The sequence below is a fragment of the Thiospirillum jenense genome (assembly GCF_014145225.1).
Classification (GTDB): domain Bacteria; phylum Pseudomonadota; class Gammaproteobacteria; order Chromatiales; family Chromatiaceae; genus Thiospirillum; species Thiospirillum jenense.
The window spans coordinates 1-52847 of the sequence record NZ_JABVCQ010000025.1 but is presented as its reverse complement, the minus strand read 5'-3'; the positions used below and the strand labels follow the sequence as shown (position 1 = coordinate 52847).

Genomic DNA, 52847 nt, shown 5'->3' with positions numbered 1-52847 from the left:
TCAGTTAGTTGCTCCGATTATTCAATTTTTCCGTAAGTTATACATCTTACAATGGAATCAAATCGTGAAATATTTTTTTATGACAGCTGGTGCCTTTGCGCAGTGCGATTATCAATGGTGGCAATTGTTAGATGGTCAAAAAAATCTGATTGAAGTTAACGCTTCAGACCTACCCTCTATTCAACCTTTTACTTCGCTGGATGCATGGTTAGACGGCGATCCCAGTAGTTATTCTTTGTTGTTATGGCATAATGCGGATAACCTTTTTTTGTTTTTATCTAATCTGCCAACTAGACGGCAAGATTATCAACAACGCTTTATTCGCAATTCTGTTATTTTGTTTTCTGAAAACGAAAAAGAGATGGCAATCATTCGTTATTTGACAGTGAAAGCAATTGAGTTGCCTCTTGAAGTTGCAAGTGTGTTAGACGAAACTTTAACAGAAAGTGATATTACAAAAACTTCGGAAAAAAGTTGGTTTTGTTTTAACTTGAATATTTGGCAACGTTATGTTGAGAATATCCAAATTGGTACATATAAAAAACCAGAGCGAGACTGGGATAAACTGGATTTCAGAATTGCCAAAGATACTGATGATAGAAGGAAAGATATTTGTAGCTATTTGGCAAAACAGAGTGATTTTTCTAAACAGCCAGAAATATTAGTGCTAATTACTAAATATAAAAGCCCGGATTTTTATTTTGAGCATTATCAAAAGTTTGGCGCGGTGCTAACTAATCTCGAATCCTCGGAAGATTGGCGAAAGAAAAAACGAACTTTGATTTCATCAGTCAAAAAAATTTTAACTTCATATTGGCTACCTATTGTTATTTTAATGTTTTTTGCTTCTGCTATAATTCAGAATCACTTGCATTATTAATCAATTTGACAACAATGCTAGGGTTTGAGAATCTAACAGCTAACAATTGACAGTTGTTAATAACAACCTTTCTAAGGTTAAAATTTTTTAGCCGTGAACTCTATGGACGAAAAAGAACTACCATCGCTTGTTATTGGGCAAAATATTGTTCTTTATCATCCGTTTGTTAGAGTTGCTGTGTTTGTGGAATGTAATGAATTTAGAAATTTCGATCTAATTCTCTTCATGGTGCCGAAACGACATGCCGTTCCTGTACAAGCTGTGTTCAGACGCAAAAAAACTTCAAAATGTGGAAGGGTTGTTTTATTCGGTACTGGTAATTATTGGTTATATGAATTTGACCTCAGTTGTTTATTACATGACTACCAAAGTTTAGCTTTTTTTTTAAAACTCAATGAAAAATCTAATCCTCCAACAGACGTTTCTGTTACTCTAATAATTGAAAATACAGCATTTATTCATCTAGGGACGACACTTCAAACATTTCAAACTCTAAACAGAATTGGGGAAGTTTACACATATGATTCAACATTCAGATTCAGGGCTTACAACGATGTTTTTCAATATTCAGTTTTCAAATCACAGTTTTTAAAAAACAGAGAAATCAATCATGTAGCTGAAGAAATAATAGATCAGCATCCTGAATCACAATTTTCTAAACAGATATTTTCAAAACTTAATCCATTCAGATTAAATAAGCTGGAATATAAAATTTCCGTTATTGGAGCGGCGCAAACTGGTAAAACAAGCGTTATTGCAGCTTTGCATGATAGCATTCAAAAAATACAAGCAATTTCTCGGTTAATATTGCGTACTGAAGATGATGATTTAAAAACAGTATCGGTTTCTCATCATCTAAATAAAATGATTAACTCATGTTTGCCAAATTTGCAAGTGAAAAATCCATCCGAGACGGATCAAAACTTTAGTTTCGCGTTTAGTAGTTATCGGATAGTTTTTCAAAGTGAAAGCGGCAATTTGGATTTAAATTTAATTATTTCAGAATCTAATTCTCCAAGTGAGGATGGCGCCATCTTCACAGAGAACAATATTGATTTGATGAAAAGCAGTGATATTTTAGTCTTTTCTTTTGATGCAGTTGCACTCATGGAAGAGAATGGGCGTTACCATGAAACTGTCAATAAAGTAAGAGAAATAACCGATTGTTGTAAGCGTTCGTTAATAAATTTAAATTCTCCGAAATTGATTTTGTTAGTTCCGATTCGGTGCGAAGCCTATGCTAGTAGCACTTCTGCTTATCGGTTACTTGCAGCCATCGAAGATCATTACTCCGTATTGTTCAGTTTTCTTCGCGGGTTGAACGAATTTGTTGCATTTGGAATTGTCCCTATACAAACCTTAGGGAGTATTCTTTTGCAAGGGTCAAACTGTCAGCACACCAAAGAAAATTGTGTGAATTCTATTTACTCACCTCGGAATGTAGAACAATTATGGATTTATATTTTGTCATTTGTTTTTTCGCGTACATTGAGTACCCATAAACTTAGTTTGGCACCAGATGTCTGGAATGACATCAATGTCAAGTTTTGTAGATTACTTAGTCATCGTAAACAGGGCGCTGAAGGGTTTAAACTTATACAGGGGTTTCGTTTGGTTGGATAATTTTGTTATTTAAAATTTGTTTGTTATATCCCCGAGTTTGGTAGTTGACATCTTTCTTGTGCAAGTTTTTAATGTCCGCAGTTGAAAATTTACGTTTTAGCTAATCGCAAATTAAAATTATTATAAGCGCCTATTTTTGCTACGCTAATTTGTCGTTCAACACTACTTTTTTTCAACCCCACTAAGGAACATTCCACAATGCGCGTTATTCTCCTCGGCGGCCCTGGTGCTGGCAAAGGCACACAAGCGGGTTTTATTAAAGAGCATTTTCAAATCCCGCAAATCTCTACAGGCGACATGCTGCGCGCCCATGTTAAAAATGGCACAGCATTAGGATTAGAAGCGAAAAAAATCATGGATGCCGGCGGCTTAGTCTCTGACGACATCATTATGGGCATGGTCAAGGTGCGTATTACCGAACCCGATTGTCAGAATGGCTTTTTATTTGACGGTTTCCCGCGCACCCTAGCACAAGCAGACGCATTAAAAGCTGGTCAAATTACCGTTGACGCGGTGGTAGAAATTGACGTACCCGATGAAGAAATTATTAAACGCATGTCCGGGCGGCGAGTGCATTTAGCCTCGGGTCGCACCTATCATGTCGTATTCAATCCACCACGAGTAGCCAATTGCGATGACGTGACCGGTGAACCATTGATTCAACGCGATGATGATCGAGAAGACACCGTCAAAGCGCGGTTAAAAGTCTATCACGATCAAACCGAACCGTTAATTGCCTACTATTCCAATTGGGCGAATGAAGGCGGCGCCGGTGCCCCGCGTTATATTAAAGTGCATGGCATTGGTGGCGTGGATGAGATTCGCAACCAAATCATTACGGCACTGGGTGGTTAATTTCAACTCAACTCACTGTTGAATATCATACCGCAATCGGTTTGTGCCATGAAGCCAACGGTTGCGGTATTTTTCACTATACTGCATGATCGTTTTTTAACCCCTTGTTTATTACAAAACCCTATTGGAGTCGCCGATGGCTGTCGTTGAACTGACTAACACTGCATTTGATACCACTATTCAAAACAATGCCACCGTCATTGTAGATTTTTGGGCGCCCTGGTGCGGCCCCTGCCGATCATTTGCACCCGTATTTGAAAAGGTATCAGCCGACTATCCTGACGTCGTGTTTGCTAAAGTCAATACAGAAAATGAACAGGCCATTGCGGCACATTTTCAAATCCGTTCTATTCCGACCTTAATGATTTTCCGCGACCAAATTATGATTTTTTCCCAACCCGGCGCGCTGCCCGAAAGTGCATTGCGTGATTTATTAACGCAGGCACAAGCATTAGATATGGATCAGGTACGCGCTGAAATCGCCAAACAAGACCAATAAAATTAAACGGCGTCAGCCAGAGCAACTAGGCGGGTATTTAATTCGCAGTGTCTAACCATTCAACCGTCCTTGTTCAGGGCGGTTTTTTCTATACCATCTTCGCCTTTAATGATTCTATTCGGCACTTTTTATTTTAAATTGTTAAACTTATGCAACGCATTTTTTTGATTGTCATCGCAACTATTCTGTTTGGAATCCTGCTGTTGATTATCATCGTTCCGTTGTTAATTGATCTCAAACCGGCAGATGGTGAAATAACCGCCCCAGCGGCTGCAGAAGTCGATAGTCAATTCGTGCGTATTCCATTTCCGGGGACAGCCGGCATCAATTTTCATATTCATAGCACATCAGCACCATCAGGTGATGCAAATGCGTTTGTTTTATTACATGGCTTCACCTTTAATGTGTTTACTTGGGATGCGTTATTTCCTTTTTTTGCAGCACAGGGACAGGTGATTGCGTACGATCAAATCCCCTATGGCTTAAGTGACAAGCTATTACCCGGCGATTGGACTGATGCGAATCCCTATTCCAAAGCCGCTGCCATTAAACAACTATTTGCGTTAATGGATCAGTCCGGTATAGAGCAAGCCATTTTAGTCGGTAATTCAGCCGGCGGTACTTTAGCATTAGAAGCGGCATTAACTCATCCCGAACGGATTAAAGCCCTGATTTTAATTGATCCCTGGATTTATGCACAGCGCCCAACTTTGCCACAATTCTTAGTTGAAACGCCGCAATTACGCCGCATCAGTTTGTTTTTAGCCCGCCATCTTGGCGGTGAGAAATTGCCATTACTTGAACGCTCGTATGCCGACCCAGAACGTATTACACCAGAGCGCCGTACGTTAGCGGCAATTCATTCCCGCCTGGCGAATTGGGACGTGGCGTGGGCGGCATTGTTGAATCATTCTTTAATGGATAAGGTGACAGTCAGCGCACATTTGGGCGAAATAAAACAGCCGGTGTTAATTATTGCGGGGAGCGAAGATCGGTTAGTGCCAGTGGAAGATAGCGCCCGCGCAGCCCGGGCATTTTCTAATGCGGAGTTTGCAGTCTTGCCTGATTGTGGACATGTGCCGCATGAGGAATGTCCCGATTTAACTAAAGCCGTGATTGCCCATTGGTTGCGCGCATTGCCACAACGTGCGGTTCATCACAATTGATGCCACCCTCACCGACAGCATTTTGATAAAAAAGATTATTGCACCAATTATAATAAATAATTTTAGGTTAACTCCCAACTTGCATTATAAACGCGCATTCATTTCAACCGCTGGCTGTTTTTTTGGTTAATACCGCATGTGCAAGTGGCGTGTTATATGCTCTCGCAACGAATGGTGGCAGTCACTCTGCCGAATGAATGAAGGGGGATAACCGTGAAACCCAAAGATGATGCAACGAATGAAATCAACACAGATTTAGATTTTGATGATGGCGGTGATGATACGCCATTGGAATTAGAACGAGCGCGTAATTCGAGTGCAATTTATTCAGCACAAGCCCGGCAACGGATTGAGTATTTGCAAGAATTACGACGGCTGCGATCATTAGTTGGGGATGATGGATTGGACGATTTTTAATGCCCCAATCACCGACAAGTGAAATGATCGCAGCGCGCATTTCTATTGGAAATTATTGATGGTTTATTGGAGTTGTTTTAATAACGCCGGCGTCGGCCACGCATCTGCGGGTAATCCCAACCGCTGCTGCTCGGTGCGCACCGCCGCCCGCGTTTTACTCCCCAATACGCCATCAATTTTGCCCACATCATACCCACGCGCAGTTAATTGCATTTGCAACGTTTTCATTTGTGCCATATTCAAACCCAATTCCGCTTTTCCCATGTTAATTGCCGGCGCACCGGCTAAACGGGTGGCAAAATACGCCGCCGTAGTTGAATAAACCAATGAACGATTCCATTCCAAAAACACCGTGAAATTGGGATACGCTAAAAACGCCGGCCCCTTGCGTCCCATTGGCAATAACAACGCCGCCGGCAATTCCGCCGTCGCATTCAATTGCTCGCCACTAGGCGTCACCCCCCACGCCACCCACTGACTACGCGCCACCCAGCGATCCATCCCCGCCTGCTCCCAGGGAAAATCTGCCGCGTTATCAGGCACTTGCACCGCCTCCAGCCAAGGTTCCCCCGCCCGCCAACCGCGTTGCTGCAACAAATGTGCCGCCGTCAAAATCACATCTGCCTTCGACGTTTTCAAATTCACCCGCCCATCCCCGTCGCCATCAGCGCCCAATTGCAGGTAATCGGACGGCAAAATCTGGATTTGCCCCAACTCGCCCGCCCACGCACCGGTCAAATCCGCCGCCGTCACATCGCCGCGCTCCAGCAACTGCAACGCCGCCAGCAATTGCGGACGAAATAACTCCGGCCGCCGGCAATCGTGCGCCAAGGTCGCCAACGCCCGCAGCGTGTCAAAATCGCCCTGCACCAACCCATAATCGGTTTCCAACCCCCAAAATGCCGCAATCACCGCCGCCGGGACGCCGTAACTTTGTTCCGCTCGCGCAAAACTATCCTGCCACTGCTGCAAATGCTGCCGCCCCAACTTGAGGCGAAATCCATTGACCATGCGCGTCGCAAACGTCTGCCAATCCTGCGCAAACACCGCCTGCGCCCGATCACGCTCAAGCACCTGCGCACTCGGTTGCAACCCCGCTAAGTGCTTGATTGTTAAGTCAGAAACACCCGCCGCCTGCGCTTCGACGCGCACCCCGTCGAGCCACTGCGCAAACTCACCACCGCAGGGCGGGGCCGCAAGCGCCGGCGCCGCTGTCAAACTAATTAACACCGCGCTAATCACGCCGCATTTCGAGGCGTGATGATAATTAAAATAACGATGAAAGAGTTTTTTTAACATAATTGACACCGTCGCATAGCAATAGAACACCGCGTTGTCGGAATGATAACGCACTTGGCACGTCAGCAATGCTGTTATTATACGCTTCTGATTGCGTTGATTGTCAATTGATTTAGCGCGTATGATAGCAATGACACCAGTGATTTGCTGTCATGTTGTTTTCCAATCATCCAACACACGAGGCTGTATGAAAGTTTTAATTACCGGCACGGCGGGTTTTATTGGCTCAAACTTAGCACTGCGTTTATTAGAACGCGGTGACGAGGTGATTGGCATTGATAATTTGAATGATTATTATGATGTCAACCTCAAGCGAGCGCGTTTAGACCGACTACTTGCCTATGAACGTTTTATTGATTTGCGCTTAAACTTAGAAGATCGCGCCGGCATTGCAACCGCTTTTGCCAAATACCAACCGCAGCGCGTGGTCAATTTAGCCGCCCAAGCCGGGGTGCGCTATTCAATTGATAATCCATTGGCTTATATTGATACTAATCTGGTTGGGTTTGCGCATATTTTAGAAGGCTGTCGTCATCAGGGTATTGAACATTTGGTGTATGCGTCCAGTAGTTCGGTGTATGGCGCGAATACACAAATGCCATTTTCGGTGCATGACAATGTGGATCATCCGCTCAGTTTATATGCCGCCAGTAAAAAAGCAAATGAATTAATGGCGCACACCTATAGCCATTTATTTCAATTGCCAACCACTGGTTTACGCTTCTTCACTGTCTATGGACCTTGGGGGCGGCCGGACATGGCGTTATTCAAATTCACCCGCGCTATTCTCGCCAATGAACCCATTGATGTGTTTAATTACGGCCACCACCGCCGCGACTTCACTTATATTGATGATATTGTCGAAGGCGTCATTCGTGTATTGGATCGCATTGCCCAACCCAATCCCAATTGGCGCGGTGATGCCCCCGATTCAGCCAATAGTTTAGCGCCCTATCGCTTGTATAATATCGGTAATAACCAGCCGGTTGAATTGCTGCATTACATTGCCGTATTGGAACAATGTTTGGGTAAAACAGCCGTTAAAAACTTATTGCCGTTGCAATTGGGTGATGTGCCAGATACCTATGCAGACGTGACCGATTTGGTTGCTGATGTGGATTATAAACCTGCCACGTCAGTTGAAACTGGCATCGCTCGCTTTGTCGAGTGGTATTTGAATTATTACAAACACAATTAGATCGTTAAAGTTGTATTAAGGTGAATTGATCGTTCCCACGTTCCAGCGTGGGAACGCAAAATTTTATCATCACGTCATTTCCAATGCGCGCAATGACAAATAATCAATCTTGCCCGTTCCCAGCAATGGTAACGTCTCCAATACTTTAATACGGCGCGGCAAAACAATTTCTGGATAACCCTGATTGCGCACCGCCGTTACTAATTGCTCGCGGGTTAATGCCGCATCAGTGGTGCATAAAATAATGGCTTCACCGCGCCCAACATCGGCAATACAAATCGCCGCGTGTAATGCGTCAGTAGAAATCGCCCGTGCCACGCTTTCTATTAACTCCAATGACACCATTTCACCCGCCACTTTCGCAAACCGTTTTAAGCGGCCGGTAATATGAATAAATCCGTCGCTATCAATCATTACCACATCACCCGTATTATACCAACCCAGACCGGCAATAGACGCGGGCGGTTCTAATTGCGCGGGCGCTGTATAATGATAATAACCCAACATTAAATTATCACCGCACACATGCAATTCACCGCCGCTATGAATCTCGGGAACTGGAATGACTTGCGCTGCAATCCCGGGTAATAACTGCCCGACGCTGCCAATACGATTGGCGGTTGGCGTATTGACCGCCAATACAGGTGCGGTTTCAGTCGCGCCATAGCCTTCTAAAATATCAATGCCGAAGTGTTCCGACCAGAGATGCCGCACTGGTGCTGCTAATTTTTCAGCACCGGCAACCACATAGCGCAAACTTTCAAAATGCGCCCGACTGCCGTTTTGCGCATAGCGTAATAAAAAGGTGCTGGTGCCGAATAATACTGTGCTGCGTTTGGTGCGAATGAACTCGGGAATCAGTTTGAAATGCAGCGGGCTGGTGTAGAGCATTAACTTGGCACCGCTGACTAATGGTAACAAGGTGCCGGCGGTCAAGCCAAACGAATGAAAAATCGGCAAACAATTAAATACACTGTCGCGCCGATCAATGGATAACGCCGCCATAATTTGCGCGACATTCGTTAATAATGCACGATGCGATAAGACCACACCTTTAGGTTTACCTTCAGAGCCGGAGGTAAATAACACCACGGCCGGCGCTTCGGAATTTTGAATTGGTACAGCGCTCTTTGGTCGCCACCGCGCAAATAACATCAACCACAGTTTATCAAATAAACTGAACTGTTTGCGCAATGATTCAAGATAGATAAACTGCACTTGACGCACGGCGCCAATTGTCTCAGTTAAATCAGCTTTATTCAAAAAAGCGCGGGAAGTAATCACCGTTTTAATCTGCGCGACTTGACACGCATGTTGAATCCCATCACTCCCCGCCGTGTAATTGAGCATACAGGGAATGCGCCCGAAAGCTGATGTGCCAATTAATAATCCCATTGTCACCGTCATATTCGGCATTAAAATACCGATGTGTTCACCCGCCGCACTGTGTTTGGTGATTAACCGCCCGAGTACTAATGACAGTTGAATTAAATCAGCATAGCAATACTGTTTAGGCTGCATGTCTTCCCATTGGTCATGCACACAACCAAACTGTTGGCGGGCTTTAATTAATGCAGTAAAGAGCGTGTCAGTTGTTTGGTAATGAAACGGTCGTGGCGGATAATAAAGTGCGCCGGCGGTTAATGATTCTGGGGCAATCTGCGCAGAAAATTCCGCTGTCAAGTCTGAATCAGTGGGTAAAGATGACTGCGACATGTTCGCCTCCAATGATGATGTGATTTAAGCAAATACAGTGCGCAATGAACCTATCTAAATTATTCGATATGCGCCGTTCCGGATGATACGTTTATCATTCACTGCCGCGCTTGATTGCGCTGTTGGCAGAATTGAAAAGCACGTTGCCAAACGTCGAGCGCATGTGCATAACGTTCCAGCATTTCGGCTAATTGAGTTAATTGCGCGGTATTCACTAAAGCGGTTGGTTGTTGCAGCCGTTGCAATAGCCATTGGTTAATACGAGTGACATCGTGGCGCCAACTATTACAACCCGTTTGAGTTGTTGCTAATACTTGCCGAGTCAATGCAAAATGCTCGGACAATACGGTATGAAACCGCAATTGAATGATGTCATATAAACGGGATTTTAATTGACCACGCTGCGCCAGCGTTTGAATGGTTTGCGCGAGTATGTTTAATCGTTCTATTGGCGCGATTTCAATTGGCGCACGAATAGCTGCAATCCACAAAGTTAATACCGAATTAGCCGTTGGCGGCTCGGCTAATTGCGCCGGCGCAAATTGCCAATTACGCGGCGCGAATGGCGCATGATCTAATGCAAATGGCAACCGCAAACCAAAATCCTCCGGATAGAGATACCCCAGCAGGCTACCGAGCAGTGCATCTTCGCCACGCTCTGTCGGCATCACGGGCGGAATCAGGGCGGTGAGCGCCAGTCCTGCGCAGGTTGTGTGGTGTAACCGCGACACGTTGGTTAAAAGTGGCCGCTGAGTACCCGTGAACGCACAGCGCGGCGCGGCACGAAATTGTTGATACGCCGCCTCGTCGGTGTACAGATCAGGGATGGCAGTGGCGGCTTGATACAGCAAATAGTGATCGCCAACGCTACCGGTGTCGCCCAGTAACCCATTGACTGTAAAACGAATATTGCCTGGCGTGGCGTAGGGATGCACGGTGTTGGCAAACGCTGTTTCAGATAACGCGGCAGTTGTCAAGGGATCAGTCACCGCCTGACCGGGCAATTGCCGCAGCGCCGTCGCCAGCGGTAGCCCGAGCGTCTGGGCATGTGCCGCCAGCGGATCGCCGTCCCATGCCACCAGTTGTTGCGTTGCCGTCGCATGTTGCAAAAAAGCCCAGCCAACGCCCGCCCCCTCCGCAAATAACGGCTGCCAATCCGTGTTCGGCGCAACCCACGCGCTCGGCAGGGCGTCATCATCCAACATCAAAATGTGCTGCCCGGCATGTCGTAAAAACAATAAGTTATACAACACACCGTAGGTCGGCTGCCCCTGATGCGCGGGATTGGTGGCGTCAAGTAACCAACGCAACGTGTCGGCATCTGCGGCGAATTGCTGACAAAGTGCGTCTAACAGCGCCGATTGTTCAGCGCGCCCAACGTAGGTGATGTCGAACTGCGCCGCCAGCGCCCGATTGCGGGTGATGTGGTCAGCGTCACGCGAATCATCAATGATTTCAATAGGATAGCGGCTGCTCTCCGCCGCAGTGCGCGTTGCCAGCGCGGTCAACAATCGCTCCAGCGCCGCCGGGCGATCACAGGTGCGAATGCACACGGTGGTTATTGGCGTGGTGAATAACGGCGGGGCGGCGGTCTCAATTTTTTTTAATACCGCGTCGCTGCTGATGAATAATTGACGCGGTAATAACTGCATTAACGCGGCTAATATAAACTGTTCTTGTCCATTAAAATCAGGTGATAACGCGGCAATAGCGCGGGCGTGATCGGGGAGGGTGCGAAAGATGCGCAATTGATTTAAAAACGGTTGCCAGCGTGCATCAATTGCGGCAAGGGCGCCGGTGTCAGCGCGAATTAACATGATGCTGCGCGGGTCAATGGGTTGAATTGTCACGGGCGGCAGCGCGTATAATTGATTGGGATCAAAATTAGCAGTTGTCATGTATCATTAAACCGGTAGAATGTAAATAAAAAACGTCAATGGAAAGCGACCCTGATTAGCATAAAACGGAATTGAATAAATGGCAAATTAAATCATGTGCCACTCTGTTAAACACAGATGTTAAGTTATTGCCGCGTGGGGCCGAATTGCAATCGCTGCCCCCGCACCTGTGAATTAATTTGGCCGTGTTCATAAACAATGTCGCCATTCACAATAGTCATCATCACGCGAGCGCGCAATTGGCGACCGTGAAATGGCGTCCAGCCGCATTTGGATAAGACGTGTTCATTAGTCACAGTGTAGGGTGCGTTGGGGTGAATGAGTGTTAAATCAGCATAATAGCCTTCACGCAAATAACCGCGCTCTTTGAGATTAAAACAAGTGGCGACGGCGTGGCTAGTTTTATTGACCAATTCGGCGGGTGTTAAATATCCATCATGCACCAATTCAAATAACGCGGGTAATGCGTCCTGCACTAGCGGTAATCCAGATGGTGCATGAAAATAGGATTGGGCTTTTTCAGTTAAGGTATGCGGGGCGTGATCGGTGCCAATCACATCTAATTGCCCACTGGTTAATGCACGGCGTAAAGCCTCGCGGTCAGCAGTGGTTTTAACGGCCGGATTGCATTTAAGATGGGTGCCTAATGTGGCGTAATCACGGTCATCAAATGTCAAATGATGGACGCACACCTCTGCGGTAATTTGTTTATCTGCTATGTTGCCCGCTATAAATAAAGTTAATTCACGGGCGGTGGTAAGATGCAATACATGCAGGCGGGTTTTTAATCGTTTCGCTAATGACACGGCAAATGAAGATGAGCGCCAACACGCGGTTTCTGAACGAATCTCAGGATGCGCGGTCATTGGCACGGCGTCGCCATAACGCGCTCGCCAGGCGGCTTCATTGGTTAAAATCGTCGGCGTATCTTCGCAATGCGTGGCAATTAACACGGGCGCAGTTGCAAAGATGCGTTCTAATATTAGCGGATCATCCACTAATAAATTGCCCGTTGAAGCGCCCATGAATATTTTAATCCCGCAGGCTTGACCAATGGCTAAACGTTGAATAGCGTCGAGATTATCATTGCTCGCGCCGAAATAAAACCCATAATTTACACAACACACTTGGGCAGCGCGGGCGTATTTATGTTCTAATGTGAGTACATCTAATGTCGGCGGTTGCGTATTCGGCATATCCATAAAACTGGTAATACCGCCAGCAGCCGCGGCGCGTGATTCTGTGAATAATTCGGCTTTATGCGTTAACCCTGGTTCGCGGCAATGAACTTGGTCATCAATCATGCCGGGGAATAATAACCAACCATTGGCGTCAATTACGCGGTCAGCCGGACGGGATTGTAAATCAGCGCCAATTGCGGCGATGCGGCTGTTTTCAATCAACATGTCAGCAACAAAACTGCGCCCTTCATTAATTAACTGGGCATTGAGAATCAGTAAACTGGACATGGTGATTTCCTGTTATGATAACGGCAAAGCGGGTGGATGATGATAGAACACGATTGACAGTTAACGATCATTTAGCATAGCACAATGAGTGAATTAGCAACATTATTGGCGGATGCCAATTTAGCCGATCAGGTGAATTATGATGGTTGCGTGAGTCAATCTCATCAACCGCCGGTGGTTTTATTAACCGGTGCGACGGGTTTTGTTGGCGTACATCTATTAAATGCTTTACTGCATGATACCGATGCAGTGGTGTATTGTTTAATTCGGGCGCCCGATACAGCGGCGGCGCAAGCGCGCTTGATTGCGCAAATGCAAGCTAATCGGTTGTGGCGTGATGATTTAATCACGCGCATTGTGCCAATTGCGGGCGATTTAGAACAGCCGCAGTTGGGTTTAACGCCCGCGCAATTCACCGCATTAGCCGAACAGATTAACGTGATTTATCATAATGGCGCTGCGACGCATATTTTACCGCCTTATCATCATTTACGCCCGGCGAATGTATTGGGGACGGCTGAGATTTTGCGTTTGGCGGGTTATCTAACGATTAAACCCGTGCAGTTTATTTCCACATTATCATTATTTACACCCAAGCCATTGCCGTATCAACGAGCGCCGTTTAATGAACATGAAACGCCGCCCTGTCCATTGAATGCGTCGGGATATGTGCAAACAAAATGGGTGGCGGAGCGCATGGTGGAACGGGCTTTTCAGCGCGGTTTGCCGGGCAGTATTATTCGGATTGGGCGAATATTTGGCAATAGTCAAACGCAGGTGATGATGAATGATAACGATCAGTTGTATTTGTTATTAAAAGCCTGCGTGATGGTGGGGCAATTCCCGTTGTCATTGCAACCAATGCAGATGATACCGGCCGATTTTACTAGCCGAGCGGTGGTGTTATTTGCGCATCAAGCCAGCGCCGCGCAGCGTATTTTTCATTTGATTCATCCCCAACCCATTGCGTGGGAGGAATTATGGTCAAGCGTCCAGGGTTTTGGGTATTCATTAACTGGTGTCAGCGCGGCGGCGTGGGTTAATCAGGTTCAACGCCACGCTGCCGCCCTGTATCAATCGGATCCAACGACGGCGATGCAATTAAATTTGGCGGCGGCGCCGTTATTAGAATCGCCGTCATCTGCATTACAACGCACTGGGTTTGATGCGCGTTATGCAAACGAGTTATTAACAGCCGCTGGGCTAAATTATCCACCAATTGATGCGCAGTTTTGGCGCGGTCATCTTCAGTTTTTTCAAGAAATGAATTGGTTGCCGCCGCCAAATTGTTGTCCATCGCCATCAAATGTCGTGGCGTATTGGCGCTGGCGGGCAATGCAAAAACAGCGGCGTTAATTGCACGATGTTAATTGACCGTCGGCGCGGTTTATTCGATCACGCGGCGGAGTTCATTCCCGCTCATTTAAACAACGTTAATTAAAACAATTCATCCATTAAACGCGGTGTCACTTGACGCGGCGGCGGCGCGGGTTTGGGCGCGGGCGCGGCGGGTTTCGGTCTGGGCGCGGGCGCGGCGGGCGGCGGTTCAGGCGCATCGGCGGGGACATTTTGGCGATGCTCTTCGCTGACATATTCTAACGTGTCGCCGCTGCGCACCGTGACCATGCGCGGTGGCACTTTGAGCGTGATTTTCGGCAAATTTGGCAGGATTTCGCGCATAAAATCGACCCAAATGCCGAGTGCGGCCGTGCCGCCCCATTCACCCGAACCGAGCGGGCGGTTGTCGTCCATGCCCATCCAAACGGCGACCGACAGGTCGGGGTGGTAGCCGACAAACCACGAGTCGCGGGAGTCGTTGGTCGTGCCAGTTTTGCCGGCGATGTCGGGACGTTTTAAGACGCGAGCGCGGTTGCCGGTGCCGTGGGTGATGACTTCTTTTAGAATAGAATCAATGTTATAGGCGACGCGGGCGTCAATCACTTGCTCGGCGAGCGGGGCGTTGGCGACGCCGGTGGCATGGATGACGGCGGTCTGGTCGGGCGGCGCGGGTGTGGCGGATTCGACCCAGCAGGTGCGGCAGGCGCGGGCGGGATTGGCATCAAATAACAGGTTGCCGTTGACGTCCTCGATGCGTGAAATGAAGTACGGGACGACGCGGTAGCCGCCGTTGGCAAATACCGCGAAACCCGCCGCCATGTCCAGCGGTGAGGTGGCGCCGGCGCCGAGGGCGAGTGTTAAGTTGCCGGGCATGGAATTGGCTGTAAAACCAAAGCGTTGGATGTAGCCGCGAGTGTAGGCGACGCCGATGCGGTTGAGTAAATCAATCACGGCGAGGTTGCGCGAATGCACCAATGCCGAGCGGATGCGCATCGCACCGAGAAAGCGGCCGTCGGCATTTTGCGGCTGCCACCAACCGTTGCCGGTGCGCTGGGAGAACGGTTGATCGTACACAGTACTGGCGGGCGTCCAGCCTTTGGCGAAGGCGGCGGCGTACACGAATGGCTTAAAACTGGAGCCGGGTTGGCGGCGGCTATCAACGGCGCGATTGAATTTACTCCATGCAAACGCATAGCCGCCGGCGAGGGCTTTAATTGCCCCGTCATTCGGCGCTAATGCCACTAATGCGCCGCTGACTAATGGCACTTGTGCTAATTGCCATTGATCGTTTTTTATTTGCCGTAAGCGAATGACATCGCCCACTGCAACGGCATCATTCACCCGCCGGGGTGCGGGGCCGCGACCATTAGGAGAGCGATAGCGCCGCGCCCAATTGACTTGCGCCAATGTCAAGGTGCGTTTAATACCCGCACCGCAATACACTTCCGCAGCACGGGCGGTCACTTTAATCACCACGCCAACGGGTAAATCATTAATGAACGGGCGGGTTTCTAAATACTCGTCTAATTCTGTTTCGGTCAGTAGGGGCGCATATTTTAATTGCGCTTCGGGGCCGTGATAACCGTGCCGATGAGTATAAGCCATTAACCCGGTGTGCAGCGCTTCATCGGCCGCCGTTTGTAATGATTCATCAATCGTTGTATAAACACGCAAGCCCATTTGATAGGCGCCGGTTTCACCGTATAAATTGACCATTTCTTGACGCACCATTTCGGCGACATCATCCGCGTGGAATTCAATTTCGGGCGTATAAGGCGTCACTGCAACTGGTTCAGTTAATGCTTCTTGATAACGTGCTTGGGTAATTAACCCTAATTCGTACATGCGGGCTAAAATATAATCACGGCGGGTTTTAGCGCGTTTGGGATTGGTCAACGGGTTATTAGCCGACGGCGCTTTGGGCAAGCCGGCCAGCATGGCAATTTCCGCTATTGTTAATTGCGGCAGGGTTTTGCGGTAATAAAACTCCGCCGCAGCCGAAATACCATAGGCCCGATGTCCAAAGAAGATTTTGTTTAAATAGAGTTCTAAAATCTGCTCTTTGGTGAGCGTGGTTTCAATTTGCAACGCTAATAATAATTCAGCTAATTTGCGCTGCATGGTGCGCTCGCGGGTAAGAAAGAAATTACGCGCCACTTGCATCGTAATAGTACTACCGCCTTGCGTGGCATTACCTGTGCGCAATAAATGCAGGGCAGCACGGGCTAATCCAGTCAAATCAATCCCAACATGACCAAAAAACCGTTGATCTTCTGCCGCAATGAAAGCGTTAATGACTTCACGCGGCAAATCTTGATACGCAATAGCGCGGCGGCGTTGAATACCAAACTCGGCCATTAACGACCCCTGTGCAGTATAAATACGCAAGGGTTCTTCAAAGGTCACTTCGGTTAATTGACTGGTGTCGGGTAATTCAGCGCGAGTAATGGCTACCATCACAGCCGCCGCGAATAAACCAATAAATGCGACATCGAGTGGTAATGCAAAAATAGTTGCAATAAAGCGCGTAAACCAATTCAAAATTGCCCAACCAGCCCAGTGCTTCTTAATTCGCGGCGGCGGGGGCTGTGGTGCAGGTTTATTAGGATTAGGCGGGCGCTGGCTGGTGCGCCAAGCGGGTAAGGGTGGAGGTTTTGCCACGCTAAAATCCGTTAGATAGCCAAATAAAAATAGGGGCGGGGTCAGGCAAAGTGGACGGGTAACAATTCACTGTTACAGATGAAAAAAATCATGCTAGGATTTAGAGTGAATTCAGCCGGACACGTTGGTTTTTATTATTCACAACACTGGGCAACTGTCAAATAACCGACCTAACCATTTATTTCCTAGTATATCACAACAAGATAAATCAGACACCATGATACAATTTTTTGATCCGCGCATGAGCTTTTTATTCACGAGTGTTTTAGGCATTATTTTATCAATTACGATCTGGATTATTTTATCTAACCGCCATACGTTAGCAGTGCATTTATGGTGTGGTGCTGGATTATTTTCTAGTACAGCAACCTTACTATTAACATTGCGTGGCACTGTTCCAGATGTGTTGTCATTTTCGGTTGCCAACATGCTGTTATTAATTTCATTTTTGTCTCGCATTCAATCGCTACGGTTAGACCTTCAAACACCAATCTCATTTAAGTATCTAGCGATCATTTTTATAGCATTCTTTGTTGCTTACCAGTATTTATATCTGGTGGTTCAAAATAATCTGTTCCGCTTCATTTTTGCTATGGTGTGTTTTGCTTTATTCAGTTCACAAATCGCTTGGTGCGGTTGGTTAATATGGCGCCGGCAAGGATTCCGTAATAGTTTGTGGATTACTGGCGTGTACACTTTAATTACGCTCATTTATCTAATCCGCATCTTCACTGCCATGACTGGCTATTCCGAAGCGAATATTTTAGGCAAAAGTTTTGATGCTATTGCATTTCCAATTGCTTCGATTCTTTCAGCAGTTTTTGGCAACATTGGTTATTTAGGCGTGGCGCTAGATCGTTCATTGCAAATTACCAGAATAGCGGCAGCAACCGAAGCCCGTCAAATAGAAAACCAACGGTTGAGCGGACAAATTGCGCATTTAGATCGTCAACGAAGTTTATGTTTGCTTTCCACTTCACTCGGGCATGAATTAAATCAACCATTAACGGCAATTCTGACTCATGCACAAACTGTGAGGCGCCGATTACAGCGCGGTGATGCTGATATGAATGCCGTGTTCGCTGATTTAGATCGGATTGCGCATAATACACAACGTGCCAGTGATATTATCGCTCGTATTCGTGGGTTTATTCGCCCAGTGGCAACACATCAAGCGCCGGTGGACGTGCATCAATTGATTAATGAAGTCGCTGATTTAGTGGCAGCCGCTGCACGAACACAGCAAGTTAGGCTACACTTACCAGTATGTACTCAATTGGTGTATGTCAGCGGAGATGCCGTGCAATTATCACAGGTGGTATTAAATATATTACAGAATGCAATGGATGCGGTGACACATTCTACGCAGCGCGACATTTTTATAAAACTCATTGAGAATGATACTGAGATTAGCCTTCGTATTCAAGACACGGGTATTGGCTTAACACCAGAGGTATTCAATCAAGTCGGTCAACCTTTTTTCACCACCAAAGCCACCGGTTTAGGGATGGGATTTGCTATTGCGCAAACCATTACCGAGCAGCATGGCGGTCAATTGACGCTCACTAATGCTATGCCACAGGGCGCGCTTGCAGAATTGACTTTGCCGCGACTCATCATTCACTCCCACTAAATTAACTAATTGGGTTGCTTATGACACCAGAGTTTGCCAATCCACCTTATAAAAGTGACCGCGCTTGGATGAAACGGTGCGCCCAGGGGCATGTGGTTATCATTGATGATGACTTAGATATTTTAATGGCATTTAAGGCGCTCCTAGATTTAGAAGGGTATGCGTGTGAGACCTTTTCTTCTGCATTGGATTATCTGGAAGTATTACCATCAAGGCCATCTATTTGGATTGGGCCGCAATGTGTTTTATGTGATATTAAAATGCCCTTGATGGATGGCTTAGAATTGCAACGCCAGTTAGCTCTGCAAGATGATGTGCCGTTATTATTAATGAGTGGTTCAAGTGGTGCAGAAGAAGCGGTGACGGCCTTTCGTGCCGGGGCATTGGATTTTTTAATTAAACCCATTGATGCTGATGTGCTATTGACTGCTATTAATCAGGCGTTAGCTGTCAGCGCCACCCATCATCAAACGCAGGTATTGACGACGCGGTTAGAGACATTAACGGCGCGTGAATTGGAAGTTGCTCGACGGGTGGCGGCCGGACAGCGTAATAATGATATTGCTTTGGAGTTGAATATTGCACTGCGCACGGTCAAGTTATATCGCCACCGTGCAATGGAAAAATTGGAGGTGACGTCGGTTGCCGAATTGGTACGCATTATAGATGCGTGTCAAATAAAGACTCATTGATTGGCAAATGCGATCTCACAATAGAATGGCTTTTAATCGTGTGGCAACTGAGTTTTAGTTTGTTAAAAAATAGTAATTAGTGGTAAATAAACTGGCCGCTATTTACCAGTTTAATTGTGCAAAAGTGTATCATAAGCGGTGGGTTGTTGATGATTGATAGTAAAAAAGACGGCACCTTATTTCGAGTGAAGCCAGCGCGTAAATTTTGCTTGTCAACACTCCCCAACGACGCGCACAATTCACCAGTCACTATTGACTGTTCAAATGGTCGGTGACGCCACCCGTTGACATAATAACCGCTGAATATTTTAGGAGGTTAACGAATGAATGTTAATTCCATAATGAAACTGTCCATTATTGCTTGTTCTAGTATTGCGTTATTGTCCGGCTGTGCTTCGACGCGCCACCAATCTGATGATGTGGCGGGGGCCAAATCACAGCGGGTTGAAACCTGTAAAGCCACCAATGAACAAGAAATCGCGGCGTTATTTGATCGCTGGAATCATTCATTAGCAACCGGTGATCCGCATCAGGTGGTGGCAAATAATTATGCTGATCACTCGATTTTATTACCGACGCTGTCAAATAAACCGCGCCTGACACCTCTGGAAAAAGAGGATTATTTTCATCATTTTTTGGAAAACAGTCCAAAAGGTAAAATTGATTTACGCTTTATTGACATCGGGTGTAATACTGCATTAGATGCCGGCTTGTACACATTCGATTTTGCTAAAACTGGCAAATCGGCCAGCGGGCGCTATAGCTATACTTATGATTGGGATGGACGTAATTGGCTCATTACCAGCCATCATTCATCGTTGATGCCAGAAAAGGCGGCTGCTGCCCCCACGAAAAAAAAATACTGGCGTCGTCGTCATTAACACACGTTGCGATTAATCACACCGCGTCACACTCTGCGTATCAATTACCATTAAATACCCCCGCGCCGATCCCTAATTTGATTTGTGGGACGGCGCACTCGATATTAATCAATTAAAACCAAAACACCGCTCGACCAAGCAATTAAAATCCCGCGCTCGCAAATCTCATCAGTCATCACGTCATTTTAATTAATGGGTGTTGCAGAGATAAAAAACAGTTTTTATATTAACTGTCGCGTCCCGTTAGGTGTGTTAATCCTTTTTGAACGGGCGGATGAAACCGATCAAAAGACCGCGGCGTTTTTATGGTAATAAACACATCTTTAGTAATACATGAGGAAGTAACCCATGCAGCAATGGTCAAGCGAGTATTCTGTTGGCAATGAGTTATTGGACGCGCATCACCATGTTTTTTTTGAAATGGTGACCGAATTGCGCGATGACCTTGAAAAGGAACATAAAGACATTGATGCGCATACCATCATTGCCTTTTTAAGTGATTATATTGACATGCACTTTCACGTCGAAGAGCAATACATGACAGCAATTGGTTTTCCAGAATTAAGTAAGCATACTGTGGTGCATCATCAATTCGCAGAACATGTTAATGGCTTACTGCATCATTCGACACAATCGGCGTCTGAAGTTTTAAATTTTATGCAGCAGTGGTTAATACAACATATTCTGTGTGAAGATAAGTTATATTACCTTCATGCACAGCGCCAATTGCACAAGTAATTACGCTAGTTATTCCCGCACCGGGGGCATGGAAACCCACTGTAATCAATTACTGATTTATTGATTTGGATTGGGTTATTAATTGTGCATTCAGATTATAAAACCGGCGGCACTTGGGCGAGGGCAAACGCTGGTCACATTGCCACAAACTCATAAACCAACTGATGTAATTAAACCGCCCCTGACTGCGCCGGCTGTGAATTAAAAACCCCGCGCCGCCGTCATTAGATTTAATTGAAACGTCGCCCGTGTCGCAACTAACCGATGAATTGTTCGCTACCGTGCGCACATTAATAACCCGATTAACAACACCGCATACCGAGAGTGAATTGGCGGCAGTATTCGGTGTGTCAAAAGCGCAAATGAAATTGTGGTTAGCGCGTTTAATTGCGGAAGGCGTCATACAGAAAAGCGGGCGGCCGGTGCGTTATTAGGTCATTACGCCGCCGAATCAGCAATTAGATTTGTCACGCTCATCAGACATCACACAATTCAATCATTAAGTTGTCTGACGTAAATAATTGTTAATGGCAATTATTAAAAATGACCAATTTAAAATCAACATCGCCCCCACCGGAATAAATTAAATGACCCCCGAATTTTGGCAACAACGCTGGGAACGTGGCGAGATTGGCTGGCATCGTGCCGAGATCAACCGCCATCTGGCCGAACATTGGCCGACCCTCAACGCCGCGCCCGGCTGTCGCGTTTTGGTACCACTGTGTGGCAAAAGTCGTGATTTGCTGTGGTTAGCCGCGCACGGCCACCGCGTGATCGGCGTCGAACTCAGCCCGATTGCCGCGCAGGATTTTATTGCCGAACACGGTTTGACGGCGACGCGCACCCAATCGCCGCCGTTCGAGCGCGTGACCTGTGACGAGGTCGAATTGCTGATCGGCGATTTTTTCGCGCTGATGCCCGCACATCTCGGCACAATCGGCGCAATTTACGACCGCGCCGCGCTGATCGCGTTACCACCCGACCTGCGGCAGCGGTACGCCGCGCACTTGGCCGCGCTGGTGCCGAGCGGTGCCGTGTCGCTGCTGATTAGCGTGGATTACGATCAAAATTGCATGAACGGGCCGCCATTTGCGGTGAACGCCGCCGAAATCGCGCAATTATTTGGTGATGATTTTCACGTCGCGCAGGTGGGCGATCACGATGTCCTCGACGACGAGCCGCAATTTCGCGCTCGCGGACTTGACCGCCTGACCGAGCAGGTTTTTTGCCTGAAACGGCGCTGAATTGTCCGATTTATTCGGCAATTGTCTGATACCACACAGCGCGCCCGCCGCGATTTTCCCGCTTAATCAATCAGTTACTGCTTGGCACTCGAATTGCTAAAGCACAGTTTAATTGTGCTATTCAGGATGTCGAATAATGAAACAATCAGAAATTGCCGCGCTGTTGGATGAGCCGGCCTGTGAACATAATAATAAAAGTAAATCGGGTTGCGCGAAATTAAAACCCGGCGCGACGGCGGGTGGTTGTTCATTCGACGGCGCGCAAATCGCATTATTACCCATTGCCGATGTTGCGCACATTGTGCATGGCGCGAGCGCGTGTGCGGGTAGTGCGTGGGATAATCGCGGCTCTCGTTCATCGGGGCCAAAGTTATTCAAATTGGGCATGACAACGGATTTAACCGAGCAAGATGTCATTATGGGGCGCGGTGAAAAACGGTTATTTCACGGGATTAAACAGGCAATTGAAACCTATCAACCGGCGGCGGTGTTTGTTTATAATACTTGCGTCCCGGCGTTAATTGGTGATGATATAGATGCGGTGTGTAAAGATGCCACCACGCGCTGGGGTGTGCCGGTGATTTCAATAGACGCGGCCGGCTTTTATGGCACCAAAAATCTCGGTAATCGCATTGCCGGTGAAACGATGATTAAACAGGTGTGCGGTCAACGTGAACCTGCGCCCATTCCAATTGGAATTGAACGCCCCGATTTCAAAATCCACAATATCAATTTAATTGGTGAATACAACATCGCTGGTGAATTGTGGCATGTGTTGCCGTTATTAGATGAACTCGGCCTGCGGGTATTATGCACGTTGTCAGGTGATGCGCGTTTTCACGAGGTGCAAACGATGCACCGCGCTGAAGTGAATATGATGGTGTGTTCCAAAGCCATGATTAACGTGGCGCGGCAATTAAAAACCGCCTATGGTACGCCGTGGTTTGAGGGCAGTTTTTATGGCGTGACGGATATGTCGGCGGCATTGCGCGCATTCGCCGCGCACTTAAATGATGCCGATTTAACCGCCCGCACCGAGGCGTTAATTGCGCGTGAAGAATTAAACATTAACCAATTGCTGGCACCGTGGCGGGAGAAATTAACTGGCCGCCGCGCATTGCTTTACACCGGCGGGGTGAAATCGTGGTCAATTATTGCGGCATTACAAGATTTGGGCATGACCGTCGTCGCCACTGGCACCCGCAAATCTACTGAAGATGATAAAGCGCGTATTCGGGCGTTAATGGGTGAGGACGCGGTGATGATTGATGACGGTAATCCGCGTGGGTTATTAGATTTATGTCGGCAATACCAAACTGATATAATGATTGCCGGTGGACGGAATATGTACACGGCATTAAAAGCGCGAATGCCATTTCTCGATGTGAATCAAGAACGCGAGTTTGGCTATGCCGGTTACGCGGGGATGATTGAAATGGCGCGGCAAATAGATAAGACATTAAACAGCCCAATTTGGCCAGCGGTACGGAGTGCGCCGCCGTGGCGGGTCACGTCCAATTCATTTAATGAAACTGCCGGAGGTGCCGCATGAACCACAATCAATTCACCCCGCCAACCATTATTAAACGTAATAAAGCATTATCGGTCAGTCCTCTCAAAGCCAGCGCCCCGCTCGGTGCCGCGCTCGCGTGTTTAGGATTTAATCGCGCAATTCCAATGTTGCACGGCTCGCAGGGTTGCACTGCATTTGGCAAAATCTTTTTTATTCAACATTTCCGCGAAGCAATTCCGCTGCAAACCACCGCGCTCGATCAAGTCAGCGCGATCATGGGCAGCGACGAAAATGTGATCGAAGGTGTGCGGACGTTGTGCGCGAAACATCAACCCGCGTTGATCGGCATTCCCACGACCGGTTTGGTAGAGACGCAGGGCGCGGATGTTCGCCGTGCCGTGCGCGAATTTCGCCGCCGTCATCCCGAATTTGCCGACGTCGCGGTCGTGCCAATTGCCAGCCCGGATTACGTCGGGTCGCTCGAAACGGGTTACGCGACGGCGGTGCAGACGTTGTTAGCAGAATTGGTGCCAGAAGCGAGCGCGGCGGGGACGCGACCCGGCCGGCGGCAACGGCAAATCAATGTATTAGTCGGTGCGCATTTAACGCCCGGTGATTTGGAATACATTAAAGACACATTGGAACGTTTTCGCCTGCGCCCGGTGATCATTCCCGACATTGGCGACGCGCTCGACGGTCATTTAGCCGACAGCGATTACAGCGCATTAACCATCGGCGGCACTTTAATTGAAGAACTAATGACATTGGGTGACGCGGCGGCCACGCTAGTTATTGGCGGTTCAATGGCTGGCGCAGCAGATGTATTACGCGAACGGACGGGTGTATCCGATTACCGTTTTAATCATTTAATGGGATTAGACGCGGTGGATCAATTCATCGCTACATTAACATCTATTAGCGCCGAACCGGTGCCGGCGATCATCGAGCGGCAGCGGTCACAGTTACAAGATGCCATGCTCGACACCCATTTTGCGCTCGGCGGCAGTCGCGTCGCTATCGCTGCTGAAGCCGATTTATTGATTGCATTCAGTGAGTTAGTCGCCAGCGTCGGCGGCAGCACGGTCGCGGCCGTCGCGCCCACCAACAGCGCCCGCTTGCGGCAGGTGCGCGCCGAACAGGTGCAAATCGGCGATTTGGAGGATTTAGAACAGCGCGCCCGCGCCGCCGAAGCCGATTTATTATTATGCAATTCACACGGCGTTCATTCGGCTAACCGACTCGGCATTCCATTATTGCGCATTGGTTTTCCGCAATTCGATTTAATTGGTGGTTATCAACGTTGCTGGAGTGGTTACGCCGGGACGCGGCAGGCGTTATTTGATTTGGCCAATTTGATGTTGCAATTAGAAAAGGGCGAAATTCATCCGTATCATTCGCCGTTAAAACAAATGGCGGGCGCGGGTGTTCATTGATTAACGCCACAACTCGCCACCGGGAGTCAATGCACCAATGCCATTAGAACGCCGCCTCAAATTATTAACACCGGCAATGGATGAACCGGAACAGAACGCGCCGCTGCAATTAAAAGTGGCGTTTGCCAGCGCCGATTTACGCCATGTGGATCAGCACTTTGGTGCGGCGGCCGCGTTTGCATTGTATGCCATTACACCCGCGCACATCAATTTATTAGAAGTTGTCCAGTTTAATGACAGCGCAGTGATGGACGGCAATGATAATAAATTGACGGCGAAAATTGCGGCATTAAATGGCTGTGCGCTGGTGTATTGTCAAGCAATTGGTGCTGCGGCGATTAACCAATTGCGCACCAAAGGATTGCAGGCAATGAAAGTCGCGCCGGGGACGGCGATTAAAACGATATTAACTGAATTGCAACAGGAATTGCGCACGGGGCCGAGTGCGTGGTTAGCGCGAGTGATGACGCAGCACGGCGGGCGTGATGATGACCGATTTAACGCCATGGCCGCGGAAGATTGGACTGAATGACGGGTTTATTGACATCCATTTAAGATGAGGACTGAAAAGATGACTGATACCAACGCTGTTTTAATTGCCGAAGACGATCCAGTTTTGACGACTGAATTCGGCATGGAATTGATCCGCCAGCTGCGCGCAACGGATGCGTATGGTCATGCTGACACGGTCAGTAATACCAAAATGTTGAGCGTGTTTATTTTAACCGATGAAAAGAAACGCAGTCTGCCGGTGATTGGCAATGTGGATGCGCAGGCGATTGAACGCATCCAAGTGTTTTACAACACCATTGCGATTTTAATTGAAAAAGAATGCCGGTTAATGGCGACGTCGCTGGTGCATTTGAATAATGAAGGGTTCGGGCGGATTGTGATTACCGTCGGCAAATTAGTTGTATTGGATAAAACCGTGCGCGAGGCGCATCGCTTTGGTTTTCCGTCATTATCAAAGATGAAAGATGAAGCCGACAAGGTGCTGTCAATTGCATTAGAATTAATTGGCGATCATTCCTCGGTCGCCGGCTTATAATTGACCGTGCGCGGTTAATGATTAAAAATACTTCCGCAGTTGCCAATTGAACGTGACGCAATCATGCTTGCCCCACGCAATTGGTCACTGCAACTTGAATCGTAAAATCCATTGCAGCAGGATATAAAAACCATGCCCTCTATGACTGGTTTAACACGCGGCGGACGTGAATGGACACCCGCCTTTGTCATGGCCTTAAATCAAAACAAGTGCATTGGTTGCGGGCGGTGTTTTAAGGTCTGCCCGCGTGATGTATTTGATTTAATTGATCGAGATGATTTGGATTTAGATGATTCTGAATTCGATGATGATGATTTTGACGAAGCGCCGGGCATGGTGATGAGCTTAAAAGACGCCGATGATTGCATTGGCTGTGAAGCCTGCTCGCGGGTCTGCCCGAAAAAGTGTTTAAGTCATGCGCCATTAGCGGCATAATTTTTTAGTTATGGTAGCATTCCGTCCCGTGTCGGTAATCATTCACACCGGCAATGTGAAATATACTCTCACGGGCTTGATGTTTAGTTACTCTTATTCTCCATTAGCATTGCTAATAACATGCTTAATGGTTGCAGTTAATAATGAAGCAGATTGTTGAATGACTTGGTCTTTTGTGTAACTAATTCTGAACTTTGACTGTCGACACGAAGGAATTTTTGTAATGCCTTGGGGAATTAAAGGTTCTCCAAATTCTGATGGAATATTAAATCCAATCCAGGGGGTTTTTGATTCTACCGAAGCACGAATTATCCAGTTTGAAATGCTATTTAGATAAACGGAAAAATAAATATGATTGTTAGCATAAGAAATCTCTGCTCTCACTTTTTTGTTTTGACTTTTATCAAATATTTCCTGTTTGAAAAATTCTGATTGCTCAAAAAAGTTTTTGATTGCTGCGAATAGAATAAGTTCATCTTCTGTTACGACAGCCTGTTTTTTAGTTAGGGTTACTAAGTTGTCTTCTTGTATACTTTGGTCAGTGGATTCTTGTAAACTTTTTCTGTCAGCAGATGAATTGCCTTGCAATGTAGGCGAGCGAACTTCTTTATCAAGTGCGGCCACGGAGCGTCTGACAATATCTCTAAGCACTATTTGCAGTGCATCTTTAATAATTGGTTGAAACCGCTCTATTGATTTTAGACTAATTCGTCCAGTGTAACTAGCTTCTTCTGATAAAATCCAGCGAACAAACTCCTCAGATGGGTTGTTATCTCCTAAATCCAATTGTTTGCGTAAAAATCCAGAAATTTTAGTTGTATAATTGATTTGAGTTGCAAAATCTCTGATTGCGTTAGGAGAAAAAATAGCTTTATGAAATCTAGCAAAAATTTCTAATCCACGATCTAATTCAGTCAACTTTGTTATATTAAATGGTAGAGAGTCCATGATATTCAAATCACCTGTATCTGTATAAAACCTGTATTCGATACCATTTGTTAGTATTGCAAGTGACACCGATTTCGTAGCGTTAAAATACCTTGCTAATTGCCCCTCATGTCCGTCTAGTGACACATCAACCGATTTCACTTCAATATAAATACGAGGGATATTTTCAATAAGAATTGCAAAATCTACCTTTTCCTTTTGACCTTGTTTTTTTTCTGCCATGAAGTCAGCTTCGTATTCAGGACAGACCTCGGCTGGATTCCAAATATCAAAACCCAATGCATCTAACATTGGAAGTACTAGTGCTTGTTTTGTCGCTTCTTCTCCTTTATTTTTAACCATGGGAAGACGGGCAGTAATTTGATCGGCAACTGCTTTAAGTTTTTCTATAGACATGATGTACCTTCATTAAGTAGTGAATCATAGTTAATCCAACATAAAATCCTAATCGCTGCTATTGTTACGACCAACTTATCTGGAATTAATTGTGTTATTATCCTGTAAATATCAGTTTCGGTGATAGATTTTTTGTGTATGAGACTTAATTATGTATGTCATGACTGCATCTTATTTCGACAGCTATCGCGGTGCCGACAGCCGCACCCATTTTAGGTAATATATCAATCAACGTGATGCTACTCACACCATCAAAATAAGTCTCATCTTACATATTTTCAGGAGTTATGCGGTTCAGCGCATAACTGATTGATTTATTAAAAAGAGCGCATTTCGTTATTCCCGCGGCGGCAGGAATCTAGTAATTGTCGCAGTCTGGATTCCCGCTAACTTAACAGCCCTGCCCACGCTGGAGTGATGGAACAATCAATTTACAATTTACAACCCAATTGCGCAACCCCCGATTTTATGACTACTAAAATGTTTAAGTCATGCGCCATTAGCCGCATAAATCCCGTCAATTCAGCATTTAATTCGGCGGCGCTGTCACGATTGTTGGCAAGCGTTGGGGTGCGGTGATTCGCACCCGTTTCATTCGCGCATGATGACCGCTCATAATCACCACCGCCCGCTGCGGTACATGAAAACTTTCCGCCAATAATGCAATTAAACTGGCATTCGCTTTATCATCCACCGGCGGTGCGCGTAATTGCACTTTAATTGCCTCGCCAATAACATCAGCAAAACCATCCCGCCGCGCTCGCGGTTGCACCCGCACGTTAATTATTAAATCCTGCCCATCCCATTGATACCAGTTCATTGCTTGTCCATTGGCAAAGTAATCAAATTGTATTAAGATCAGTTAATCGCTCGCGGCCGCCAGCGCGGGAACATGATTAACACCACGCCATTAATCATACAAAACTTGCTGCTAACGTGGCACAATAGTGCCGTCGCGTGATCTAATCAACTCGGTTGCTGCATGAATACACATTTATTACCACCCGCCCGGCTGAATACACAACTTGCGCTCGTGCGGCGGCTGCTTTTAATTGTCATCTGGGCAATGCTGACTATTCAAAACCCGCCCGCCGGCGCCAATTCATTACAGCCGCCCGATGTCACCACGTTAATGGCATTATTGCGTCAAGTGCAAATGGTCGAGGTGCAATATCAAGAAACGGTCGAATCCAGTTTAATTCACACCGCCATTAGCACCCGCGGGCGTTTAATTTATCATACGCCAGATCGTATTCAACGCATCAGCGATCAAGGCGACGGCTTTATTCTCACTGGCGAACAGTTGCAACTCATCACAGCACACCAAGTGATTAAAACACTGTTAATTAGCGATATTCCGCCTTTGCAATTGTTAATTGGCACGTTGCGCGCCGTATTTGCGGGTGATCTTGCCACGTTGCGCACCCAATATCAATTAACCTATACGACGCAATTGGACAGGTGGACATTAGCATTAACGCCGCGCAATCCAACCCTCTTGCCGATGTTGCAACGGTTATTGATTAGCGGTGATGGCGTTAATTTAATCAGTCTTGAAATCACCGAAGCCAATGCTGACCGCCGCGTTTTACGAATGCAGTTAATCGCACGGCGGCCGTAGTTTTTTATTATTCGTACCCGCAACTATAAATATGACAACGCGCCGCTGGTTAATTCTGATAAGCTGGTGTTTATTATTAGCTACCCTGATCTGGTGGAATAGCATTTATTTAAAAATCAATACCGATTTTGCGCAGTTTTTACCACCATCTGCGACACAACAAGATCAGGTGTTATTAGCCCAACTGCGCGATGGTATTGCCGCTCGCACCCTGTTAATCCGCATTGGCGGCGGGTCAATTGAAACACTTGCCAAGACCAGCCGAGCGCTCGTTCATTCATTATCCACCGATCAACGTTTATTGCAAATTGCCAATGGTGGCATGAATTGGGCGGCACTGGCAACTGACGAATTATTATTCCGTTATCGCTATCTCATTGGCCCCGCGGCCAACTGTGTTAATCAGTTCACCATTCCCGAATTACACACCGCATTAACCACGCGATTAAATGAACTGGCCTCTGGCATGGCGCTTTTGGATAAACAACAGATCACGGCTGATCCGACCGCGTGTTACCGCCAATTATTGCGCAGTTTATTACCACATCAATTGCCGCATACGCAACAGGGCGTGTGGTTTAGTCCCGATCATCAGTATGCTTTATTAGTGGTGATTACCCGAGCAGCCGCATCAGATTTAACCGCGCAGCGGGCGATCATTCAACAGATCAATACCCAGTTCACGCAACTGACTGCTGCCACCCCCGAATTGACATTAGAACTGGCGGGGCCGGGGTATTTCGCCGTCAGCTCAGAGCAGACCATTAAAACGGAAACCACTTTATTAAGCATTGCGGCCAATATTGCGGTGGTTTTCATTCTGATTTTTGCCTTTCGTTCAATCCCGCTAGTGCTATTGGGCGTACTGCCATTATTCACCGGTTTAATGCTGGCCGCCGCGCTGGTCACGCTGTTATTCGGCAGTATTCACGGCATTGCATTTGCGTTGGGCATCACGTTATTAGGCGTGGCATTAGATTACCCAATACACGTTTATACGCACATTTCCCAAATGCGGGCAGCACACGCGCAATCTTTTTGGTCAACATTTTTATTCGGCGTGATAACAACGGTATTTGGCTACGCGGCGTTTATTTGGACACAATTAACTGGCTTAACGCAATTGGGTTTATTAGCCGCAGTGGGCTTATTAATTGCCGCGCTGACCTCACGGTATTTATTGCCGCAATTGATCCCGGCGCAGTATCAATTGCCCGCGCATCGTTGGCTGAATAGGTGGCAGCAGTTGTTACCAATACTATCATTACGCGCCGGCCGCTGGTTTTTATTTGCCAGCAGCGCGGTTTTAATTGCCGTGATTGGGTCAAGTGACACCATTTGGGAAACGGATATTCGCCGCTTGAGTACCATTCCTGCGGTCGAAATTATGAAAGATCGAGAGATGCGTTCGCAATTGGGCGCGGCCGATGTGGCGCGCTTATTTTATGTGATTGGTGAGAGCGAAGCGGCGCTATTAACGCAATTAGAAGCGGCACTTCCGGCATTAGAACAATTAAAACAGCGCAGCGTGATTGGTGGATTTGAAAACGTCGCGCAATGGCTACCGAGTCCCGCCACGCAATTAGCGCGTCAATTCGCCATGCCGTCGCGTGTTGAATTAACCAGCGCATTGACGGCGGCGAATCACGACCTGCCATTTCGATTAGAGCGTTTCACTCCATTCCTCGATGCGATTGAACAGAGTAAAACCTTGCCGCCGTTGCAATTGGCCGATTTAGCCAACAGTGTATTAGCCGTGCGCGCCGGTTTATTAGTGCAACCATTCGGGCAGCAATGGTTAGGTTTAATCCCGTTATCGGATGTGAAAGACGCGCCCGCCGTCGCTGCATTACAACAATTGGCCGCACAGCAACATTTACACTATTTAGATTTACGCCAAGCCAGCGGCGCGTTATTAACCCATTTTTTCAATACCACCACCCGCCAATTACCACTCGTCGCACTGGCGATCATTGCTGTATTATTTATTGCTCGGCGGCGCTGGGGACAAATAGAACCGGTGTTATTACCAATCAGTTTAACCATCGTATTGACGGTATTAAGCCTGATATTTATTCACAGCCAATTAAACCTATTCCATTTGATTTCATTAGTCTTGGTGACGGGTTTGGGAATTGACTACAGCCTCTTTTGCAGTCGCCAAATCAATAGCGCCAGCGAACAAACCCGTACCGTATTTGCCGTCACCATTGCCGCGTTATCCACCGCCGTCATGTTTGGTTTATTAGCTTTTTCCGCCTTACCGCCGCTCAATTCAATTGGCGTCACTGCCACCATTGGCATTGGTTGGGCGTATTTAACGGCAATGACACTCGCACGAGCGCAATCAGTCGGCTAAAATGCGCGGTGAATTGCCGACCAAATGCCACGTTATCCAATCGCCGCCTCATGCCCATTGCCCCCGTCCGCATCCGTGCCTACACCCTGACCACCGCGCTCGGTCACGGCTGCGCCAGCCACACTGCGGCATTAATGCAACAACGCTGCGGCTTGCGGCTCAGTACCCGCGACGAGCTTCCCGTGCCGGCGTGGATTGGCGAAATCCCCGCGCTCGACGACGTGCGTCTCCCGCCCGCGCTGACCAATTTTGATTGCCGCAACAATCGGTTAGCCGAATTGGCGTTACACGGCGACGGCTTTTTTGACGCGGTCAACGCCGCCCGCCACCAGTACGGCGCCACCCGCGTTGGGTTATTTTTGGGCACCAGCACCTCGGGCGTCCGCCACACCGAAGACCGCTACCGTGACCACTTTGAACGCGGCACCGCCGGACTGGCCGCCGATTTACGCTTTGACTCCACCCACGCCTACCGCTCAATTGCCGACTACTGCCGCCAGCGACTGGAGTTGCACGGCCCGGCCAGCGTGATTTCCACCGCCTGCTCTTCTGGTGCCAAAACCTTCGCCGCCGCCCACCGCGCCCTGACCGCCGGGCTGTGCGATGCCGCGATTGTCGGCGGCGTGGACACACTCTGCATCACCACCTTGTTAGGATTTCACGCGCTCGGGTTATTGTCACCGCAACCCTGCACCCCGTGGGGATTGCACCGCGCCGGCATCAGCATTGGCGAGGGCGCGGCCTTTGCGCTACTCGAACGGGGCGCTGATCGCGGCGACTTGGCGTTACTTGGTTACGGCGAAAGCAGTGACGCCTATCACATCACCACGCCGCATCCCGACGGCGCCGGCGCGGCATTGGCGATGCGGGCGGCGTTGAGCAGTGCCGGGCTGGCGCCGGCGGAGATTGACTACATCAACCTGCACGGCACCGGCACGCCGGCCAACGATTTATCCGAAGATCGCGCCGTGTTCACGGTATTTGGCCGCGACATCGCCGCCAGTGCGACTAAAGGCGGCACCGGTCACACGCTCGGCGCGGCTGGCGCGGTGGAGGCCATTGTGGCGCTGTTGTGTATCCGCGACAGTCTGCTGCCCGGTACAGTCAATACCGTCACGCTGGATCCGGCGTTGACGATCAAACCGTTGCAAATCAGCCACACCAATCAACCGCTGGCGCGGGTACTGAGTAACTCATTCGGGTTTGCCGGGAATAATTGCGCGTTAATTGTGGGGCGGGTGTGAGCGGTTGCGCCGTGTTGGATGTCAGCATTTTAGCCACCGGCATTGTCGCGCCGGGATTGCCTGACTGGTCAACAGCGCGGGCGGTGCTGCGCGGTGACGAGCGCTATTCAGCGGCCGCGCCGTTGCAAGTGCCGCCGCCGTTGCAACTTGCGCCGAATGAGCGCCGCCGTGCCACGCTGCCGACGCGCTTGGCATTAGCGGCCGCGAGTGAAGCGACGCAGGCGCTGCCCGAATTGACCAATCAATTGCACACCGTGTTTGCATCCGCCGATGGCGATATGCACGTCGTGGATCAATTATGCCGTGCGATTTATCAACAGCATACGTTGCCATCGCCAACTGTATTCCAAAACTCGGTTCATAATGCGCCGGCGGGTTATTGGTCAATTGCTGAACAGTGTCAACAACCGTCGAGTAGTTTAGCCGCCGGTGATGGCAGTTTTGCGGCGGGTTTATTAGAAGCGGCATTGCAATGTCACTGCACCAATCAGGCGGTGTTATTAGTCGCAGTGGATGTGCCGGCGCCTGAGTTATTACACCCGCATCGCCCGTTGTATTGTGCATTTGCCTGTGCATTCTTATTATCCGCCAATCCCACCGCTATTCACGCTCTGGCGCACTTGACCTTGAGTCTTTGCCCAATTGAACGGCCGCCGTTGTCATTCACTCGCCTGTCCAATGCGGCATTAGAAACCATGCGTTTGGGTAATCCAGCGGCGCGGTCATTGCCGTTATTTGCCGCGCTGGCGACTGAACAAATGACCAGTATTCAATTGCCGTATTGGCCGGATTTGTTATTGGATGTGCAAGTGCAGTTTTGAATGACGGCGCGTTTAATTGCAACTTGAATTGAGTCAAAAACGATGCTTTACAAAATCCCTTTAATTTTAGACCCTCAGCCCGAAGGCGGCTTTACGGTGACTTCACCGCTATTACCTGAATTAGTGACGGAAGGCGATAGCATTGAAGAAGTTTTAGCCAATGTGCAGGATGCACTCGAAACCGTGATTGAAGCCTATCAAGATTTACGACGTACATTACCTGCGCATTTGCAATAAACAGCATTCCCATGTTGGCGCATGGGAACGATCATTTATTAAGAATTTGCATTAAAAAACTCCATTATTATTCCCGAGCAATTACCCATGCCTGTCATTCGTGCTGACGATGTCATTACCAGTGTTGCGGCCGCGTTGCAATACATCTCTTATTACCATCCAACCGATTATTTGAATGCGTTGGCCGCCGCGTATGAAATAGAACAATCGCCCGCGGCGAAAGACGCAATGGCACAGATTCTATTCAATTCGCGCTTGTGTGCCGAACATCACCGCCCGATTTGTCAAGACACCGGTTTAGTCGTGGCATTCGTGCGCGTTGGGATGCAGGTTCAATGGGATAGCGCGTTGAATTTACAGCAATTAATTGACGAGGGCGTGCGGCGGGCGTACACCGATCCGACCAACCCGCTGCGCGCTTCAATAGTCGCCCCGCCGCTGGGAGCGCGCAAAAACACTGGCGATAACACGCCCGCAGTGGTGCATGTCGAGTTGGTGGCGGGCGATCAGGTCACGTTTCACCTCGCGGCAAAGGGCGGCGGCTCAGAAAACAAAGCCCGTTTTGCCATCCTCAATCCCAGCGCCAGCGTCGCCGATTGGGTGGTGCAGACGGTCGCCACGCTCGGCGCGGGCTGGTGTCCGCCGGGGATGTTGGGCGTCGGCATCGGTGGCTCGGCCGAAAAAGCCATGTTATTAGCTAAAGCCGCGTTAATGGAAGACATTGATTTACCAAGCATTCGTCAGCGCGGCGCGGCGGACGACCTCGAAGCATTGCGGCTGGACATCTGCGACCGCGTCAACGCCCTCGGCATCGGCGCGCAGGGGTTGGGCGGCGTGACCACCGTGTTGGATGTCAAAATTCGCACCGCGCCCACCCACGCCGCGTCGCTGCCGGTCGCGCTCATTCCCAATTGCGCCGCCACGCGCCACGTTCATTTCACGTTAAATGGCATGGGCGCAGCGCAGTTCATTCCCCCGCGTTTAATAGAGTATCCGCCGGTGATTTGGCAACCAACTGCCGATGCGCGGCGGGTCAATTTAGATCAATTGCAGCGAAGTGATTTAATGACTTGGCAGCCGGGCGAGCGGTTGTTATTAACTGGGCGCTTATTCACGGCGCGGGATGCCGCGCATCGGCGGTTAATTGAGTTAATCAATCGCGGGCAGCCATTCCCGCCGGGCGTGGATTTAACCAATCGGTTTATTTATTATGTCGGGCCAGTTGATCCGGTGGGCAATGAAGTAGTTGGCCCCGCGGGGCCGACGACGGCAACGCGCATGGACATCTTTACCGAACCATTATTAAAACACACCGGTTTAATTGGCATGATTGGTAAAGCGGAGCGCGGCGCGGCGGCAATTGATGCGATTCAACAACACGGCGCGGTTTATTTAATTGCGGTGGGCGGCGCGGCGTATTTGGTGGCGCAGGCGATTAAACAAGCGCGCATTGTTGCTTTTGAAGATTTAGGCATGGAAGCCATTCGTGAGTTCATTGTTGAAGAGATGCCGGTCATGGTGGCGGTGGATAGTCGCGGCAATTCAATTCACACCACCGGCCCGGCGCACTGGCGGCGGGATGTGAATACCTCGATAAACGCAATCAATCAATAAAACAGCGGCGGTTATTGCGCTCAATATCAGCATCAGTAATTGTGAATATTCGCCATTCCAAATACACGTTAAAACAGTGTGCAATGGGAATAAAATGCGTTATTGTATGATGGCGTGTGGTGGATGGTACATACCCGCCACCCGCATACTTGGATTTAACCTCTGTGATTTATTAGGAATAAAGCTGTATGAACTTGACACCTCTCGCCATTCAATTCAGCACCCGTCGGTTATTATTGACCGCATCTCTCGTATTAGCGCCCGCCATTGCCAACGCCAACTTCACACCATTCACTCAAATCGCCACCGTCCCAGCGGTATGGACAAATGGACAAGTGGACGCCGTCGCCACCAATACTCGCGCTATTGAAGTCGCCCAAGCTATTGCCGAGTTCATTGCCCAAACGGATGAATCAACTTTAGGATTAGCTGCCAGCAATTGGGTTGTGGGCGGAGCGCCGGAAGGTGAAGCAGCGAATGATACTGCCGCTATTCATGCCGCGATATTAGAAATCCCCACGCCGCAACCAATTGATCCTAATCAACCGGTATCCACCACTAATACTAAGAAAGTGCATATTGTTGAGGCATGTAATCAAGCATTTGCCAGTAAAGCATTAGGGGTGACGCCGGTCATTGGCGATATGATAGTGGCGAATGGATATTTGCACGCCACCGCATTACCGTGTGAAATTGCGGTCTATGCTGATGCCTATGATATTAAAATAGAAATGCTGAATGCCGAAGCGATTTTCAGTTTATTTTTTACGGATGTGTTATTCGGTCAGCAAATGCAAAATCCCGAATTTGCCGGGGCGTTGCAGCAATTACCCGCGCAAGTGAATCAAGAATTACCCGCCATTGTGCATCACGCATTAACTGCTGCCAATATTGGTTATTGGCCGGAGAATTGGTCAAAAGGACCCTGGTTTAAAACGGATAGTCCTTGGGACATCGTTCATGCGGTGTTAGCCACGCCGTATAATTCGCCCTACATTCATTTGACCTATACGCGGGCAAATGGAGATGCGACGCCCTTTACCAATGATGATGTTGCCAATATCGCCAATTTAATTACCGCAACCTTAACGGTGAATGGCGCAACTGGTGCTGGTGTCCATGATGCCGCATTAGATGCGTTATTAAGCACTGGATCAAGTTGGCGCGCTGCGCGTCCCACGCCATTATCATTACCGGGCAATGTCAAGTTAATTGAAGCCTGCTCGCCGACCTATGCAAAAATGGCCATGTCAACGGGATTGCATCATGCAACCGCGCTGCCGTGTGAAATAGCAATTGCGAAAACACCCGACGGCAGTCAATTGGTGGTGAGTTATTTGGATCCGCACTTTATGTTTAATGCGCTATTCTCGGATGCGTTTGGGAATATGTCGGCGGAAGAATTGACGGCGTTTGCTACACTGCCTGGTATTGTCTTAAATGATTTAGTGGCAATTGTCAGCTATGCGTTGGATGTCAAGTTGCCGCAGTATGGGTTGCAATTAAGCCGTCCAACTATCGCGCATTATGACATGCTGCCGTTTTAATGATAAACCCTGTTTTCAGTGAATGAGAGGGTTTTCCACTCTAACCCTCCCCCGCTGGGGGAGGGGATGTTTTCACCGCTTGACAATTCGTCCCACCATTCACAATCAATTTCATCACTTCGACGCTTTCTAATCCGTCGTTATCAATCACTTTCACTGCAATAAAATGGGTGCCGGCCGTAAAGGATTCGGTTTGTTTGCCGACCGTCTCCCGAATGATACTCGGTTTGAATACGCGCTCTTCATTATTGTAGGCAAAATCCCACGCATAAAACTCAATGCCAACGGCGGATTGACCGTGCGCGGTGAATTCAATTTGGCGCACCTGTTTTTGATTCACGCCTAAATCGCGGCACTCAATTGTCAGCGTCGGTTTTTTCGCAATTGGCACAATCTCTTCGACCGTGACTAATTCAATTATCACGCCCTCTTCATTCTTTAACCGCGCCACCTCTTGAATGGCGCCCTTGCCAAAACTAAACGCGATCATCACACCGACGGGTTGCTGTTGTTGAATTGATTGCTCAAAGAGCGTTTTATCATAACGACGGCAGGCCGATACGAAATTATCAATGACATTCCGCCCAATATTATCCGAGCGTTTCACTTGAATTGGGCAATGATTTGCCGTGCGGCCATCAATCCCAAGATCGCCTTTTTGTTTGGTATTCGCCCCGCCGCCGTATTGCGTGATGATCCAACTTTCAAAAGCAAATGCATCTTGATAGCGCAGCGTGTCATAATCGTATTTATGCAATTGCACGGTGAAGGGTTGCGACAATAAATCTGCTTTTACATGTAAGCGCAATTCGGTTACTTTAATTGCCGCCACTGATTGATCAATGCCAATCCATTGCCGTTTCAATCGCTCGGCCACGACAACCGTTGTGCCGCCACCGACGAATGGGTCTAATACCAGGTCGCCCTCATTTGAGGCGCACTGAATGATGCGTTCTAATAACGCCTCGGGCTTTTGCGTGGGATAACCGATTTTTTCTTTTGAATGCGCTTGAACACCTAAAATATCCATCCACGCATTACCAAGTAAAATACCTTTTTGTTCTTCCAAATATCGTTTAAGTCGTGGTCGTTTAGTAAAATCAAAAGAACCATCTTGTTGTTTAGGATAGTAAATTCTTCCTTCATCATGCAGTTTTTGCATAGTCGCTTTTTCATACCGCCATCCTTTAGGTGGATACGCAAATCCCATCCATTCATACATCATATTAGGACGTATATTAGGGCTGCCCATATCACTCAGCGTATAGGATCCCCTGCCATCTTCATCATCATATTTATAAGCACTTTCCTTATGTTTTTCCGAATGTATACTATAAACTGGGTAATAGGAAAAAATTTGTGACTTGCTGTAATGCCAAATAGTGTCGGTTAAAACAGCAAATTTCTTTTTAGCATCGTTATGTGCATTATGTCGTTGCCAAATGATTTCCGTGCGAAGATTCTCTTCTCCAAAAATCTTATCCAACACATACACCCGAATATAGGCATTGGCGTGCCAATCACAATGCAAAAACAATGAACCGCTCGGTTTTAATACGCGATACATCGCCTGCACCCGTTCTTTTAACCACGCAATGTAATGGTCAATACCGCCCGACCAGCGATCTTGAAAACTGCGGATTTCACCCTGATCGCCCCAGATCAATTCATAATTGCGATTAGAAAAAAACGGCGGATCCAAATAAATCAAATCCACGCTATCATCATCAATCTTACCCAAGATGTCGAGGCAATCACCTAAAATCAGTTTATTCATCATGTATTGCGGTGGTGAGTTAAAAACCTATTGTACAACATAATCAAACGCTTGACATTTGCAATCGTGATTCCGTCACCTTAATTGCCGCCACCGATTGATCAATGCCAATCCATTGCCGTTTTAATCGCTCGGCTACCACAACCGTTGTGCCGCCACCAACAAATGGGTCTAATACCACGTCACACTCATTTGAAGCGCACTGAATAATCCGTTCTAATAACGCCTCGGGTTTTTGCGTGGGATAACCAATACGTTCAGGTGATTTCGTCCCGATAAAATCAATGTCATTCCACAAATTAGTGACGGGCGTTCCTTTGCTTTCATCTAAATAACGTTTATAAACAGGATATTTAGATTTTGGATTAAATTTAGCTTCACCCTTATTAATGAGTTCTTCTAACCTTTCTTGTGAATAAGTTTTCAAATTTTCCCATTTATATCGTTTGCCATTTTCATCTATTTTGTCGTAGCGTTTAACAGTTGCGGGTGCGTATGGTTTATAAACTGGTTTGAAAGTAAAGGTGGAAGATTTGTTGTATACCCAAATAGTGTCGGTATTAGCAGGGAATTTTTTAGATATAGATTTACTACTGCCAGCGCCAAAAGTACGTTCCCAAACGATTTCACTATTAAACCGTTCTGGCCCAAAAATCTTATCCAACACATACACCCGAATATACGCATTGGCGTGCCAATCACAATGCAAAAACAATGAACCGCTCGGTTTTAATACGCGATACATCGCCTGCACTCGTTCTTTTAACCATGCAATGTAATGGTCAATACCGCCCGACCAGCGATCTTGAAAACTGCGGATTTCACCCTGATCGCCCCAGATTAATTCATAATTGCGATTAGAAAAAAACGGCGGATCCAAATAAATCAAATCCACGCTGTCATTATTAATTTTGCCCAAAATGTCGAGGCAATCACCTAAAATCAGTTTATTCATCATGTATTGCGGTGGTGAGTTAAAAACCTATTGTACAACATAATCAAACGCTTGACATTTGCAATCGTGACTCCGTCACTTTAATTGCCGCCACCGATTGATCAATGCCAATCCATTGCCGTTTCAATCGCTCGGCCACCACAACCGTTGTGCCGCCGCCAACAAATGGGTCTAATACCACGTCACCCTCATTTGATGCGCACTGAATAATCCGTTCTAATAACGCCTCGGGCTTTTGCGTGGGATAACCAATACGTTCTTTTGATTTTGATCCGAATGCAATATCCGTCCAAATATTACCCAAAACAGCACCTTTAGATTGTGTTAAATATTTTTTAACTCTAGGCGATCCATTTTTTGAAAAAACTATAAAACCTTTTTCATAAAGCAGCTCCAATTTTTCCATGATAGACATACGTTTGCATTGTTCTTTACCAACAATTTCTTCAACAACGATGTTTGACACTGCCCAGTGCCTGCCTATTTTAGTTGGAGTATAACCGCGCCATGCTTGACCTGATTCACCTTGACTGGTTCCGGGGCCTGTTAAAATGATATTTTGGTATTTACCCCTTTCATCTTCATATTTAAACATCTTTTGAGATGTTTCACTCAAATTAACATATATGGGATTATACAAAAATTGATTAGATTTACTGAAATACCAAATAGTATCTGACAAAACAGCAATTTTCTTTTTTGCATCATTATGTGCTTGCGCTCTTTGCCAAACAATTTCACCACGAAAGTTTTGCTCTCCAAAAATCTTATCCAACACATACACCCGAATATAGGCATTGGCGTGCCAATCACAATGCAAAAACAATGAACCGCTCGGTTTTAAGACCCGATACATCGCCTGCACCCGTTCTTTTAACCACGCAATGTAATGATCAATACCGCCCGACCAGCGATCTTGAAAACTGCGGATTTCACCCTGATCGCCCCAGATCACTTCATAATTGCGATTAGAAAAAAACGGCGGATCCAAATAAATCAAATCCACGCTATCATTATCAATCTTACCCAAAATGTCGAGGCAATCACCTAAAATCAATTTATTCATCATTCAACCTATTCAATAAAAACCCCGGCGCCACTGTACGCGCAGCGCCGGGGTTGTTTAATTGAAATTGGAATTAAATCAATCCGCTCGTGGTGCAATCAATCAATAACGAAACTGTTGGGCATGTCCTTCCAATACCCCCGCCAAATTGCGCAATTCTTGACCCGCCTGCATCGTTTCCTCGGTACAATCGGCCGTATGCTGCATCGCCTGCGCAATTTCTGACAAATTATGATTAATCTCATTCGCCACCGCGCTCTGCTCTTCGGCGGCACTGGCAATGCGCAGATTCATTTGACTGATCTGCGTCACCGCCGCCGTGATCGTGGTCAGCGACGCGCCAACCTGCGCCGCCTGCTCGACGCTGGCATGGGAGCGATCCCGACTGGTCGCCATCGTCTGCACCGCCTCGCGGCAGCGCTGTTGCAACGTTTCAATAATTTGCTGAATTTCACGGGTTGACTCCTGCGTCCGCTGGGCAAGGGTGCGCACCTCGTCAGCGACAACGGCAAACCCGCGCCCCTGTTCACCCGCCCGCGCCGCCTCAATTGCCGCGTTGAGTGCCAACAAATTAGTCTGCTCGGCAATGCTACGAATCACCTCCAACACCTTGCCGATATTGTCGCTATCATGCGACAGGCGCTGCACCACCTGCGTCGCGTTCTCAATTTCCTGCGCCAACGAGCCAATAGTCGCCACTGCCGTTGCCACAACTCGTTGACCGGACACGGTTTCCTGCTCTGCCGTGTGCGCGGCTTGCGCCGCCTGCGCGGCATCCCGCGCCACCTGCTGCACGGTTTGCACCATTTCATTCATCGCCGTCGTCACTTCATCGGTTTGACTTTGCGTCCGCGCCACTGCACCGCTATTTTGTTGCGTGACGTGATCGAGGCGTTGCCCCGACGCGACCAGCGGCCCGACGGTGCGATGCACTTCCGCCACAAAACGTTGAAAGCGTTCTAATAAGGTGTCAAACGCATCGGCCATCACGCCAATTTCATTACGTTCATTCAATGTAATCCGCTGGCGTAAATCACCCGTATCACGCACTTCAGTAATCATTTGTCGCAACATCGCTAATGGATTAGTCAAGCTACCGGCAATCATCAATGATAAAATCATTAAAACTGCCAGAATCACCGCCGCGCCCATTGCTAAATGCAGTGCATGATTCAAAAAGATTTTGCGCACATCATCAATATACAAACCCGAGCCAATGATCCAATCCCAGGGCTGGAATCCTTTAACATAAGAAACCTTTGGCACCGGCTCATCATACCCAGGTTTTGCCCACTGATAATCCACAAACCCGGCTTGATGACGGCGCACTTCATCAATAAAAGCAATAAACAATCTTTTACCGTTGGGGTCTTTATTATCACTGACATCTTGACCATCTAATTTGGGTTTAAATGGGTGCATCACCATCGTTGGTCGCATGTCATTAATCCAAAAGTAATCATCTTCTCCATAGCGGAAAGTTTTAATTAACGCAATTGCCGCCTGCTGTGCTTGCGGTCGCGTCATCTCACCCGCCTGTTCGCGTTGATAAAAATATTCTAATACGCCATAAGCGGTTTCCACCACATGTTGCGTTTTTACCTTACGATCATTCAGCAGATTTTTATTCAATTCTGCAACGGCCAAACCGCTCAAAGCGAGCATCCCAACGACGGTTAAAGCAATGATGAGCCAAAATTTATAGCGAGTAGGTAGATTTTTTAGCATTGGTGAGTCGGTACAATCATAGTTAGTGAGTGTTCTAATGATACAGCAAAACTTGTTGCCAATTCCCGACAGGCTATCAACTATCAACAGTTGTCGCGTCACACAATCACTGGCCGACCACCGCCCAGTCGCCCCGCAGTCGGCATTACTGCTATCATGCAACTTTGCTGCAACCGGTTGAATTGAAAACACCCCATTAAACAACACAGTTTTTGCAGCAGTATTGCAATGTGTCGTGTTTATTTTAGAATAGGATTTAATGATGATGAATTGGTCACATGGTTATAATACAAGCGTCGGCTATACTTTTGGTTATTACCGCGAAATGTCCCCAGCCTGGATTGATTTTGCATTACGCTTACAAGGATATGCCGCGCCAACCGGTAAAAAACGGCGCTATCTCGAACTCGGTTTTGGGCAAGGATTAAATCTAATTTTATTAGCCGTCGCCAATCCCGACATTGACTTTTTGGGCATTGATTTCAATCCCGAACAGGTTGCACATGCGCGCAAATTAGCGGCTGGGATTAAAAACGTCCGCTTTGAAGAAGCCGACTTTCTCAATTTGGCCGCGCATTGGCCGGCCGATTACGGTCAATTCGATTACGCCGCCCTGCATGGCATCTACACTTGGGTCAGTCCTGAATTACGCCAAGCAATTGTGAAATGCTTGCATCATGCCGTCGCCGCCGGTGGCGTGGTGTATAACAGTTATAATGCGCTGCCCGGTTGGTTAGCCGCTTTTCCATTGCAACATGTCATGGTGCGCTATCAAAAAACCACCGGACAACCGCCATTAACTGCCATTGATAATAGCCTCAAGTTAATGCACCGCTTGCGCGAAGCCGGCGCTTCATTATTCACCGCCCAACCCACACTCGCTAATCGAATAGAAACCGCCGAAAAACATGATCGGGCGTATCTATTACATGAATATTTACATGATGGCGCCTGGTTTCCATTGTGGTATAGCCAAGCCATGAATGAAATGGCACAAGCGCAATTAGTGGCGGCGGGGACTGCGACCTTACCCGAGATATTTTTACCGACTTTATTACCCGTCCCATTGCGCACGGTGATTGAAGAAGTGGCTGATCCTATTCTGCGCCAAGAATTGATTGACACCGCAATCAATCAAAGTTTCCGCCGCGATCTTTATCAACGCGGTCATCAACGCCTGTGGCCATTAGAAGGACAGCGCGTATGGTCGGCAATTAGTTTAATCTCCTTGACGGGAATGCCTGAAGATAAACAATTGAAATTTGCCACCAGTTTTGGCCAATTAAACGGGGATCCAGACAGCTATGGCGCCATTCTCACTGCATTAACCACCGGACCCAAAACGGTTGCACAATTAGCCGCGCTACCCGAATGGCAAGGCAAATCATTTGGGTTATTACTGCACGTTTTATCATTATTATTACACGGCAGTTATATTGGCATCCAACAAGAAAATGTTGATTTACGCAATGTCACCCGGTTTAATCGCACTTTAGCGCGTGCCGTTGCCGATGGCGCGAATTACAGCTGTGTATTAGCCGGTCAACTTGGCATTGGATTAGCCGCCAGCACGGTTGATTTAATGTTTCTTGATGTATTAGCCGAAACCCCCACTGCCCGCGCTGAAACGCTCGCCGCTGGTTTATTAACCCGTTTAACCGCATTAGGGCGGCAATTATTAAAAGACGGCACGGCCGTCACCGATCCTGACGCCGCCCGTACCCAAGCATTGCAATTAGCCACGCTATTCACCAGTAAAACCTTGCCCGAATGGAAAAGATTAGGTGTGTGGACGGCGTGATGACAAATCAATTTTGTTTTTAATGATTCACTTTATGCCAGCGGAGTTATTATGACTATCGGTTACATCATTCGTTCTTTATTCGCTTTACTCATTGTGGCATTTGGATTATGGCCGTATCTGACCATTTTTCATTTAGATGGGGCATTACATCAATCTGATGCCACCGCAATTGAAGAGTTCTCGCCCTATGTTAATTTGCCTGCGATTCAAGCGCATTATAAAACGCGCTTGGATAATACCGTGACTAATGTAATGCCTACGAATGACGGGGCCGGACATGGCGATCAGGTATTGAATTGGGTGGCGGGTAATTTCAAATTATTAGGTGATGCCGCGCTGAAACAAAAAATCACCATAGACTGGGTGCGCACCAGCTTAAATGAAGCGGCTGAACGTGCCACCGCCGAACGGCCGGCTAGTTTTATTAGCGCGATTGACTTTGCTTTTTTTGAATCCTGGGATCGCGTGGTGATTCGGATTGGTGCATTAGATCGCCAACCAACCTATGCCATTCTGTCATTAAATAATTGGCAATGGCAATTAACCGATGTCATTCGTTCGTGTTGGTAATAGCCAGGTGATTTAGAGCGACTATAATTAGTCAATCAAGGAGTTGATCGTTCCCACGCTGGAGCATGAGAACGATCATTCTTAAACGCAGCAGTTCCACTAAATGTCATGCTCGTTCAAATACCATCATATAATTAACACTGAGTGAACGACTAAAACGAAACCGGCGCGTGAATGGATTGATACGCACACCAGTTTGATGTAAAACCCGAAAGTTACGCCCGAGTACATCAATTAACTCTTTCGGTTTCACTAATTGCGCGTAATGATGCGTGCCACGCGGTAGCCAACGTAAAATGTATTCCGCACCAATCACCACCATTAACCATGCAATGAAGGTGCGGTTAATAGTTGAAATAAACATCACCCCGCCGGGGCGCACTAATTGTCCACAACTGGTTAAAAAGCCGGGTAAATGATCCACATGTTCCACCACCTCCATATTTAATACCACATCAAAGGTCGCACCAGTGGCAACTAATTGCTCGGCGGTCATTAATTGATAATCAATCTCTAGCCCACTGGTCGCGGCGTGCAATTGAGAAACTTGAATGTTTTTCTCTGCAACATCAATTGCCGTTACACGCGCACCTAATCGCGCCATTGATTCACTTAAAATGCCACCGCCGCAGCCAATATCGAGAATACGCAACCCTGCGAATGGTTGTTCACCGCCATCTATTCGCCCTAATACACGGCAAATCTGTTGGCGTAAATAGGCCACGCGAAACGCATTTAAGCGATGCAATGGCCAAAAGGGGCCGTGTTCATCCCACCAGCGATGCGCGAGCCGTTCAAAATAAGCGACTTCGCGGGGGTTAATATTTGAACCGTGTAACGGAGTGTGTGTCATAGTCGGATACCCTTAATTAAACCGTTAATACGAATTTCACTCATTGATGACGCTGCCAATTTAATACAACTGCCGCTCGCTCTCTATTCATAAATCGCAATTAAAAACGCCAGTTAGGTATTCCAAATGACCATTAACTTATTAGCAATTGACACCTCAAGCGAATGGTGTTCAGCCGCATTATATTGCGCAGGTCACATCACGCAACAATTAGAATACCGCCCTAAACAGCATGGCGAACGGTTATTAGCGATGATGGATAAGCTATTAACTGACGCCCATTTGCAGTTGTCAAACTTACAGGCCATTGCATACGCTCGTGGGCCGGGGTCATTCACCGGTGTGCGCCTAGCCGCGGCCGTTGCACAGGGTAGCGCATTCCCCGCGCACTTGCCGTTAATTGGTATTTCAACATTGGCTGCATTAGCCCACGCGGCCTTTCGCCAGCATCAACAGCAATGGATTTTAGCGGCATTGGATGCGCGGATTGGTGAAATTTATTGGGCGGGATTTGAAATAACCACGATTGGCATGGTCACGGCATTGACTGCCGAACAGGTCACGTTGCCGAATAGCGTTATGTTACCTAATTCACCCATCGTGCCAATTAAACAATGGTATGGAGCAGGCAGTGGTTGGGCGGTGTATGGCAATGAATTACGCGCCAGCACTGAATTAACTGCCGCGCAAGTGAATGGTGAAATCATTTGCACCGCGCATGACATCGCATTGTTAGCAATTCAGGCGTGGCAGGCAGGTACAATAGAAATCCTTGAATACAGCGCGCCGCAGTATATTAGAAATCAGGTTGCAATTAAAACCAGTGAACGTGAACGGCGTTCATAGTGCGCGCCGGTTGCAATTAGTTATGCAATAAAAAAGGCGAGTCATTTGACCCGCCCTTTTTCATTCAACCAATGCCGCAGCAGTGGATTAGAATTTGTGCATCATACCAATAGAGAAGTTGCTCCACTCGGCACCGCGCACGATGTCAACATTGTCGTCTTCCACTGAAGAATACAACACATAGGCTTTAGTGCGTTTGCTCAAGTTATGATCGAACGCAACTGCCCAGGTATTACGGTCAGCATCAAACTCTTCAATGGTATTGCTATTGTCGAAGTCAATATCACGATCCACGGCGCCATACATCGCCTTGACCATGTTATTGCCAAATGCATAGCCGGCTTGAATCTGCCACAATGCCATGTCTTGAATGTAATTGGTGTTATTGTCTAGGTTATTTTCGCGCCCTTCATAAATAGCGGCGAAGGTAAAGCCATTCCAGTCCAGAATACCGAAGCTGGCACGCCATTTATTATAATCATCATCTATATAGGCTGGATTGAGTTCCCCGGCGTCGCTGACCTGCGTATTCATGTATGACTCATTGCTAATGGATTCATACGCCAAGCTGCCGTAGAAAGGACCATTTTTATAAATCGCAGCAAGTGAGTAGGCACCAATTTCATCCGAATTGGCATTCGCACCAAAGCCGGTAGTCGCACCACCTGGGGCCACTAATGCACCCATGAATTGGAAACCCGAGAAACTGGGGCTGATGTATGCAACCGCATTATCTACCCGCAAGTCCTCAAAGCCAACTGAATAGGCGTAGTCAGCAACGGTTTCATCAAATAAATCCAATGGCCCCGTCGAAACTTTCATTGGCGTATCATGGCGACCCATTAACACCGTACCGAAGCTGCCAGCTAACCCAGCAAAGCTCGTGCGCACGATGAAATTATCATTGCCACTGGTGCTGCTGACAAAGTTATTGTCGGCGGCTGACAGATTCAAAATGACTTCAAATTGGTAAATCGCTTTTAAGCCATTCCCCAAGTCTTCTGAACCCTTGACACCAAAGCGGTTGTCACGATTGCCGCCGGGCATGAAGCCACCGTCACCGTTGACGCCCCAGCCGGTGAAGTCTTCACCATCAGAAATCTGATTGCCATTGGCATCGAATTGCGGTAAAGCCACCGCATTTGTCACTTCCGCATAATCGAGTGACACGTTTAACTTGCCGTATAAAATCGCCTCAGCCATCGCGGCACTTGGCACTGCCACCGCGGCTGCAATCGCCGCACCGATCAGTTGTTTGTTCATCGTCTTCTCCGCTGTTGTGAGCGTGTTAAAAAAATGGTTAGAAACTAAAACGCAATCATGCTTTGCGCTCAGAATATTAGACTAGAAGGCGACATCACGCAACACTTTTTTTGAAAAAAGAGACAATAATTCCGCCTGTTGTAACGATGCTACAGATCGCTGTCGCAGTTCAGACCGCCTCACACCCGCGCCAACCGTATTGGTTTCCTAGCCAATAAAAAAAGCCAGCGCGATGCTGGCTTGTGCAAACAAAATTGGCTGGGGGACTAGGATTTGAACCTAGGTTCACGGAGTCAGAGTCCGTTGTCCTGCCGCTAGACGATCCCCCAAAATTGACACGCAACCGTCACCGGCCGTGACGTGTCATTTTTTAGCAACAACTTAACGTTTCGAGTACTGCGGCCGCTTGCGCGCCTTGTGCAATCCAACCTTTTTGCGCTCCACTTCGCGTGCATCCCGCGTCAAAAACCCCGCCTGCCGCATCGGCGAGCGCAGTTGTTCATCATATTTAACCAGCGCCCGCGCAATGCCGTGCCGAATTGCGCCCGCTTGACCAGTGGTGCCGCCACCGGTGACGGTGATTTGCAGATCAACGCGGTCGAGCAGATTGGCGGTTTTCAGCGGTTGGCACACCACCATCCGCGCTGTTTCGCGCCCGAAAAAATGATCGAGCGTACGCCCATTGATGCTGATAGCGCCTGATCCGGTGGTTAAAAAGACTCGGGCTGCGGAACTTTTGCGCCGCCCCGTCGCGTATTGTTTGTCTGTCATAACGATTTGATTTACTTAAAAATAAAAGGTGGTCAGGCCAAAAATCACAGTTCCAGCACTTGCGGCTGTTGCGCGGCGTGACGGTGGGTAGCGCCGCCGTACACATGCAATTTGCGCATCATCGCCCGCCCCAGCGGATTATGCGGCAACATGCCTTTCACCGCGTACTCCAGCGCCCGCGTCGGGTGACGTTTCAGCAAATCCGCCAGCGAGATCGAGCGCAAATTGCCGATATAACCGGTGTGATGATGGTAAAACTTATCCTGCAATTTTTTCCCCGTGACCTGCACTTTTTCGGCGTTGATGACCACGATGTAATCACCGGTGTCAACGTGCGGGGTGTAACAGGTTTTATGTTTGCCGCGCAGGCGGCGGGCTAATTCAGCCGCCAACCGTCCTAATGTTTTGCCCTCAGCATCCACCAGATACCAAGCGCGGCGCACCTCAGCCGGTTTTGCGCTTTCAGTCGTCATGTCCGTCTTTGCTCCAAGCCGTTAAAAATGTTCGATTTATCAATTGCATCGTCTGATAAACAGCGCGGTTGACACAGGTGTCAACAAAAGAGTACGGATTTTAGCCAACTGCGCGGGCTTTCGCAACCAGCGTTAATTGCCCGCCGACCAATCAAGTTGCCGCAGCAGGTGGCGCACCAGCCCCGGCCCTTGATAAATCAAGCCAGTATAAATCTGGACTAAATTCGCCCCCGCCGCCAGTTTTGCCGCCACATCCGCTGGCGTGAAAATCCCGCCCACACCGATCAACACCGGTGATTTGCCGACGGCGGCGCGGACGTTGGCCAACAAGTCGGTGCTGCGTGACCACAGCGGCCGCCCCGACAAACCACCGCTCATGCCGAGCGTGGCGCTGGTTAAGTGACTGAAATCATTGGTGGTATTGGTCAAAATCAAACCGGCAGCGCCGTGATCCAATGCCGCCTGTGCGCAGGTAATGGCGGCGGCGGACGGCAAATCTGGTGCTAATTTGACCAGCAGCGGCCGCGGCGCAGGCAGTTGCAAGTTGACCGCTTGTAACTCATTGAGTAACAGCGCAATATCCTCTGCCGTCTGCAAATTGCGCAACCCCGGCGTGTTGGGACTGGACAGGTTGACCACCAAATAATCCGCCAAATGCGCCAGTTGCGTAACGCTGGCGCGGTAGTCAGCCGCGGCGTGTTCCAACGCGACCGCTTTGGTTTTGCCGATATTGACGCCGAGCGGCACTTGCAACGGAGCGGCAGTATGTTGATTTGTCAAGCGTTTTGCCAGCGCCGCCGCGCCAGCGTTATTAAAACCCATGCGATTGATGAGCGCCTGTTCACGCGGCAGTCGCCACAAACGCGGCCGCGGATTGCCGTCCTGCGCTTGCGCGGTGACGGTGCCGACCTCAATAAATCCAAAGCCCAGCCGCTGCCATAATAATAATGCCTCCGCATCCTTATCTAATCCCGCCGCTAATCCGATTGGATTAGGAAAGGTTAATCCCATTAATTGCTGATTGAATTGCGGCGCTCGCGTTGGATCATTCTCAGGCAAGGCACGGTTGAATATCTGCGCCCATTGCGCACCAAGGGTTAATACCAATTGATGCGCCACTTCGGGCGGTAATTGAAACAGCAGCGGGCGTAATAACCAGTGCCATAGTTTGGAATGATGAGTAGCGGTCGTCATAGTTAATTGGGCGTCACGGTGGGTGGGGGGATGGCGTTATCATAATATAAAGTCGAATCAGCGGATTAAACAGCAAGTTCTGCGCCCGCCGCGCCGTGCCACCAATCACTCACCAGAGTGTCGCAAAACTAACACCCGCTCGTGGCGCAGATGTGACATCTTCTGCCAACGATGGCAGACCGAGCAGATGCTCGCGGCGGCGGTGGTGATGAAAGGCGGCGCTGAAGAGCAATTTAATTACACGCAAATTGCCGCGCAGGCGGCGCAGCGCATGGCCGATAGTTCGCAGGCGGTGGTGCAGTCGGCGGGGGCGGCGTCGGCCGCGGCGTCTGATGCGGCGGGGCGAGCGCAGGAGGGGCGGGCGGTGTTGCACGAGTCGGCGGCGGCGCTAAACAATTTGTCCGGTGAGGTGACGGGGGCGGCTGATGCCATTTTACAACTTGGCGCAGAAACTAAACAGATCGCTACCATTCTCGACACGATTGGCGCCATTACTGAACAAACCAATTTGCTGGCGCTGAATGCGGCGATTGAGGCCGCTCATGCTGGCGAACAGGGGCGCGGCTTTGCCATCGTCGCCCAGCAGGTGCGGGCGTTGTCGCAGCAGACGGGCGCGGCGACGCAGGAAATCAACGCGCTCCTGCACGGGTTTCAGCAGCAGGTCACGGTGGCGGTGCGGGCGATTGGGCAGGGGCGGGAGCAGATGTGTGTGACGGTGGCGAAAACTGATTTGGCGGTGGCGGCGTTGAATGACATTACGGCGGTGGTGAATCGAATAGATCAATTAAATGGTGAGATTGCGCAGGCGGCCGAACAACAGCGGCAGGTGATGAATGAATTAAATGCCAATGTTCATTCGCTGTCACAGTTAGCCAAACAAAATCGGCAATGCGCTGAACACAGTCAGGCGCATTCACAAACGCTCAGTCGCGTGGCACAGCAATTACAACAGTTATTAGACCATTTTAAAGTTGAGCCGGCGTTATCGTATTAGAGATGACGGCATTTTAATAATAAATGTTAGTTTTATAGTCGCGTGCAATTCCAGTGGTTTTCTATTATTGAGATTAGGCGCTTAACAATCCAGAATCAGACATGTCAATACAAGAAACGCGATTACGTCCCTGCTGTTTTGCTTGATACATTGCTTGATCGGCGTGGCGTTGAATATTCGCCATTGTGGGTGTTGGTGTATGGCTAATTGCAACACCGATGCTGGCAGTAGTGCGAATTGGGCCGGAATGAATGCGGGGCATTAACGCCTCAATTTCAAAGCGTAATTTTTCAGCGACTTGTTCGGCACCAATTAAGTCAGTATTGGGAAGAAAAATCGAGAATTCTTCACCTCCAACCCGCCCAATCACATCGCTATGTCTGACATGATTTTTTAGACAGGTCGAAACATCTTTAAGCACTTGATCGCCAGCATCATGTCCGTATTGGTCATTGATTTTTTTAAAGTGATCGAGATCAACAAATAAAACCGCAAAAGACGTACTTTCCCGCTTGGATAATTCAATTAGACTGTTGCACACTTCATAATAAGCGCGAGCATTCATAACACCCGTGAGTGGGTCGTGATTGGCTAAAAATGTGAGTTCTTTATTATACTCAAGCATTCGCCTATAAAAAGAAATCGAGCGACTGGAGTAAGCGTGGAAAAAAGCACTCAAATACACCAGCCCAACCATCGCCGTTGCAATCGCATTATCGGAATAAGGCGCCACCAGATAATTGTTCACAACCACAATACATAACATGGACAATGCGGTTGCAATTACTCCAACAAAACGCCCAAGTAATAGATAGACGCCAGGGACGTTAATAAAAAACCAAAGAATGCGGATTTCATCTTGTGGTACAAATAGCATTGCAGAAATAAATACGCCGAAACACACAATCGCATAGGGCCACGCAAAAATATAAAACAGGTGTTTTCGGTTGTATAAACCAATCAGTGACACGGCAATAACAATGAGGTGAATTTTCAGCATGAAAACGTGCATTTCACCGACATAATTAATACCAGCATAATCGGCGGTAATGAAAAAAATAGAACTACCCGCACTAAACAGTAAAATGACATAAAAAAAGCGAAAGCGGAACTGAAAATATTCTTCATCA

Annotated in this window: 47 protein-coding genes and 1 tRNA gene; 30 read left to right on the top strand and 18 right to left on the bottom strand. The window is 48.0% G+C overall.

Features of this window, described 5'->3' with window-relative positions; all coding sequences use genetic code 11:
• The 6 genes from HUK38_RS11150 to HUK38_RS11125 all read left to right on the top strand — a co-directional run.
• A partial coding sequence (locus HUK38_RS11150; RefSeq protein ID WP_238787607.1) for a hypothetical protein occupies positions 1-880 on the top strand: 880 nt, incomplete at its 5' end.
• A gap of 102 nt (positions 881-982) precedes the next feature.
• Positions 983-2503 carry a hypothetical protein gene (locus HUK38_RS11145; protein WP_182584409.1) on the top strand — a complete coding sequence of 507 codons (1521 nt, stop codon included), beginning with the start codon at positions 983-985 and terminating at the stop codon, positions 2501-2503.
• Positions 2504-2701: 198 nt separating this feature from the next.
• Positions 2702-3358 carry an adenylate kinase gene (adk, locus tag HUK38_RS11140; RefSeq protein ID WP_182584408.1) on the top strand — a complete coding sequence of 219 codons (657 nt, stop codon included), beginning with the start codon at positions 2702-2704 and terminating at the stop codon, positions 3356-3358.
• A gap of 136 nt (positions 3359-3494) precedes the next feature.
• Entirely contained in the window at positions 3495-3857 is a 363-nt protein-coding gene (gene trxA / locus HUK38_RS11135) for a thioredoxin (protein ID WP_182584407.1), read from the top strand.
• Between the two features lie 203 nt (positions 3858-4060).
• Positions 4061-5023: an alpha/beta fold hydrolase gene (locus HUK38_RS11130; RefSeq protein WP_238787606.1), complete on the top strand. Its 963-nt coding sequence runs from the start codon at positions 4061-4063 to the stop codon at positions 5021-5023.
• Between the two features lie 213 nt (positions 5024-5236).
• The gene (locus HUK38_RS11125; RefSeq protein ID WP_182584405.1) at positions 5237-5440 is read left to right on the top strand and encodes a PA3496 family putative envelope integrity protein; all 204 of its coding nucleotides are present in this window, start codon (positions 5237-5239) and stop codon (positions 5438-5440) included.
• A 63-nt stretch (positions 5441-5503) separates the two neighbouring features.
• Here the strand turns inward: HUK38_RS11125 and HUK38_RS11120 are convergent, their stop codons facing one another.
• Entirely contained in the window at positions 5504-6739 is a 1236-nt protein-coding gene (locus HUK38_RS11120) for a lytic murein transglycosylase (RefSeq protein WP_182584404.1), read from the bottom strand.
• 187 nt (positions 6740-6926) lie between these two features.
• Here HUK38_RS11120 and HUK38_RS11115 point away from each other — a divergent pair, with 187 nt between their 5' ends.
• Positions 6927-7937, top strand: coding sequence for an NAD-dependent epimerase (locus tag HUK38_RS11115; protein WP_182584403.1), 1011 nt, complete (start codon positions 6927-6929; stop codon positions 7935-7937).
• Positions 7938-8006: 69 nt separating this feature from the next.
• On the opposite strand, the gene HUK38_RS11110 is transcribed toward HUK38_RS11115, so the two are convergent.
• The 3 genes from HUK38_RS11110 to HUK38_RS11100 form a co-directional block, all read right to left on the bottom strand.
• Positions 8007-9653 (bottom strand): AMP-binding protein, encoded by a 1647-nt coding sequence (locus HUK38_RS11110; RefSeq protein ID WP_182584402.1) that lies wholly within the window; start codon positions 9651-9653, stop codon positions 8007-8009.
• Positions 9654-9751: 98 nt separating this feature from the next.
• Positions 9752-11551: a hypothetical protein gene (locus tag HUK38_RS11105; RefSeq protein WP_182584401.1), complete on the bottom strand. Its 1800-nt coding sequence runs from the start codon at positions 11549-11551 to the stop codon at positions 9752-9754.
• 125 nt (positions 11552-11676) lie between these two features.
• Positions 11677-13020 (bottom strand): dihydroorotase, encoded by a 1344-nt coding sequence (locus HUK38_RS11100; protein WP_182584400.1) that lies wholly within the window; start codon positions 13018-13020, stop codon positions 11677-11679.
• An 84-nt stretch (positions 13021-13104) separates the two neighbouring features.
• Between HUK38_RS11100 and HUK38_RS11095 the strand changes: the two genes are divergently transcribed.
• Positions 13105-14376 (top strand): SDR family oxidoreductase, encoded by a 1272-nt coding sequence (locus tag HUK38_RS11095; protein ID WP_182584399.1) that lies wholly within the window; start codon positions 13105-13107, stop codon positions 14374-14376.
• Positions 14377-14457: 81 nt separating this feature from the next.
• Here the strand turns inward: HUK38_RS11095 and HUK38_RS11090 are convergent, their stop codons facing one another.
• Positions 14458-16716: a penicillin-binding protein 1A gene (locus tag HUK38_RS11090; protein WP_420825173.1), complete on the bottom strand. Its 2259-nt coding sequence runs from the start codon at positions 16714-16716 to the stop codon at positions 14458-14460.
• 991 nt (positions 16717-17707) lie between these two features.
• On the opposite strand from HUK38_RS11090, the gene HUK38_RS11085 reads away from it, so the two are divergent.
• The 11 genes from HUK38_RS11085 to fdxB all read left to right on the top strand — a co-directional run bounded on the left by HUK38_RS11085 (position 17708) and on the right by fdxB (position 26636).
• Entirely contained in the window at positions 17708-18652 is a 945-nt protein-coding gene (locus tag HUK38_RS11085) for an ATP-binding protein (RefSeq protein WP_182584398.1), read from the top strand.
• 20 nt (positions 18653-18672) lie between these two features.
• Positions 18673-19344 carry a response regulator transcription factor gene (locus HUK38_RS11080; protein ID WP_182584397.1) on the top strand — a complete coding sequence of 224 codons (672 nt, stop codon included), beginning with the start codon at positions 18673-18675 and terminating at the stop codon, positions 19342-19344.
• A 341-nt stretch (positions 19345-19685) separates the two neighbouring features.
• The gene (locus HUK38_RS11075) at positions 19686-20225 is read left to right on the top strand and encodes a DUF4440 domain-containing protein (protein ID WP_182584396.1); all 540 of its coding nucleotides are present in this window, start codon (positions 19686-19688) and stop codon (positions 20223-20225) included.
• Between the two features lie 348 nt (positions 20226-20573).
• On the top strand, positions 20574-20963 hold the full coding sequence (locus HUK38_RS11070) for a bacteriohemerythrin (RefSeq protein WP_182584395.1): 390 nt from the start codon (positions 20574-20576) through the stop codon (positions 20961-20963).
• 248 nt (positions 20964-21211) lie between these two features.
• Positions 21212-21397, top strand: a complete 186-nt coding sequence (locus tag HUK38_RS15405) for a FaeA/PapI family transcriptional regulator (protein ID WP_202985551.1) — start codon at positions 21212-21214, stop codon at positions 21395-21397.
• A gap of 153 nt (positions 21398-21550) precedes the next feature.
• The gene (locus HUK38_RS11060; protein ID WP_182584394.1) at positions 21551-22207 is read left to right on the top strand and encodes a thiopurine S-methyltransferase; all 657 of its coding nucleotides are present in this window, start codon (positions 21551-21553) and stop codon (positions 22205-22207) included.
• Positions 22208-22343: 136 nt separating this feature from the next.
• Entirely contained in the window at positions 22344-23759 is a 1416-nt protein-coding gene (gene nifE, locus HUK38_RS11055) for a nitrogenase iron-molybdenum cofactor biosynthesis protein NifE (RefSeq protein ID WP_182584393.1), read from the top strand.
• Positions 23756-25153 carry a nitrogenase iron-molybdenum cofactor biosynthesis protein NifN gene (nifN, locus tag HUK38_RS11050; protein WP_182584392.1) on the top strand — a complete coding sequence of 466 codons (1398 nt, stop codon included), beginning with the start codon at positions 23756-23758 and terminating at the stop codon, positions 25151-25153. The genes nifE and nifN overlap by 4 nt, the downstream gene beginning before the upstream one ends.
• Positions 25154-25190: 37 nt before the next feature.
• Positions 25191-25685 carry a NifB/NifX family molybdenum-iron cluster-binding protein gene (locus HUK38_RS11045; protein WP_182584391.1) on the top strand — a complete coding sequence of 165 codons (495 nt, stop codon included), beginning with the start codon at positions 25191-25193 and terminating at the stop codon, positions 25683-25685.
• 39 nt (positions 25686-25724) lie between these two features.
• Entirely contained in the window at positions 25725-26201 is a 477-nt protein-coding gene (locus HUK38_RS11040) for a NifX-associated nitrogen fixation protein (protein WP_182584390.1), read from the top strand.
• 132 nt (positions 26202-26333) lie between these two features.
• Positions 26334-26636: a ferredoxin III, nif-specific gene (gene fdxB, locus HUK38_RS11035; RefSeq protein WP_182584389.1), complete on the top strand. Its 303-nt coding sequence runs from the start codon at positions 26334-26336 to the stop codon at positions 26634-26636.
• Between the two features lie 93 nt (positions 26637-26729).
• Here fdxB and HUK38_RS11030 read toward each other — a convergent pair whose 3' ends face one another.
• Together HUK38_RS11030 and HUK38_RS11025 are read right to left on the bottom strand one after the other, a co-directional pair.
• Complete coding sequence (locus tag HUK38_RS11030; RefSeq protein WP_182584388.1) at positions 26730-27980, bottom strand: type I restriction endonuclease; 1251 nt, start codon at positions 27978-27980, stop codon at positions 26730-26732.
• 529 nt (positions 27981-28509) lie between these two features.
• Positions 28510-28800: a DUF167 domain-containing protein gene (locus HUK38_RS11025; protein WP_182584387.1), complete on the bottom strand. Its 291-nt coding sequence runs from the start codon at positions 28798-28800 to the stop codon at positions 28510-28512.
• A 162-nt stretch (positions 28801-28962) separates the two neighbouring features.
• Between HUK38_RS11025 and HUK38_RS11020 the strand changes: the two genes are divergently transcribed.
• The 7 genes from HUK38_RS11020 (at position 28963) to HUK38_RS10990 (ending at position 37423) form a co-directional block, all read left to right on the top strand.
• Positions 28963-29601 (top strand): LolA family protein, encoded by a 639-nt coding sequence (locus HUK38_RS11020; RefSeq protein WP_182584386.1) that lies wholly within the window; start codon positions 28963-28965, stop codon positions 29599-29601.
• A gap of 31 nt (positions 29602-29632) precedes the next feature.
• On the top strand, positions 29633-31960 hold the full coding sequence (locus HUK38_RS11015; protein WP_182584385.1) for an MMPL family transporter: 2328 nt from the start codon (positions 29633-29635) through the stop codon (positions 31958-31960).
• Between the two features lie 8 nt (positions 31961-31968).
• Positions 31969-33204 (top strand): beta-ketoacyl-ACP synthase, encoded by a 1236-nt coding sequence (locus HUK38_RS11010; protein ID WP_338065406.1) that lies wholly within the window; start codon positions 31969-31971, stop codon positions 33202-33204.
• Complete coding sequence (locus tag HUK38_RS11005; RefSeq protein WP_182584384.1) at positions 33177-34025, top strand: beta-ketoacyl synthase chain length factor; 849 nt, start codon at positions 33177-33179, stop codon at positions 34023-34025. Before HUK38_RS11010 ends, HUK38_RS11005 begins: the two co-directional genes overlap by 28 nt.
• Positions 34026-34067: 42 nt before the next feature.
• Positions 34068-34262 carry a type II toxin-antitoxin system HicB family antitoxin gene (locus HUK38_RS11000; protein ID WP_182584383.1) on the top strand — a complete coding sequence of 65 codons (195 nt, stop codon included), beginning with the start codon at positions 34068-34070 and terminating at the stop codon, positions 34260-34262.
• A gap of 87 nt (positions 34263-34349) precedes the next feature.
• The gene (locus tag HUK38_RS10995; RefSeq protein ID WP_182584382.1) at positions 34350-35876 is read left to right on the top strand and encodes a fumarate hydratase; all 1527 of its coding nucleotides are present in this window, start codon (positions 34350-34352) and stop codon (positions 35874-35876) included.
• A 188-nt stretch (positions 35877-36064) separates the two neighbouring features.
• Positions 36065-37423, top strand: a complete 1359-nt coding sequence (locus HUK38_RS10990; protein WP_182584381.1) for a DUF302 domain-containing protein — start codon at positions 36065-36067, stop codon at positions 37421-37423.
• 40 nt (positions 37424-37463) lie between these two features.
• On the opposite strand, the gene HUK38_RS10985 is transcribed toward HUK38_RS10990, so the two are convergent.
• The 4 genes from HUK38_RS10985 to HUK38_RS10970 all read right to left on the bottom strand — a co-directional run bounded on the left by HUK38_RS10985 (position 37464) and on the right by HUK38_RS10970 (position 42949).
• Positions 37464-39203, bottom strand: a complete 1740-nt coding sequence (locus HUK38_RS10985; RefSeq protein WP_238787605.1) for a site-specific DNA-methyltransferase — start codon at positions 39201-39203, stop codon at positions 37464-37466.
• A gap of 40 nt (positions 39204-39243) precedes the next feature.
• Positions 39244-40158 (bottom strand): DNA-methyltransferase, encoded by a 915-nt coding sequence (locus tag HUK38_RS10980; RefSeq protein WP_238787604.1) that lies wholly within the window; start codon positions 40156-40158, stop codon positions 39244-39246.
• Between the two features lie 40 nt (positions 40159-40198).
• Complete coding sequence (locus HUK38_RS10975; RefSeq protein ID WP_238787603.1) at positions 40199-41224, bottom strand: site-specific DNA-methyltransferase; 1026 nt, start codon at positions 41222-41224, stop codon at positions 40199-40201.
• A 99-nt stretch (positions 41225-41323) separates the two neighbouring features.
• Positions 41324-42949: a methyl-accepting chemotaxis protein gene (locus HUK38_RS10970; protein WP_182584377.1), complete on the bottom strand. Its 1626-nt coding sequence runs from the start codon at positions 42947-42949 to the stop codon at positions 41324-41326.
• 259 nt (positions 42950-43208) lie between these two features.
• On the opposite strand from HUK38_RS10970, the gene HUK38_RS10965 reads away from it, so the two are divergent.
• The gene (locus tag HUK38_RS10965) at positions 43209-44750 is read left to right on the top strand and encodes a class I SAM-dependent methyltransferase (protein ID WP_238787602.1); all 1542 of its coding nucleotides are present in this window, start codon (positions 43209-43211) and stop codon (positions 44748-44750) included.
• 51 nt (positions 44751-44801) lie between these two features.
• Positions 44802-45323, top strand: a complete 522-nt coding sequence (locus HUK38_RS10960; RefSeq protein ID WP_182584375.1) for a DUF2939 domain-containing protein — start codon at positions 44802-44804, stop codon at positions 45321-45323.
• A gap of 106 nt (positions 45324-45429) precedes the next feature.
• Here the strand turns inward: HUK38_RS10960 and ubiG are convergent, their stop codons facing one another.
• Positions 45430-46176: a bifunctional 2-polyprenyl-6-hydroxyphenol methylase/3-demethylubiquinol 3-O-methyltransferase UbiG gene (gene ubiG, locus HUK38_RS10955; RefSeq protein WP_182584374.1), complete on the bottom strand. Its 747-nt coding sequence runs from the start codon at positions 46174-46176 to the stop codon at positions 45430-45432.
• A gap of 126 nt (positions 46177-46302) precedes the next feature.
• Here ubiG and tsaB point away from each other — a divergent pair, with 126 nt between their 5' ends.
• Positions 46303-47022 carry a tRNA (adenosine(37)-N6)-threonylcarbamoyltransferase complex dimerization subunit type 1 TsaB gene (gene tsaB, locus HUK38_RS10950; protein WP_182584373.1) on the top strand — a complete coding sequence of 240 codons (720 nt, stop codon included), beginning with the start codon at positions 46303-46305 and terminating at the stop codon, positions 47020-47022.
• A gap of 87 nt (positions 47023-47109) precedes the next feature.
• On the opposite strand, the gene HUK38_RS10945 is transcribed toward tsaB, so the two are convergent.
• The 5 genes from HUK38_RS10945 to HUK38_RS10925 all read right to left on the bottom strand — a co-directional run bounded on the left by HUK38_RS10945 (position 47110) and on the right by HUK38_RS10925 (position 50723).
• The gene (locus HUK38_RS10945) at positions 47110-48285 is read right to left on the bottom strand and encodes a porin (protein WP_182584372.1); all 1176 of its coding nucleotides are present in this window, start codon (positions 48283-48285) and stop codon (positions 47110-47112) included.
• A gap of 255 nt (positions 48286-48540) precedes the next feature.
• A tRNA-Gln gene (locus HUK38_RS10940) sits at positions 48541-48614 on the bottom strand.
• A 52-nt stretch (positions 48615-48666) separates the two neighbouring features.
• Positions 48667-49056 carry a 30S ribosomal protein S9 gene (gene rpsI / locus HUK38_RS10935; protein WP_182584371.1) on the bottom strand — a complete coding sequence of 130 codons (390 nt, stop codon included), beginning with the start codon at positions 49054-49056 and terminating at the stop codon, positions 48667-48669.
• Between the two features lie 44 nt (positions 49057-49100).
• Complete coding sequence (gene rplM, locus HUK38_RS10930; RefSeq protein ID WP_182584370.1) at positions 49101-49529, bottom strand: 50S ribosomal protein L13; 429 nt, start codon at positions 49527-49529, stop codon at positions 49101-49103.
• Between the two features lie 132 nt (positions 49530-49661).
• On the bottom strand, positions 49662-50723 hold the full coding sequence (locus HUK38_RS10925) for a quinone-dependent dihydroorotate dehydrogenase (protein WP_182584369.1): 1062 nt from the start codon (positions 50721-50723) through the stop codon (positions 49662-49664).
• Positions 50724-50910: 187 nt separating this feature from the next.
• Here HUK38_RS10925 and HUK38_RS10920 point away from each other — a divergent pair, with 187 nt between their 5' ends.
• The gene (locus HUK38_RS10920; RefSeq protein ID WP_182584368.1) at positions 50911-51717 is read left to right on the top strand and encodes a methyl-accepting chemotaxis protein; all 807 of its coding nucleotides are present in this window, start codon (positions 50911-50913) and stop codon (positions 51715-51717) included.
• 73 nt (positions 51718-51790) lie between these two features.
• On the opposite strand, the gene HUK38_RS10915 is transcribed toward HUK38_RS10920, so the two are convergent.
• Positions 51791-52847 (bottom strand): GGDEF domain-containing protein (locus HUK38_RS10915; RefSeq protein ID WP_182584367.1); only part of this gene is annotated, 1057 nt, incomplete at its 5' end.

Bases quoted from the DNA above. Each gene is read 5' to 3' on its own strand.
- HUK38_RS11145 (WP_182584409.1), top strand. From the start codon at position 983: ATGGACGAAAAAGAACTACCATCGCTTGTTATTGGGCAAAATATTGTT.
- adk (WP_182584408.1), top strand. From the start codon at position 2,702: ATGCGCGTTATTCTCCTCGGCGGCCCTGGTGCTGGCAAAGGCACACAA.
- trxA (WP_182584407.1), top strand. From the start codon at position 3,495: ATGGCTGTCGTTGAACTGACTAACACTGCATTTGATACCACTATTCAA.
- HUK38_RS11120 (WP_182584404.1), bottom strand. From the start codon at position 6,739: ATGTTAAAAAAACTCTTTCATCGTTATTTTAATTATCATCACGCCTCG.
- HUK38_RS11115 (WP_182584403.1), top strand. From the start codon at position 6,927: ATGAAAGTTTTAATTACCGGCACGGCGGGTTTTATTGGCTCAAACTTA.
- HUK38_RS11110 (WP_182584402.1), bottom strand. From the start codon at position 9,653: ATGTCGCAGTCATCTTTACCCACTGATTCAGACTTGACAGCGGAATTT.
- HUK38_RS11105 (WP_182584401.1), bottom strand. From the start codon at position 11,551: ATGACAACTGCTAATTTTGATCCCAATCAATTATACGCGCTGCCGCCC.
- HUK38_RS11100 (WP_182584400.1), bottom strand. From the start codon at position 13,020: ATGTCCAGTTTACTGATTCTCAATGCCCAGTTAATTAATGAAGGGCGC.
- HUK38_RS11095 (WP_182584399.1), top strand. From the start codon at position 13,105: ATGAGTGAATTAGCAACATTATTGGCGGATGCCAATTTAGCCGATCAG.
- HUK38_RS11090 (WP_420825173.1), bottom strand. From the start codon at position 16,716: ATGGCCGAGTTTGGTATTCAACGCCGCCGCGCTATTGCGTATCAAGAT.
- HUK38_RS11080 (WP_182584397.1), top strand. From the start codon at position 18,673: ATGACACCAGAGTTTGCCAATCCACCTTATAAAAGTGACCGCGCTTGG.
- HUK38_RS11075 (WP_182584396.1), top strand. From the start codon at position 19,686: ATGAAACTGTCCATTATTGCTTGTTCTAGTATTGCGTTATTGTCCGGC.
- HUK38_RS11070 (WP_182584395.1), top strand. From the start codon at position 20,574: ATGCAGCAATGGTCAAGCGAGTATTCTGTTGGCAATGAGTTATTGGAC.
- HUK38_RS11060 (WP_182584394.1), top strand. From the start codon at position 21,551: ATGACCCCCGAATTTTGGCAACAACGCTGGGAACGTGGCGAGATTGGC.
- nifE (WP_182584393.1), top strand. From the start codon at position 22,344: ATGAAACAATCAGAAATTGCCGCGCTGTTGGATGAGCCGGCCTGTGAA.
- nifN (WP_182584392.1), top strand. From the start codon at position 23,756: ATGAACCACAATCAATTCACCCCGCCAACCATTATTAAACGTAATAAA.
- HUK38_RS11045 (WP_182584391.1), top strand. From the start codon at position 25,191: ATGCCATTAGAACGCCGCCTCAAATTATTAACACCGGCAATGGATGAA.
- HUK38_RS11040 (WP_182584390.1), top strand. From the start codon at position 25,725: ATGACTGATACCAACGCTGTTTTAATTGCCGAAGACGATCCAGTTTTG.
- fdxB (WP_182584389.1), top strand. From the start codon at position 26,334: ATGCCCTCTATGACTGGTTTAACACGCGGCGGACGTGAATGGACACCC.
- HUK38_RS11030 (WP_182584388.1), bottom strand. From the start codon at position 27,980: ATGTCTATAGAAAAACTTAAAGCAGTTGCCGATCAAATTACTGCCCGT.
- HUK38_RS11025 (WP_182584387.1), bottom strand. From the start codon at position 28,800: ATGAACTGGTATCAATGGGATGGGCAGGATTTAATAATTAACGTGCGG.
- HUK38_RS11020 (WP_182584386.1), top strand. From the start codon at position 28,963: ATGAATACACATTTATTACCACCCGCCCGGCTGAATACACAACTTGCG.
- HUK38_RS11015 (WP_182584385.1), top strand. From the start codon at position 29,633: ATGACAACGCGCCGCTGGTTAATTCTGATAAGCTGGTGTTTATTATTA.
- HUK38_RS11000 (WP_182584383.1), top strand. From the start codon at position 34,068: ATGCTTTACAAAATCCCTTTAATTTTAGACCCTCAGCCCGAAGGCGGC.
- HUK38_RS10995 (WP_182584382.1), top strand. From the start codon at position 34,350: ATGCCTGTCATTCGTGCTGACGATGTCATTACCAGTGTTGCGGCCGCG.
- HUK38_RS10990 (WP_182584381.1), top strand. From the start codon at position 36,065: ATGAACTTGACACCTCTCGCCATTCAATTCAGCACCCGTCGGTTATTA.
- HUK38_RS10985 (WP_238787605.1), bottom strand. From the start codon at position 39,203: ATGATGAATAAACTGATTTTAGGTGATTGCCTCGACATCTTGGGTAAG.
- HUK38_RS10980 (WP_238787604.1), bottom strand. From the start codon at position 40,158: ATGATGAATAAACTGATTTTAGGTGATTGCCTCGACATTTTGGGCAAA.
- HUK38_RS10975 (WP_238787603.1), bottom strand. From the start codon at position 41,224: ATGATGAATAAATTGATTTTAGGTGATTGCCTCGACATTTTGGGTAAG.
- HUK38_RS10970 (WP_182584377.1), bottom strand. From the start codon at position 42,949: ATGCTAAAAAATCTACCTACTCGCTATAAATTTTGGCTCATCATTGCT.
- HUK38_RS10965 (WP_238787602.1), top strand. From the start codon at position 43,209: ATGATGATGAATTGGTCACATGGTTATAATACAAGCGTCGGCTATACT.
- HUK38_RS10960 (WP_182584375.1), top strand. From the start codon at position 44,802: ATGACTATCGGTTACATCATTCGTTCTTTATTCGCTTTACTCATTGTG.
- ubiG (WP_182584374.1), bottom strand. From the start codon at position 46,176: ATGACACACACTCCGTTACACGGTTCAAATATTAACCCCCGCGAAGTC.
- tsaB (WP_182584373.1), top strand. From the start codon at position 46,303: ATGACCATTAACTTATTAGCAATTGACACCTCAAGCGAATGGTGTTCA.
- HUK38_RS10945 (WP_182584372.1), bottom strand. From the start codon at position 48,285: ATGAACAAACAACTGATCGGTGCGGCGATTGCAGCCGCGGTGGCAGTG.
- rpsI (WP_182584371.1), bottom strand. From the start codon at position 49,056: ATGACAGACAAACAATACGCGACGGGGCGGCGCAAAAGTTCCGCAGCC.
- rplM (WP_182584370.1), bottom strand. From the start codon at position 49,529: ATGACGACTGAAAGCGCAAAACCGGCTGAGGTGCGCCGCGCTTGGTAT.
- HUK38_RS10925 (WP_182584369.1), bottom strand. From the start codon at position 50,723: ATGACGACCGCTACTCATCATTCCAAACTATGGCACTGGTTATTACGC.
- HUK38_RS10920 (WP_182584368.1), top strand. From the start codon at position 50,911: ATGCTCGCGGCGGCGGTGGTGATGAAAGGCGGCGCTGAAGAGCAATTT.